This is a genomic window from Patescibacteria group bacterium, assembly GCA_028707065.1.
Lineage (GTDB): Bacteria > Patescibacteriota > Patescibacteriia > Patescibacteriales > WJLG01 > JAQTUZ01.
In genome coordinates this window covers 1-57671 of the sequence record JAQTUZ010000008.1, presented here as the reverse complement: position 1 = coordinate 57671, position 57671 = coordinate 1, and the positions used below count along the sequence as shown (strand labels likewise).

Here is a 57671-nt window from a genome sequence, read left to right as displayed (position 1 = left end):
TTTTTTGCGGGAATCGATGGAATAAAAAACCGCTTCAAGCAAAAGGATAAGCAAAGGCAGATAAATCGCCTGTTCTTTCACTAAAAGCGCGGCGGCGAAAAAAATCAAAGCCCCCCAATAAAAGCGCCATCGGCCGTTGTTGCGAAACACAACATAAAAAATCAAGGTCAAAAGCGACCAGACGGCCGCCCAAGGATCGCCGCGGCCGGAAACGTAAGTCACGGCTTCGGTCTGCAGCGGATGGATCAGAAAAAACAGCGCCGGCAAAAATGCCAGCAGCGCCCCCCTCCTTCGGAAGGAGGGGTCTGGGGGTGGTTCTTCTGCGGCGGTTTGCCTGGCCAAAAATAATTCGATCAGTTGATATAAAAAAATAAATACCAGCCAAGCGGCCAAAATATGCAGCAGCGTATTGGTCAGATGAAAGCCGAACGGAACCAATCCCCAAATTTTATAATCAAGCGCGAAAGAAACCAGCAGGAGCGGACGCCAGTAATTAGAAATTTGCCCGAAAGCGCCGGCAATTTCGTTCTGAGTGAAAAATTTATCAAGCTGAAAATTTTGGACATAGACATTATTGACGATCACGTCATCATCATCCCAAAAAAATTGGTTGCCAAAAGAGTTGGCGTAAATGGCCAACCCAATGATCAGAAACAGGATAAAAACCGCGATTTCCTTATTTTTTCTAATTATTTTCACGTCTTGACAAAATTAATATAATATGAAAAGATAATCGTATTAAAATTGGAACCTTATCAAAAGGAGCTAAGGTATGTCTAATTTAGCTGTTGTGCTTGCCATTGTGTGTGTTTTTCTTTATACCATAGTAGTTAATACAAAACTAGGTGAAATAAAGAAAGCCCGTATTGCTATTGGCGTGCTAGCTGTTATAGCAGGAGGGAGTGTTCTTTTTACCCACGTATGGTACCTTTGTTTCGTCTACTTCTTAATGGGAATAGTAAATTTTATATTAGCAAAAAGATTAACAGCCGCCCATTAGAACCCTGACAAAATAATAACGATTATACGACTGAGCGCCATTAATTGAAAGTGTGGCGCTTTTTTATTTTCCACTTTAAGACTTTATAACTTTCAACTTTATTCTAGTTCCAGCTCTCCGATCATAATCTTCCCCCGGGCTTTGATGGTAAAATTTCGTTTCTCTAAAATTTTGATGATCCGTTTATTGGTCGGGAAGAATTCTCCCCAGACTTTTTTGATGCCGCGAGCTTTAGCGATCGAGAGCATATGATCGATCAATTGGCTGCCCAGGCCTTTATTCTGCCAGCGGTCAACGACTACCGCCGCCAGCTTGGCATTCTCGTTATAAGGATCAACGACCAATCTGACGGCGCCGATCATTTCGCTTTTGCCGCCCGCGGAAATTTCCGCTTCCAAACCGATCTCGCGGTCATAATCATTCTGAGTGAAGCGCAATAAAAACTCATGGTCGATCTTTTTGATCACTTGCAAATAACGGTCCTTTTGCGCCGCGGGTGAAAGATGATGGAAGAATCCGGCCACTAATTCTTCATCCTCGGGGCGCAAAGCCCGGACAAAAACCTTCTTGCCATCCTTGATCTTCAAAGTTGTTTCAAATTCTTTGGGATAAGGCGAAATTACCAGATGAGCGTATGGTTTGTGTTTTACGCCCAAGACTTTTTCATCCAGAATAACTTTGGCATCAAGCACCACTCCCCCGTTCTCATCAACCGCGAAAGGATTAATATCCAATTCCTTGATCTCGGGAAAGTCAGCGACCAGATAAGCGAATTTATAAAGCAAAAATTGGATCGATTCGATATCAACTCCGGGCATGCCGCGATAACCTTCGAGTAATTTATAAATTTTCGTTTCCTGAATCATCTTCAGAGCCAAAGACATGTTCAACGGCGGCAAGCCGACGGCCGTGTCGCGGAAGACTTCCACGGCCACGCCGCCCATGCCGAAAACTATCGCCGGCCCGAAAACCTCATCTTTCTTGCAGCCGATCAAAAGTTCATAGCGCTTCTTGGTCATCGCCTCGATAAAAATACCATCGATCTTGGCTTTGGGCGCGCCTTTCTTGGCGCCTTCCCCTCCTCGGGAGGGGTGGCCGAAGGCCGGGGTGGGTTTCCGGACGTTAATCATGATTTCATGATAAGCCGCTTCCGCTTCAGCGCGCGAATTGATATTCAATTTCACGCCGCCGATATCGGTCTTGTGTAAAATATCCGGCGACAAAATTTTCATCACCACAGGCATTCCGATCCCTTCGGCGATCGCACCGGCTTCAGACGCCGAATTAGCCGTGCCATTCTTGGCTACCGGAATTCCATAATTAGCGATCATTTCCTTGGCCTCGGCTTCAGTCATTACTGTCCGGCCGTCCGCGATGACTTTTTCCACGAGCTCGCGATTTTTTTCCGTCTTGGGCTTGAAAGCGTGCGGCACCGAACCCGGAGTTTCTTTCAAAAATTCCAGACGCCGCCGATAACTATCCACGTACATAAATATATCCACGGCTTCTTCCGGCGTGCGGTAGATCGGGATATGACCTTTTTCCAAAATCTCCCGGCCTTCGGCCACGTCATCGCCGCCCATCCAGGACGCGAACATGGTCTTGCCGGTTTTATTCTTGATCGAAACGATCTGCCGCGCCACGTCGGTCGGACTGGTCATTTCCTGCGGCGTCAAGATTATCAAAGCCGCGTCAACGTTCGGATCAGCCAGACATAATTCCACCGCGGCGCGATAACGGTGCGGATCAGCATCACCTAAAATATCCACTGGATTGGCCGTGGAAGCCGCCGACGGCAGAATTTTTTTTAATTCGGAAACGGTAGTGTGGGCTAATGGCGCCAACCGCCCGCCTTTCAAAGCCAAACGATCAGCCGCAATTACGCCCGGTCCACCGGCATTAGTGATTACCGCCACGCGATTATCCGCCGGCCGTGACTGCATCGAAAGCATCTTGGCGACATGGAAAAGATCCAGCGCGCCATCAACCCGGATGATGCCGGCGCGCTCAAAAGCCGCGTCATAAATCGCATCATTGCCGGTCAAGGCGCCGGTATGTGATTTGGCGGCTTTTGATCCGGCTTCAGTGCGCCCGACTTTCAAGACCACGATCGGCTTCTGGCGAGAAAATGCTCGCGCCGCGCTCATAAATTTCCTCGCTTCAGTGAGCGACTCCATATAGATCAAGATACTGGAAGTGTGCGGGTCATCACCAAAATAATCGATCAAATCATGATAAGTGATATCGATCGCCGAACCAATCGAAACGAACTGGGAAAAACCGACATTGTTCTTGATCGACCAGTCCAAAATCGAAGTGCAGAGCGCGCCGGACTGGGAAATAAAAGCGATATGGCCGGGCAAAGCCATCTTGTTGGCAAAACTGGCGTTCAGATTGATCGACGGCCGGATAAATCCCAAACAATTCGGACCGATGACGCGCATGCCGTATTCTTTGGCGATCGAGGAAATTTCTTCGCTCATTTTCTTGCCCTTGGCGCCGATCTCATCAAAACCGGAAGAAATGATGATCAAACCGGCCACGCCGGCCTGTCCGCATTCGAGCGCCAAGCCCGGAACGGTCGGCGCCGGAGTGGCAATGATCGCCAGATCAATCTTATCAGGAATATCGCCAATCCTCAGATAAGCTTTGATCCCCTGCACGCTGGCGCGGTTAGGATTGACCGGATAGACAATGCCGCCGAAATTATTGCCGATCAGATTCTTCATCAGCGCATTACCAACGCCGCCTTCGCGGTCGGAAGCGCCAATCACCGCAATCGTTTGCGGATTAAAAATCTTATCTAATTTTTTTTCACTAAGCGGATATGCTGTTTCCATGATATTCTCATAACGCGTAACGCATAACTCGTAACGCGGAAATTAAATTAATTATTAGTCCATCGCAAAATCTTTTCTAAGACCAAAGGAAATTGGAAAAATCCGTCGCCGGCATTCAAATGGCCGCCGCCCGAAATCACAATCAACTCAGCGCCTAATTTTTTTTGCAAAATTTTTCCGTTGGCCAGCGGCACATAAGGATCATTGTCGGAGTGGATTGCCACGAAGCCGGAAAAAATTTGTCCCCTCCCCGGGAGGGGTGACTCCGTCCCTGACGGAGGCGGGGTGGGTCTATTACTGACATTATTTTTTATTTTTTCATAATCCAACGGTTTAGCAAAAAAATTATTCAGTTCGGAAAAATCTCCTCCGTCGCTTGCCGGCAATGGTTCAGGGAAACCGGCGACCAAAATCGCGCCGCCGATCTTTTCCTTCGCCGCCATTGATTCCAGATAACGTAAAATAGCGATTACGCCCAAGCTGTGACCGACTAAAAAAGTATCTTTGTCGGTTTTGCCGACGATCTTTTTTAAATAAGCAACCCATTCGGCGCACAGAGGATGCGCCGAATTCGGCATGGTCGGAACTTCGGCCTCAATGCCTTTTTTGATTAACTCATCTTTCAACCAAGGGAACCAATTGCTTCCCGGATCGGCCTCCCAGCCATGAATTATAAAGACTCTTTTCATATTTTTACTTCGCCATCGCCAAAAGCTTTTCCAAAACGATTGGCAATTCGTTGATATCCGTTTCGCCGGTAAAATGCTCTTTATCTTTTAAGACGGCTGTTTCGGCGCCCAGATTTTCTTTGAATAATTCTTCATCGGAGAGCGGAACGACTGGATCGTTGTCGGAAAAAACGGCAAAAAACTTGGTTGTTTTGGTTTTAACTTTTTCCAAATCGATCGGCAATCTTAACCAGGGCATCGCGATCTCTTCTTCTTGAAAAGTCAAACCTTTTAAATTAAACCAGCCGGCGGCAAATACCGCACCACCAGCTTTTTCACCCTCAGGCAATTCAGCCAGATAGCGCAAAATTGTCTGACAGCCGACACTATGGCCGACAAAAAAAGTTTTCTCATCGCATTTCCCGACCAATTTTGCCAGAGTAGAAACCCAGGCTTCGATATCCGGATTTTCCGTATCCGGCATATCGGGAGCATAGACTTCAAAACCCTTTTCTTCTAATTCATCTTTAAGCCAAGCCTGCCAGCCTTCGCCGCCTGATCCTCCCCAGCCATGGATAATAAAAACTCGCTTCATATAGTAAAGTCGTCAAATCAACTAAATTATTTAAGGACAAACGACGGTATTATCTCCCTGGCATATTTTTCTACGTCTTCATGATCAAGACCGTCACTATCACTCCCCCAAAATAAATAAACGACTTGGCCATTGGAAATTTTATTCAAAGAATAGCTTATCCCTCCACCAGTACCATTATTAACAATATATTCTGAATAATTTTCTGTTAAAAATTTCTTTAAAAAATTGACGGAATATTCCTCTGCGCAACTTGCCCCGCCGACAACACTAGTCAACCTAACGTCATATACGCCGATACAATCATCGAGGCAAGCGGAAAAACTATTTATATAAGCTGGCAAAGATGAAGTCCTGACACCAATAGCAACTTCGCGCTGATTGTCCTTAATCAGTATTTTCTCTCTGTATCCATAGTTTTTTACTTCATCGCCTCTTAAAATTGTAATTTTCCAACTATTCGGATAGTAAAAGAAAAAATTCTTGTTATCAAATTTACTTTTACCGATATTGTTGCTAGTTGAAATTTTCTCCAGCACAGCACTGCCAATCGCTCCTTCGAGAATCTGCTTGCCTGTGCAATTTTGGGGCGTTAAAAGCCAATCTGCTTGATCAGCTTTTTCTTTCTCACACTTGTCATTTGCCTGCTTTTCAGATCCGAGCGAAGCTGACAGTTCGTTAACTTTTTGCGACAAAGTCCCCGTTTCACCCTGGCATTTCTTGTTTTTTTCAACGGCCTGAAAATAGAGAACGGATTGGGAAACGCCGAACAAAATCAAAATTAAAATGACAACGTAAAATATTATCTTCTTTCCATTCATAAAATTAACGTTGATTAGCTGAATTAATATTTTTGTGGCACCACGGAATCAGCCCTGACTACGATGGAACCAAGTCTTCTTCTCCAGTTCATCTTTGGTTCCGCTGCAGAATCAAACTCGCTTCATAAAAAAGACTATTGAATAATATCAATATTCACCCCGTTCTTGGTTTCCGGGGATATTCCATATTTAGCCTCGATGACAGTGCCGTTCTTCAATTCGCGCCTGGGCTCTTCATAAAAAACCCCGCTGTTTATCCGCACCCTCTTTCCGATTCCGGCGTAATCGCGGATCGTATCCGGCGGATTGCAATCTTTAACTTCAGGCGGACAAGTAGCGACAGACGTTGGCAGCCAGCCCTCAACTCCGATCTTGCAATTATTATCTTCCAAAACGTAAGCGCCGAAGATCGGCTCAGCTTCCTTATTGAAAAGCCGCAAAGAACCTTCAACGCTGATAGTTTTGTTAAGATATTTATTCGGTTCTTTCGCCAGATCGCAGACCGAAACTTTATTAGTTACGGCTTTGACTCCGTCGTTTGCGCCATTATTTCCAAGTTCTTCGGTCGAACAAGCCGTAAGAACGCCCGCGGTGAATATCACGGCGCAAGACAGAAAAACAAAATTTTTTATTTTTTTCATAATTAAAAACAGAAAAATTAGATTAGGGCGCTGGTGTCGCCTAACGGCAAGCCGAGTTCTTTAGCCTTGAGGATGCGGCGCATGATCTTGCCGGAGCGGGTTTTCGGCAAGGAATCGACAAAGGCGACGTCTTTCATAACCGCGACCGGACCGATCGTCTTGCGGACGTGCAACTTCAATTCTTCTTTCAATTTATCGTCGCCGGTGAAACCCTGTTTTAAGATGCAGAAAGCCTTGATGACTTCGCCCTTGATCTCATCGGGCACGCCGATCACGCCGCACTCGGCCACGGCCGGATGCGAAACAAAAGCCGATTCGACTTCCGCCGTGCCAATCCTGTGTCCCGCGATCTTCAACATATCATCAGTGCGGCCCTGGATGAAGAAATAACCGTCCTTATCTTTAAAGCCGATATCGCCGGTGAAGAAGACGCCTTTGATATCATGCCAATAAGTTTTGAGATATCTTTCCGGCGCATTGAAAACCGTACGGATCATCGACGGCCAAGGGGTTTTGATTACTAAGTAGCCGCCTTTGCCGGCCGGAACCTTTTTGCCTTTCATATCCAAAATGTCGGCTTGGATTCCCGGGAACGGTTTGGTCGCGGAGCCTGCCTTTAACGGCGTGACCGGCAGCGGCGAAATCATATTGCAGCCGGTTTCTGTCTGCCACCAAGTATCCAATACCGGCCGCTTGGATTTGCCGATATGTTTGAAATACCAAGTCCAAGCTTTGGGGTTGATCGGCTCGCCCACCGAACCAAGCAAACGCAAGGTCGGCATCTCATGCTTGTCCGGCAATTCATCGCCTAAGCTCATCATCGCGCGGATCAAAGTCGGCGCCGTATAAAGGATCGTCACTTTATATTTTTCCACCATGCTCCAGATGTGATCCTGTTCGGGAAAATCCGGCGTGCCTTCATACATCAAAGTCGTGACGCCGGCCAAGAGCGGCCCATAGATAATATAAGAATGGCCGGTGATCCAGCCCGGATCAGCCGTGCACCAAAAAATTTCATTGTCCTTGATATCCCAAATCCATTTCATCGTGCGCAAAACTCCGACCGGATAACCGCCATGGACATGCACCACACCTTTCGGCTTGCTCGTGGTGCCCGAAGTATAGAGAACAAAAGCCGGGTCTTCAGCTTCCATCGCTTCGCATTTTGCTTCGGTTGATTGATCTTTGGTCAGATCATGCAGCCAGATATTTTTTCCGCCATCAAACGGCACTTCCTGATTATTATTTTTGGTGACGATAACTTTTTCCACGCTCGGACATTCCTTAACTGCTTCATCAACTACGGCTTTCAAATTTATCGCTTTGCCGCGGCGCCAGGAACCATCGGCGGTGAAAACAACCTTCGCCTGCGCGTCATTGATTCTGTCCTTCAAGGCAGTCGCGGAATAACCGGCATAAACTACCGAGTGCATCGCGCCGAGCTTGGCGCAAGCCAACATCGCAAAGGCGATCTCGGGAATATTCGGCATATAGATCGCGACGCGATCACCTTTCTTTATTCCCAAACCCTTTAAGCCATTAACGATCTTATTCACTTCACGGGAAACTTCTTTATAGGTGAATTGGCGGGCACGGCCGGTTTCATCTTCGGACATAATTGCAATCTTGTCTTCCTTCGGCGTATTCAGCCAGCGGTCGATCGCGTTATAAGCCAGGTTGGTTTGCCCGCCGATGAACCATTTGAAAAATGGCTTCTGCGATTTATCTAAAACTTGCGTCCAGGGTTTGAACCAAACCAGATCTTTCGCCGCTTCTTCCCAATAACCGAGCGGATCCTTATCCGCTTCTCTTCGTGCCTTTTCCCAATCCTTCACTACCGCATTTTTAACAAGCTCTGCCGACGGCTTATAAAGCTTCTTGGAAGCTAATAAAACATCAGTTAGTTCCCCTCCCGCATTCGTCTTTTTGGCCTTTTTTGCTGATTTTTTGGTCATATTATTGACAAAATTAGTAAAATATGATATTATTTAATACAAGCAATTAGAATAGTACATTAAACAGAAAGAGGTTGTGTATGAAAAATTTCAAATCGAGACCATGGATATTTGTTTTGGGGATTGTTGTTGCTAATAGCATGATCATTCCAATTACAGCAGCATTATGGACGCTACTCCCTTTTGTAGCAATCATATTGTGTGCAATCCTTGAATTGATCGCAACACTTACGTTCTACAATGAGTTTATCCACCCTTTCAATCCTCCTACGATAGCTAGGGCAAACAAAGGATAACAACACCAATCTCGCTTACAGGCGCCGCCGAACTCACCTCGAGTTCCGGCGCTTTTTTTATTCCCCTCCCTGGAGGGGTGGACGGCCCCTGGCCGGACGGGGTGGGCATTATTCCCCTCTTGGGAGTGGTGCCACCGCCTCGGTGGCAGGGTGGGTTTGAAAATTTTCTTTTATCCAGCAATCTATTTCATCTAAAACTCCGTCCAAATTATTTTTAACACTGCTATCGGTAAATCTTAAAACTTTAATATCTAACGTCCCCAGCCGCCTATCTCTTTCTTCGTCTTGATCAAATTTATATCCGTGCGATATTCCATCGATTTCAATCGCCAACATTAAGTCGGGCGAGAAAAAATCAACAATATAATTATCAATTGGTTTTTGGCGATGAAAATCATGGCCAAACCGTTTGCCGCCTTTCAAATGATTCCACAAAATTACTTCGGATAAAATCCCCTGCTTCCTTAATTTTTTGGCCAGCTCAATTAACTTCGGGTTGCATGGTAATATTTTTCTTTTAAACATTCCCCTCCTTGATTAATTTTTTATTGAAACCCACCCCGCCCTTCGGGCACCCCTCCCGCGGAGGGGAATTAACGCCAATGAAACCCACCCCGTCCGCGCGGCGCGTCCACCCCTCCCGCGGAGGGGAATAGCCCACCCCGCCTCGCCGGGCTCGGCACCCCTCCAGGGAGGGGAATATTTTAAAACTTTTTTCTTAATTCGGCTATTTCCAACAATGATTTTTCAAAATTACCGATATTCCTCCGAGGCGGGCGCAGTCAGGACTATGGCACCCCCGACTAGCTTATATATAAACTCTTACAAATATATATTCGTTCTCTTCCATAGATTTGTTTTCAATTTCATGGAAAATACCCTCTGGAAAAATAAAAATATCTCCAACATTATATGGATAAGTACCATCTTCATCACGAACTGTACCTTGTCCCTTCAGCACATACATGACTTCATTCAATTTTTCATGGGTGTGCCAGGCAAATTTCGCACCAGCTGGCAAAAATCCACATGTCATTCCTTGTACATTTTTCATTTCATTGTCAGCCAATAGCAACTTTCTGCCACCACTTCCATCGTGTGCATCTTCACGTACAAATGTTTCGTGTGATTTTTTTGTTATTTTCATTGTTTTTTACTTTTGAAAATTTTGGAGGGGTATATTTATTAAAACCTCTTCCGCAATTCTTTCATCACCGCCAATGATTTTTCAAAATTCGCCAGATTGCGCCGCACGTCTGAATTAATACTAGCTTTCCCGATATCTGCCGCCTGCTTTTCAAAAGATAGAATCAGCTTATCAAAAACTTCCAGCTCAACGGCGCTCGGCTGATCAGAAACATAGTCCATTCCATTTAAAAGCCGCTTGGTTTCGCTCTCGGCCAAAGAAACGTAAAACAGCGGCACGCCGGTTATTTCCTTTTTGACTAATTTGCCGCCCTCTTTGCCAAAACCATACCTGATTTTCGCTCCGCCGCGCTCGGCTTTGCGGATAATCTTTTCTTCTTTCTTCTCCCTTCTGGTTAATTCCGCAAATTCATCCGAATGAACTTTTCTTAAAGTACCTTCTTCATGACCGGCTTCGCCCCGATGAAGACCTTCGTACTCGCGAATCTCATCAAAAGCGCAAATCACGTCGCCGGTTTCCTTGTTAACCATCATATTATCAACGCCGTTGACGATGTCATCATAGATCGCCGGCAGAACGATGATGAATTTACCACCGACAATCTTATTGCAGGCTGCCGCGATTGACCGCTCCATCAAAACTGTCATGCTCAATCCCCTTTTCTCCAGCCAGGCGGCGACCGCCGCGTCTCTTTTCGGCCCTTCTTCCATTTTCGAAAGTCCGCTATAAAGGAGCAGATGCTCATTTACCACTTTCCGATCTCTTTTTCTATCTGCCCGAGAATGCGGGCCGCCGTTGCCCGTTTCCCATTGGACCATGTTTACGCTGGCGTCATTATTTAAAATCGCGTTACCTCCAAATTCTTTATTGCCTTTGACGGCAATATCAGCCATCATCCGGCTCAGATTATAACAAATTTCTTTGGGTGTATCTTTTAATTTTTCCGACGATCCGGCGTTGGCAGAAGGATTTTCATTATCTGGGCCTGGATAAATCGATTTTTCATTCCCCATCATAAAATTTCAATTATTTCTTAATTATTCGGACGCTCAACTTCCTCCTAATCCTGCTAAAATTATACCAATTTTCTCGAACTGGGGCAACCCTTTTTTTTATCCGGGCAGCTGATGGTTTTTGCTTTAAATTAGTCGAAATTGTATAATCAAATCATGCCAATCAACCCTTCGACAACCAATCTTTCTCTTGAAAATGGCGGCGAAACCCGTCCGGGCGTTAAATTTTGGCTGGGCTTGGCTTTGCTTTACGCCATCATTGCCGCCGCTTTATTCGGCTGGACGCTTTGGAAAGCTTATTTTTTCTCGGATGATTTTACCTGGCTTTGGCACGGCGCCAAAATAAATTTAAATCTTTATAACGTCCTGACTTTCCGAATGTCCAGTTTTTATTCGCCGGTCTTGAACTTGTTTTACACGGTGATGTATCAAATTTTCGGTTTTGCCGCTCCGGCTTATTTTGCTTTTGGCATTTTAGTTCATCTCGCCAATTCGCTCTTAGCCGCCCTGATCGCCTGGCAATTATCCCGCTCGCGGCTCGTGGCCGCGGTAACCGGGCTGCTATTCGTTTGGGCGGGCGCCGCTTTTGAACCCTTGGTCTGGGTCGGCGCCAATATGCATTCGATCGCCACTTTATTTATTTTTCTCGGCATCGCCTGCTATCTTGCCTATTTGAACGGCGGCAAAAAAATCTACTTGCTTTTTTCTTTTCTGGCCGCGCTCTTGGCGATCGGCAGCAAAGAGATCGCGGCGATCTTTCCGGTTTTGCTTATCGCGATTTTATTTATTTTTTGGAAAAACTATAAAAATAAAATATTTTCAAAAGCGCATCTTATATATTGGACAACGCTAATTATTTTATTTTTACTTTACGGTTGGCAGCAATACCTTTGGCAAAAACAAAGTTTTACGGTATCAAGCGGCGCTCTGGCTTTTTCCTGGCATACCTTCGCCCGTCTGCCGATCGTCATCGCTGATCTTTTTATCCCCCTGGGAGAAATCACTCCTCTCTTGCATCATTTGGCAGTCGGATGGCTGATCCTCGCCTGTTCCGGATTTTTAGTGGCAATAGCTTTCACTTATCGAAAATTGTCGCTCGTCAGATTTGGATTTATTTGGATCGTCATTACTATTGCCCCGACGATAATGCTCGCCACCGTAAATTGGTGGGATCCGCTGGCTTCCCGCTACACCTATCTCCCCCGTTTCGGGATGATCATTATCTTGGCGGCAATTCTCCATTATCATGTCAGTCAAAAAAAGTCTCGGCTCCGCGGCAGCGCGATGGCCGCGATAATAATCATTCTTACCGGCTGGCAAACCGTTTATTTATTCCAAGTCGTCAACCGCGATTATCCCTATGTTTATCAAACCGGCCGGTCGCTGGTAGCGGCAATGAAGGAGGTCGAAAAATTGGCGCCAATAAAATTATTCATCCGCTGGGATTACCCCTTTACCGGTAATAACGCCCATCTCTATGGCGCGGCGATCACCATCGGCCGGATGAAAGATGATGGAATAATTTTTCCCCCGGCTGATGAAAAAATCCAGCTTCAGCCCGGCGAAGTCCTGATGTATTGGGACGGCGACGCCCGAGAATATAAAATAAAAAAATATTAAATACCCCGCTGGCAAGCCTCGGGGTATTTTTTAAAATCCTTAAAAAGGAGGAGTTATTTATCAGGAGGATAAATTAACAGAAAAAATCCAGCGATTAGCCAAAATAAAAGCAGCCAGGAAAAATTAAGATAAGCCAAAACGATCCTGGGCCAGAATAATTCCAGCGCGAAAAAAACCGCCAAAGTAAAACTAAGAAAATAAAATAATTCTTCAATGATAATTCTTGCTCTCATATTTATTTCTTATCCCAAACCGCATAATAATCATCTTGAAACACTTTGGTGAAATATTTTTCCGAGATCAAATCCCCTTTCAGCCTGAGATTATCCTGTTTGATGCCGGCTACCGGCTCGTCCAGATTGAAATAGATCACGTAATCCTTTTTATCTCTGGCCAAAATCAGCCGGGTTATTTCCCCGTAAGGCGTCGCGGCAAGCCGATAAAATTCGGCCGGATCTTTGGCGCCGGCCATTGCCCGCAGATAAGCTTGGCGGTCGGAAAAATGGGCCGCCGGATGATTGTTATGCTGGCCGAAATAGATAAAAGTGTTGACCGGCACGAAAGCCGGCAATTCCGCCAAGCCGGAATTAAGCACCAGTCCGGGCGGCGCTTGGTCTTTTTTTAAAAAATCAAAAAGCTTGACCTCGATCGGATACATTGATTTCGACTTGATCATCCTGTTCCTGACGCCGTCGGCATCAACGAAAGTTCCGCAAGGCAAATAAAGCGACAAAATAAGCAGGCCGACTATTAAAATAACTTCTTGCCCGCGCTGGCCGATCTTTTCTTTCCACTTGCCGAATAATCGGGCAATGGCAAAAGCGGCGCAATAGCCGAGGGCAAGCCGGTCGATCAGGCCGAAACCGCGGAATTCTTGAAAAGGGCTGTTGAAAAAATAAACCGTGGCCAATCCCATCGCCCACCATAAATAAGAAGCGATAAAAAGGCAAAGCGCCGGCTTGACGCGCTCGTCGCGGCGATAATAAATCGCGGCAACGAGACCGGCGAGCATCAGCGCGCCGCGCCAGGAAAATTCGGTCAGCGCCTGCAGGCTGTAAACCAATCCGTTGGGCGTGAAAATCGCCGTCTGCCAATTCTCCGTGCCAATTTTCAAATAAGCGAAAACAAGCGGAAATAAATAAGGCGAGGCAACGAGCAAAGATATTCCGGCCACGGACAAAAGTCGGCCGTAGAAAACGAATTGTTCTTTCTTGGCCACGGACAGCGCGTAAAGCGCGATAGCGATGGCGGCAAAGATCAGCCAGAGATAATAAGTCATGAAGATCAAGCCGCCGATCACGCCAAAGCTAACCATTATCTTCCAATTCCAAGCCTGGCGCGCTTTTCGCACCAAAAAAATCGTCCAGAGAACCGCCGCGGCCGCGGCCAGCACTTCGTAAGGCTTGCCGATCATCACATCGACATCGACCAAAATAAAAATGAACAAGGAAAAAAGCAGCGGCGCCGCTTCGGGCAGCTCGCTTTTATTCTCATCACGATTATTGAAAAATTTAAAAAGCCAATAAACCAAAAGCGGAATCAGAAAAAAGGAAGCAACCGAGGCGAATTTGGCGATCGTCACGCCGTTCCAGGACATTATTTTTCCCACCAGCGCGAAAATCCAAAAAAAGAGCGGCGGATAAAATGGCGGCAAATTGTGATAAGCAAAATCGGAAAAGAAACTCACGTGAGCGAAAGTATTAAAAATGGCGGCGATCGTCGCTTCATCGCCCACCAAACCCCAGAAAGATAAAATAAAATTATGGGAGATCAAAGCGTAAGAAACGGCCGCGGCCGCGCCGGTCAGCAACAAAAACAGCCAAGGTTTGGCTTTCATCAGAACAAAAGTTATCGCCAACGCCACAAACATGATCAGCACGAATTTGACGCTGACCACGGACATTAAATTGTCATAAAGCGCTTGAATTGCAGTGTTCATAAATTTATAATTTTAGATCTTCTGCCCGCTCGGCGAATTTTAATTATACCATCAAGGGCTGGGGCGCAAAAGCGGAATTTATCGCTGGCCGATTAAAACGACCCATTTTTCACCGTCCCAAAAAAACAGGGCGACTTGCGGATTGGCCGCCAAATCTTTTGACAGCGTTATCAGCAGACTGTCGCCAAAATAACGGTCATTGATCCCGGCCGGTTCGAAAATATAATCGCGCAAAACCGTGGAATAATCGGCCGAGGAGAAATTCGGCTTGGCCAGGATCGATTTGGCCGCCTTAACGCTGTAATAATTAAAATTATTCTGATCGATTTTTTCCACGGCGAATTTTTGCCCGGTTTCATCGGCAGTACGGTTGAACGGCGAGAGGATTATCGGCGGCTGGGGCAAATAAAAAGCGATCGCTTGCTGCCAGCCGTTGCGGAAGATCGGCGCGCCGTGAAAATTATCCGGCAGGCCGAAAAATAAAACTCCGATGTAATCGCCTTGCCTCATCAGGGCGACCGCGCCCGAGAGAGATTTTTGCGCCACTATCGCCGCTTGTTGATAACGCCAATTTTTCACCAACAATTGCCCGGCTAACCCGCCGGCGATCAAAATAATAATTATGGAAAAGATAATTCTGGAATATAATTTATTATTATTTTTTTTCCATAAGGCGATAATCCCCGCCGCCAATATTATCGCAAAGAAAAGCGACGGCAGATAGCCATAGCGCTCCCCTTCTTCGCTGAAATACGTTTTGGTCAGATTGATGCCAAAGCTCGCCACCGGCGCCAGACTGGCCAGAAGCGATAAAAAAACGAGCCAGGGCCAAACCGGCCATTTTTTTTTCCAGGTTAAATAGAGCAATCCGACAAAAAGTAAAATGCCAGCCGCCAAAACAATCACTAAATTATTATTCAACCAAAGAGAAAAAATCGTGCGCCAATTATCGCTCAAAACAAAACTGGTGATGATATCGCCGTAAACCGCCGCTGTTTTCATTAAGCCAAGATGCAGATGCTCGGCGCCGTAATAACCAAAAAACAAGCCGATGGCGCGATAGCGCAGCCATAAATACCCAGCCAATATTATAAAATACGGAACGACAAATAATATTTTAATCATTTTGACGCTGGCGCGATTTTTCCAGAAATAAATAATCTTATCAGCGCTCGCTCGAAAATAATCTCCGCGAGGCGCGGCGTTATTTCGCTCGCTCGCTTGATAATAACCGGCAAAAATCAAGACGATAAACGGCAGCGAAATGGCCATTTCCTTGGTGAACAAAGCAGCGGAAAAAAATACCAGAGAACCGGCGTAAAGCCAATATTTGGCCCGCGGATATTTCAAACAAAAAAGCAGCGGCAATAAACTGGCGAGAAAGAAGAAACTGCAAAGCGGATCGCCGATGGCCGCCAGCCAAGCCACGGCCTCGGAATGATTAGGCAAGATCGCGAAAATGGCCGCCGCAACGACTGCCCAAGCAAATCGATCTTCCTTCTTATTGGGCCAGACAAAATTTAAAACAATTAAATAAAGCAAGACGACATTGGCCGCGTGCAAAAAAATCTGGACGAGGTGATACCAAAAATAATTTAATTGCCAAAGATGATGGCAAAAAGCCCAGAACCAAACCACCAGCGGACGATATGATCCGCCCGCGTGCGTGCCGACATAATTGGTGAGAAAATATTGCCAAAGCGGCTGATGCGGATTGGCCACTTGCGTCAGGAAATCCCAATCATCGGAAACGAAAAAATCCCGGAAATTGAAAATAAACGGCAAAGCCGCCAGAATAAAAATTATTATTGGGACAAAATTTTCTTTCTTGTCCGCCATAGCCTTGGCGAAGGCGGACTTTTTTAACCAATTAATCATATGTTTTGTCATCCTGAGGAGCGAGCCGCCTCCGCCCAAGGCGGACGAGGTCGGCGAGCGAGGAAGGATCTATTGCCCGAGCAAAATTTAACTACTCCTTAAAAAATTTTTATCGAAAAAAATTCTCAATTCCTACAAAATAGATCCTTCGCGCGGCGCTCAGGATGACAAAAAAATTATTTCTTAAATATTTTTTTCCACAACGAAGTGCCGGTCAAATCAACCTTAATTTCCTTGATCCGCACCTGATCGTTAAGCTGATCGCTGGCGGATAACCCGGGCGCGGAGATCAAAAAATAATACTTATTCCACATCCGGAAAGCGTTGGTTAGATCAAAGTTAGCTTGCGCTACCAGCCAATCGCCTTGTTTGACCGGCGGCGTATAACGCGCCAAAACATAATCCACGCCTTCCTGGTCGGCATCGAATTTGGCATCAACGGATTTAACGCGCGGATCGATCATTTGTTCGGCCGACAGGGAAAAAAGCCCATCGCCGGAAAGCGAAATTCCGTCATTATTAAGAATTATCTGACTGCCAGCCGGCGGCAAATCGTTAACCGTAAATATTTTATAAGTTTGATCGATGTTCAACTCAACGCCGGAAAATGAATTGCCGTTATTTTTATTGATGGTTATCTTGCCTAATTTATCCGGATGCGAAGTCTGAACCGCCAGCGTGCGCCCGTCCGTGAAAAAATTTCGGCCGCAGGAAACTTCGGGAGCGTCGGCAATCGCTAAAGCATTGATAAAAGCCATTTTACTTTGTCCGGTGGTGATCGTTCTCGTCACAATATCGCCATTAGCGCGCACCGTGATCTTATAAACGCCCTCGGGCAAATTGGCCAAATCTAACTTCAAATGCCGCCACGGTTTTTGCGCGCCGCTATCAACAGCAATGCCATCGTCGTCGAGGTGCTCGCTCGAAATCAATTTGTCGCGATAATAAACATAAACATCGATCGGGTCCGGATCCAAATTTTTATTCAAATCTTGGAAAACAAAGTCATCGGACAAATTCTCATTTTTAATGTAGGTATAAAACTGATAAGCCCCGACCAGCGGCCGGCACATGGTCGAGGTAGCTTGCCGCGGCTGATAATCGGGCAATAAATAATCGGTTTTCCAATCATAATTATACAAAGCGATCTTGTCGGTCGCGGGAGGATTTTTTAAAAATTCTTCAATCGTATCAAATTGTTTATTTCTTTGCAGGAGAACAGTGGAGTCCCCTCTTGGGAGGGGTGCCGAGCCCGGCGAGGCGGGGTGGGTTAGCGCTGGTAAAACAGAATCATCTAATACAAACCAGTTTTCCATCAACTCTTCCAATTTAGCATTATAGAGCGGCTGCAAATCATATTGCCAGGTGCGCCCGTCCTTGGAAACTCCGGCCTCGACGATCGGCAGATTCGGATCAACTTGGAATTTTACGGAAAGCAAAGCTTGATTAAATGGCCGCGGGGTGCGCAAAGAAAAATAAGCCGGATCGCCGATAATATCTTGCGTGCCGTCTTTTTCGGCAACAATTCTTTCCATGGGCGTTAGCTTGCCGATGAAATCATTAAAACCCTTGAAATTTGTCAAGTAAGTAATCTTGCCAAAAGGAATTATAGCCAGCCACGCCAGCGCAAAAACCGCCACGGCCAGCGCAGCTATCCAGACTATTCTTAATTTGAAACGAAAATCCATCGTTTGGTAGGAGAACATAGAACAAAGATCAAAGAACACAAAAAAAATAGTTCTCGGATTTTATGCTCTTTGCTCTATGTTCCATGCTCTGTGTCTATAAATTATACCTTTTCCATTTAAACTTGGCTATTGACAAAAAAGGTAAAAAATCAGCAAAAAAAGAAGCCCGACGAAATCGGACTTCCGAAAAATAATTGACACTAGCGTCCTAACAAACAATAGGTGTACGAAATTATTCGACTCTTGCCGTGCGGACTTTCAAAGCTACTCGGTTTCTCAAAAAGAGTATATCTCGGAGACAGGGGTATTTTCCCCGTCAAGCCGAGTTTTCCGACCAGAACTTTTGACAATTCCGTGACCTTTTTCTTGCTTTCGGCAAAGGCCAATATCACGATAATGTGCTTCGTCTTGGTCATCGCGTTATTTTGCAAAACGTACAATCTCTTCCTGGCTCTAGGCATTTTACCTCCTTTTTTTGTTCAATATCGATAAACAAAGCAATTTAACAAAGGGATTGTTCCTTGTCAAGATTAAAACTTCCAATAAGCAAATGGCAAGCTCGCCGAAATTTGCGCGACGGCAATCAAGTATTTTACTAAAATATCCGCGGGCAGGAAAAAATATATTGCACCGGCGGGAAATATTAAGGTTAGGCCCATGGCGATGAAAGCGGTGATCATGATAAATGGCGCGGCCCAAAGCGCGAACAGATTGGCGATCGGCGCGACCAGCGAAATTTGGTGAAAGCCGAAAATCAAGATCGGCGCGGTAAAAACTTGCGCCGCGATCGTCAGTGCTGCCGTCTGGCAAATTATTTTTAAAATCCCCTCTCGAGAGGGGTGCCAAGCGCCTCGCTTGGCGGGGTGTGTTACGTTTTTTATTTCGTAAAACCTTGATAACCATTTATCAAAAATCGGGTAAAGATAAATCATGCCTAGAACGGCCAAAAAAGATAATTGGAATCCGGCGTCCGCGATAACGAGCATCGGATTAAACAAAAGCATGCCCGCGCCGGCGAGCGCCAAAGTATAATCTAATCGCGCCAAACGTCCCAGATACATAGCCAACAAAACCAAAAAACCCATAATCCCCGCCCGAGTTGCCGAGGCAGGCGCTCCAACCATCACCACGTACAATAAAATAATGGGCACGCAAAACCAAAAAGCGTGCCGGCGATTCAAACCCAGGAATAACAAGCAGAAAAAAATAATGGCGATCACCAAGCTGATATGCGTGCCGGAAATGGCGACGATATGCGATAAGCCGCTTTGGCGGAAAATATCGCTCAAATCATCAGGCACGGTCGGATCGTTCAAGATAAAAGCTTTAAGCAGTCCGGCTTCCGGTTCGGCCAAGCCGTTATCGATCGTGCCGCTTAATTTTTTTCGGATTTGATAAATCCCGCCCCAAAGCCAGCTAAAACGCGTCAGGCTTTTTTTCTTTGCCAATAGCGGCGGTGATAAATTTTTATCTGACAAAATTTCTATTTTGGGAAAGTTGCAAGTCGAATAGATTCCCTTGCCGGCCAAATATTTTTCATAATCAAAATCGTCCAACTTATCCGGACGCTTAAGCGTACAAGATATTTTTAGAACGTCGCCATAATCATATTGCGGATAAGCGGCGGCGATGACCAAGACCTTGCCTGCAACCTCACCCCGAACCACCCCCAGCCCCTCCTTTTCAAGGATCCCCCCTCCTTCCGAAGGAGGGGTTTGGGGGTGGTTCTGGGAAGTGGTTGCAATCGAATCGGCTTGCCTATCAATAACCACCCCTACCCCCTCCTTTAAAAGGAGGGGAAATACTTCTAACTTCTGACTTTTCCCTTTCGTCGCCGGTTCAGAAGAAACCAGGCCGATCAATTCTCTTTTTTGGCCGTTGTAATGCCAAATATTATTTGGTGAATCGATCGGCAAACTTATCGAGAATCGCCAGATTCCCAAAAACAAAAAAGCCGCCCAAATCAAAATGGCGCGCGTGTTTTTCTTCTTCCAGCACACGACGGCAATGGTTGAAAATATTATCGCCGCGCTAAAATAATAAAGGCCGAAAAACAGCCAGTCTTTCGGCAAAAACGAAGCAAGAACGATGCCGCCGGCAAAAAACCAGCAAGCGATAAAAATAGCCACCCTCCTTTTCATCGTTGACAAAATGTATTATTTATGCTAATATATTAATATTCATTAAATCAAGATAGTCCTTTTAACCATTCACCAAGGAGAATTGCCATGACTGTAATTATTGTGTGGTCAGTCGTTTCCCTCGTCACGATAATCGTCCTCTTAAGTCATTTACTCCCCAACGCCATCCGTCTCCACCAGGCCAAGAAAGGCGCGATGATTCATTTTTTCTTAACCAAAGACCAACAAACCCTGGTCGACGAATGGATCGTTTTTCTTGTCTACCGATACAACAGTCAGGTGAATATTTCTCATTTCAAAGCCTATGCCGACGCCGAAGAATGTACCAGTTTTTCTTTCGCCTTTATTAGGGGCTTTATCGGTATCAGCATTTTCCGGGCAAGTACGGAGCCCAAAATAATCGAAATAAGAGAACCTGCGATGCCGGTAAATTATATCGGGCCGATGGAACCGATTCGGTTTGAAGCTAAAAATCTTCAAGTGATAAATAGGTAGAAGCAAGCAACCTGCAAAATGCAGCAATCAAGATCATCTGATTGCTGCTTTTTTATTTTGTCATCCTGAGCGCCGCGCGAAGGATCTATGCTGTAGGAATTTGCAAAAAACTTCGAACCATAGAAAAGTAATCGGCTCTTTTAAACTTCCTGTTGTTTAGATCCTTCCTCGTCCGACAAGTCGGACTCCTCAGGATGACAAAAAAATTTCTTACTTCTAATTTCTTACTTCTTACTTTTTAAATAGGCTTCAATAAATCCGTCGATCTCGCCGTCCAGAACGCTGTTGATGTCCGAAGTTTCATATTCGGTGCGATGATCCTTAACCATCTGATACGGCTGCATCACATAAGAGCGGATCTGCTTCCCCCACTCCGCCTTCTGCACTTCGCCGCGGACTTCTTTTTTCTCCTTGGCCTGTTCTTCCAGCTGCCGCTGCAATAATTTTGTTTTTAAAAGCTTCATTGCCAGCTCGCGATTCTGATATTGCGAACGCTGGGTCTGGCATTGCACCGTGATGCCGGTCGGAAGATGGATCAGCCGGACGGCGGTCGAAACTTTATTGACATTCTGCCCGCCCGCGCCCGAAGAGCGATAAGTCTCAAATTTTATTTCATCGTCCTTGATTTCTATTTCATCGGCTTCGGGAAATTCCGGAACCACATCAACCAAGGCGAAAGAAGTGTGGCGCATATTTTCCGCGTCAAACGGCGAAATGCGCACCAGGCGATGCACGCCGGCCTCGGATCTTAAATGGCCAAAAGCCCAAAGCCCGTCAATTTTTATAGTCACGCTTTTAATCCCCGCTTCGGCGCCGACCGTGCGATCAATTACTTCGGCGCGATAATCCATTTTCTCGGCAAAACGCAAATACATCCGTTCCAAAATCTGCGCCCAATCCTGCGCGTCCACTCCTCCCGTGCCGGCATGGATCGACAAAATCGCATTATCGCGGTCATACTTGCCGGAAAACAGAGCGTAGAATTCCATCTCCTCGAATCTCTTTTCCAGATCAGCCAGATTTTTATCAACATCTTTCTCGAGCGAATTATCTTTTTCTTTGATCGCTTCGCCGATCAATTCAAAAAAATCATCGATCTCTTTTTTGACTTTATCCCAGCGTTTAACTTCCTTATCCAAATCTTCGGCCTCTTTGCTGATCTTTACCGCCCGTTCCTGGTCATTCCACAACCCGGGCTCTTCCATGATCGCCCGCTTATCGATCAATTCCGCTTTAGCTTTTTCCAATTGCAAAACCTGCCAGACATCATCTAACCGCTTCTGTAATTTTTTAATTCTGTCGAGTAGGTTCTCCATATTTTATTTAATCAGCTTGGTTCTAAAATTTTTAATTTTTGAATTTTATAATTTTTAAAAATTAAGCCTTAAAAATTATTTTAAAAATTTAAAAATTGTAAAAATTTACTTTAATGCTATTCGCGAAATATGCTCAATTTTCTTGCCCAGAAATCTATCACCAAGAATTTTAAATGTCTGGACTCCGCCGGTGGTATAAAAAATTAATTTCGGCTTAGTCCGGCGGCCAATCGCCAATTCCTTGTGCTTAGTTAAGTATTCTTTCAGGCTTTTGGCCACGATCTCTCCTGAATTATAAATCTTACAGTGTTTTCCCATCAGCTGGCAAATCTGTTTTTCCAAGAAAGGATAATGAGTGCAGCCCAAGACCAATAAATCAATTTTTGATTTTTTTAACGGGGCGAGATATTTTTCCAAGGTTTCCTTAACTTCTTTTGGATCATTCCAGCCAGACTCGATCAAAGGCACTAAGAGCGGCGCGCTCTGACAGAAAATTTTCAATCCAGGATTAAGCGCCTTTATTTCGACGGGGTAAATTTTGGATTTGATCGTCGCTTTGGTGCCGATCACACCGACTCTTTTGAACTTTTTGTTAGCGGCGATCGCTTCGGCCATCGGCCTGACTACGCCCAAAACTTTTTTGCCCGGATATTTATGCGGCAGATATTCCTGCTGGATTTTCCTTAACGCTAATGCTGAAGCCGTATTGCAAGCGACAATAATTATGTCGCAGCCATGAGAAAATAAAAAATCAACCGCCTGGCGGGTATATTCATAAACTTCGGCTTTGGTTTTATTTCCGTAGGGCGTGCGGGCATTATCGCCTAAATAGACATAGTCATAATCAGGCAAATGCTTGAGCAAAGATTTCAAAACAGTCAACCCGCCGACCCCGGAATCAAAGACACCGATCATAAACACATAACTCATAACACGCAACACATAACATGGCGTGTATGCCAACTTCATTAATAATAATCACTTTATTCTATAACCTTAGCAAAAATTGGAGAAAAATAAAAGGAGGTAAACTGCTTTACCTCCCTACTATCTTACTCAATAGGTAACCTTTAGCCCAAAAACAATTTTTATGGCGAAAGATCATAAAGTACGTTTTGGCTATTAGGAATATCGTTGGGTATACGATGGTCGGGATCTCTGACAAAATATTTGATTTCTCGTTCATCGGAGAACGAAAATTTATCAAGATTATCTCTAGTCATTGCCCGAGGCCGACCAAGACTATCGAGCTGCATTTCCGCCTTTTTCGAGTTCATGTCAAAATACATTTCATAGAACTTTCTTTCTGATGTCATAAACCATACCGTGTAAATTGACAAGGATAAATTACCCACCAATATCGATTTCACCTGCCCCAGATAACTTTTTTGAGCATTCTCCTTAACGGCCGTAAAAAACTGGGAAGGGAGTCTTGTCATTTCCGTAAGGCCACCGATCATAAACAAATCAACCTCTTTCACACTTTGCGCCTGAATGTTAAAAATGATTGTCAAAATTGATATAAAAATCATTTTTCTCATACAGATTCCCCTTCTTTTTAAGGTTTAATATACAATATCTAATTTTAAAGAACATATAGACAGATATATCATAGTTTATATATTTTGTCAATAACGAACATAAACATCAAACAAAAAACGCCGTTCGTGAGAGAATGGCGTTTTTTGAATATGTGAACTTGATAGACGTAAATTAAAATTTTTATCGGGCACCCACCGTAACACACCCCGTCCTCGCGCGGCGCGAGTCCACCCCTCTCGAGAGGGGAATAAAAACTAGCGCTTGCTCCATTGCGGAGCGCGGCGGGCTTTTTTCAAACCAGGTTTCTTTCTTTCCACCTTGCGGGAGTCGCGAGTCATCCAGCCTTTGGCGCGGATCGCCAAGTTCAATTCCGGATCCAAAAGGATCAGAACGCGGGCCAGACCATGGCGCATCGCTTCAGCTTGGGAGTTGACTCCGCCGCCTTTGCAGAGAACGGAAATATCCACATCCTTGCCCACGCCGGTCAGCTTCAACGGCTGAACGGAGATGGCGGCGCGGTCGGCATCAAAATATTTTTCTACCGGTTTGCCGTTAACTACGATCTCGCCTTTGCCGGAAAGATAAACACGAACCTGGGCCGAGGCGGTCTTGCGGCGGCCGATGGCTTTGATATATTTTCCCTTGGTCGCTGAAATTTCTTCTTTAACTTCCACTATTGCTTCCTTTGCCTGGTGCGGCACTTTATGGGGAGCAACTTGAGGAGCGGCTACTTCAGTTTTTTTGGTTGTCTTTTTAGTCGGCATATAAATTTTCTGGTAACCCACCCCGTCGCCGAGGCGGCGCCACCCCTCCCGCGGAGGGGACTTCATATCAATTATTTAATAATCAAACGTTTCAACATACCGGGACGAAGCTTGGTGTTGGGCAGCATTTGTTTAACCGCCTTTTTCAAAGCCTCGCCCGGCTTCTTGGCCATTAATTCTTCCAAAGAAGTTTCCTTAAGGCCGCCCGGATATTGTGAAACGCGATAATACTTCTTCTGCTGTAATTTTTTGCCGGTGATCTTCACTTTATCGGCATTGACCACTTGCACGCAATCGCCTTCGTCCAGATGCGGGCGATAAGTAACTTTATTCTTGCCGCGCAAAATAGTAGCGATCTGTGTTGCCAGTCTGCCAATCGCTTTTCCTTCCGCGTCGATTATGTATAACTTTCTTTCCATATAAATAATATGATGCGAATACTACTAATTTTTCGCGAATACCGCGAATGATTTAACGAATTATTCGTTTCTGTTTGCGGTTCGTAGTATTCGCGTATAATTCGTTGTATTCGTATTATGTAACCAAATTTATATTTTAGACTAACTCCAACTGAACCATCTTAGCCCCATCTCCGGGTCTCGCGTCCAATTTTATTATCCTGGTATAGCCGCCGGTCCTGCCTTTATATCTTTCGCGCAAAACCTCGATCACTTTCAAGACCGCCATTTTTTGCGGCAATAAGGCGATCAATTTTTTGGTCGCCGGCAGATCATTCTTCTTGGCTAAAGTGATCATTTTTTCCACTTGGGATCTGACAACTTTCGCCTTGGCTTCGGTAGTCTTGACTTTTTCGTAAATCAAAACGCTCGAGGTCAGACCTTTTAACAAAGCCAGACGCGGACCTTTTTTTCTATCTAAAATTTTATTCTTATTTCTATGACGCATAAAACTAAATTATATTGTATTGTATTGTAATACTAATTTAATACAAATACATACTAATCTGACGAATGCCTGCTAAAAAATATTCGTTAGATTAGTATGTATTCGTGGATTAGTATTACATCCCGAACTTTAAATTTTAAACAATTGCTACTTCTTTTTTTCTTTTTTGGGTTTCTTTTCTTTTTTCGGTTTTTTCTCGCCCTCAGCTTCCGGTTCGTCCTTAGCAATCTCCTCTTCTGCCTTGATTTCTTCAACAATCGCCGGCCCTTCTTCGCCGACCAAGGCGCTGATCTGTTCTTGCAGAATCCTCACTGAATCGGTAAAAGATTTTTCCGGAGAAATTGTGCCGTCAGTGGTAATATTGATAATTAATTTATCCCAATTGGTCATTTTACCGACGCGGACATTTTCCACTTTCAAGCCGACCGCTAAAACCGGAGAAAAGAAAGCATCAGTTTCAATATAACCGACTTCGGTATTTTTCTTCTCGATCGCTTCCACCGGGCGATACCCGCGTCCTTTGCCTACGGTAATTTCCATCGACATTGATCCGGCCATATCGGTGATATTAGCGATGACCAGGTCCGGATTGACTATTTCCGCGCGGCTGTCCTTCTTGATATCGCTGGCTTTCACAACCTTTTTACCATGCACGTCCAGCTCCAATTTTATTTCATCCTCATCAAACATCGCCAGCTTTAATTGCTTCAAATTCATAATGATCTCCAGGATATCTTCCTTGACGTACGGCAAAGTGGTGAATTCATGGCTGGCGCCGTTGATCTTTACGCCCACCACCGCGGTTCCCACCAAAGAAGAAAGCAAAACGCGGCGCAGCGAATTGCCGATGGTCATGCCATAACCGGGATAAAAAGGCTCCACAGTCACAATAGCTTCATTGAGCTTTTCGCCCTTGATGAATTCTATTTTGTTTGGCTTGGCGATTGATTCCATAGAATTTTATTTTATTTTATTTTTTAGCTTTGTTATATAATGCGAATACCGCGAACCGTTTTGATTCCCCTCTTGAGAGGGGTGGCCGCGCCGCGCGGACGGGGTGTGTTATTCGTTAAATCTATTCATAGTATTCGCGAACAATTCGTAGATTCGCATCATGCGCATTATCTCGAATAGAACTCAACGATGATTTGCGGGCTGAAGTTGACGCGAAGATCCTTGGCGGCCGGTTCATGCAAAACTTTAACGCTAAAATCTTCAGCGCTAACGTTGAGCCAGCCGGGGATTTCCGCTTTCTTGATCTTGGCGGTAAGATTGGCGAACTTCTTACTGCGTTTGCTTCTTTCCTTCAATTTTATCACATCGCCTTGTTTGACTTTATAGGAGGGAATATTGACCGGTTTGCCATTGACCGTGAAATGGCCGTGATTGACCAGCTGTCTGGCTTCGTTGCGCGAAGCGCCCAGAGCGGCCCGATAAACGACGTTATCCAAACGCAATTCCAAAAGCCGGAGCAAAAGCTCTTCGGTATTGCCTCTTTTCTTGGCCGCGTGATCGAACAAGATGCGGAATTGTTTTTCGTTCAAAAGATATTGCTTCTTGGCCTTTTGTTTTTCAATCAACTGCAAGCCGTAGTCAGAGCGCCGGGGCGCGCCCTTGGCTTTGGGGCCGTGAAAACCGGGAATATAATTTCTTTTGATTATCGCGCACTTGGGCGAAAAACAACGCTCGCCCTTGAAGAATAATTTTTCTCCGATGCGCCGGCATTGCTTGCATTTTGGATCGGTGTTTTTCATAAGATTATAATCCTAATCTACGAATTCATCCAAATCTACGAATTATTGATAGCACCAAAACTATTCGGGTCATTCGGATGCATTCGTAGGTTCGGATTATTTCAACTCTTAATAATAATTTAATCGAAATTACACTCTTCTCGGCTTTTTGGGGCGGCAGCCGTTATGCGGGATCGGAGTGATATCTTTGATCGAAGTGACATTGACACCATTGGCATTGACGGCTCTGATCGCGGCTTCGCGGCCGGTGCCGATGCCTTTGACAAAAACGCTCGCCTCTCTTAAACCATATTCATCCTTAGCTTTCATTAAAACGATCTTGGCGATGATTTGCGCGGCGTAAGAAGTCGCTTTCTTCGGACCTTTAAAGCCAGCCATGCCGGCCGAAGCCCAGGCAATGACATTGCCGTTCAGATCGGTGGCGGTAACGATGGTATTATTATAACTGGCTTTGATATAAATCTTGCCGACTTCGACTCTCACTCTGGCTCTCTTTTTCTTTTTTTTCATCGGTTTCTTGGCGCTCTTTTCTTCTTTTCTGGCTTCCAATTTTTTCTTGATTTCCTCGGGCAATTCTTCGGTAACATCGCCGTCTTTCTTGGGTGAGACTTCCGCCGCATCTTCCAAATCATCATCGGCAAAATCTTTTTCGGAAACCAAAACCGGCGTCTCGATTTTCTCGGCGATTTTGGATTCTTCGTTTTTGATTTCTTCAGCAGACTTTATATCTTTTTTCTCTTCGGGCATATTTAGAAAATTTTATTTTTGGATTCTTGTTTAATAAATGAGGTGATTCTCTACGAATTACGAATATTTACGAATATACGAATTCGTATATTCGTCCGGATTCGTAATTCGTATAAACCTTAAGTCTTCTGCGCCGCCGGCTTGCGTCCCGAGCCCATGGTCTTGCGGACATTGCCGCGAACCGTGCGGCTGTTTCTCTTGGTGGTTTGGCCGCGAACCGGCAACCCCTTGATATGGCGCACGCCGCGATAGCAGCCGATCTCCTTCATCCGCTTGATATTGCCGATGATTTCTCTTTTCAAATCTCCTTCGATGATATATTTCTTTTCCACAATATCTCTGATCTTATTCACTTCCGCTTCGGTCAAATCCTTTACTCTTTTTTCCGGATCGACTTTCGCTTCCGCCAGCGCGTCAAGAGCGCGGGAAAAACCAATGCCAAAAATATAGGTCAAAGAAATTTTCACCTTTTTTTCCGTGGGGATATTGACGCCGGCGATTCTAGCTTGAGCCATGTTGGTTGATTAGTGAATTAGTTAATTAGTTTGAAAAAATAATTGGCTGATCAATTGATATTTTATTTGTCTTGGTTAATTGGCTTCTCAACCAATTAACCAATCAACTAATCAACCAAAAAACTATCCTTGTCTTTGTTTGTGTTTGGGATTCTTGCAGATAACACAAACCTTGCCTTTGCGGCGGACAACTTTACAATCCTTACAGATTACTTTTACGCTTGCTCTGACCTTCATATCAATTAAAAATTAAAAATGAAAAATTAAAAATTGCGGATAAAACGAGTTAATTCGGTAAAATTATTTCCGCAAAAAATTCTAGGGCATTTCTTAAAAATTACAACCGGAAGGTGATGCGGCCCTTGGTCAGGTCATAAGGCGAGATTTGCACCTTGACCCGGTCGCCGACGGAAAGCCTGATCTTGTTCATCCGCATTTTTCCGGAAAGATGGGCCAAAATTTCATGGCCGTTCGGAAAAACAACGCGGAAAGTTCCCGCGGGCATTAATTCCGTTACCTCCCCTTCCATTTCCAGAAAATCTTTGGAATTAATAATTTGATTTTTTTCTTCTTGCATTAACAAAAAAAATTACCAAACAAAATAATTGGTAAATCTTGTTACTGATTTATAAGGAAATTGTATAGGCAAAAGCAAAAAATGTCAAGAGAAGCCGCAATTACAGATTACAAATGACAAATTACAAATTATTTTAGCTAATATTTAAGATAAATTCTCGCTCTATCTATTTGTAATTTGTAATTATTAATTTGTAATTCTATTCCAAGACCGCCTTAATCCTTCTCACTCCGGAAGAAGAACTCTCTTCTTTAATAATCTTAAACTGGCCGAGTTCACCCGTACGCGAGGCATGCGGGCCGCCGCAAATTTCTTGCGAGACTTCGCCCATTTTATAGACCTTGACCTTCTCGCCGTATTTTGATTCGAAAACGCCCATCGCTCCTTCGGCTTTGGCTTCGGCCAGCGGTTTTTCTTCGCAGACAATCGGCAGATCTTTTTGGATCGCTTCATTGACCAAGCGCTCAACTTCGGCAACTTGCTCCGGGGTCATCTTCGCCGGATGGGAAAAATCAAAGCGCAAACGCTCGGGGGTGATATTGCTCCCCTTCTGATAGATATGGTCGCCCAAAACTTTCCGCAAAGCTGCCAGTAAAAGATGCGCGGCCGTATGCAACTTTTTTGTTTCTTCCGAGGCATCGGCCAGACCGCCTTTGAACATTCCGGCGGAGGCGGTGCGCGAAAGCTCCTGATGTTTTTTTAATTCTTCATTGAACAAATTTAAAAACACATTTTCTACATCCTTAGGAATCATTATTCCGCCATTACCAACCCTTTTTTTATTTATCTCTTCAAAACTCAACTCAATCGGAAACCCGGATGTTTGATATAAATCAAATAAAGTTTTTGCGTCAAGCTTAAATTCTTTTATGTCCCCGCCATATTTATCAAATAATTTATTTATTTCCTCAATTCCATTTTCTAAAGTCTTGCTGAATTTTTCCTGTTCGGCTTGAATTTCTTTTAAAATATATTCTTTATTTTTGTTAAGCTCGGGATAAGCTTCCTGATAATCGGCAATCACCACTTCGGCTAGCGCCGCAGCCCAATTATCCGCGGAAATTTTCAATTGCCGGCCATAACGGATCGCCCGGCGCAACAAGCGGCGGACAATATAACCCGCGCCGGTATTGGACGGGGTCACGCCCTTCTCATCGCCGATAATAAAGGTGGCGGCCTTAAGATGATCAACAATGATGCGCATTGAGCGCGTTACTTCCGGGCTCTCACCGTATTTTTTTCCGGAAAGCTCTCCAACCTTTCTGATCAAGCCGGCCCAGACATCGCTCAAATAATTATCGTCAAATCCATTCAAAATCGCTAAAGTCCTTTCCAGTCCCATGCCGGTATCGACGTTGTTTTGCGCCAGCGGCTCGAACGACCCATCCGCCTGCTTATTATACTGCATGAAAACGTCGTTCCAAATTTCCACCCAAAGCGCGTTGTCGTCGTTAAAACTGGCGGGCACTTTGTCCGGATCGCCCACCCAATAGAACATTTCCGAACACGGTCCGCACGGCCCAGTGACTCCGGCCGGCCCCCACCAATTATTTTTCTTGGGTAATTTGGCGATCTTTTTTTCGTCCATTCCGAGTTTTTGCCAAACAGCAAAAGCTTCTTCATCAAACGGAGCGTCAGCATCGCCGGCAAAAACCGAGCAAGCCAAGCGATTTTTATCAAGCCCCAGCCAGCGAGGATCGGTTAAGAATTCCCAACTCCACTCAATCGCTTCTTTTTTAAAATAGTCTCCTAACGACCAATTGCCGAGCATTTCAAAAAAAGTGTGGTGAGTGGCATCGCCCACTTCATCGATGTCGTCGGTGCGGACGCATTTTTGCGAATTAACCAAGCGCTTGCCTTCCGGATGCGACTCGCCCAAAAAATACGGGACCAATGGCTGCATGCCGGCGGTGGTGAACAGAACCGTCGGATCATTTTCCGGGATCAAAGAAGCCGAGGGAATCAGCTTATGCCCTTTGCTTTGAAAAAATTGAAAATACTTTGATCGAAGTTCTTGAGCGGTCATAATCTCATAACTCGTAACGCATAACCCGTAACGGAATTTATTATTATAATCATTACTATGATAAAGGATTTTTGACTTTTTTTCAATATCGGCGATAAAAAACTCCTATTCACAATTCTTTATGAATAAGAGGTAATTAATTATTTAAAAAGTCCTGCTTGCATCTTGCAAACAGGACCTGTCTTTACTGGCCAATCACGGCGATCTGGACCGGATCGCTTGGCGCTCTCATGGCCGGATCAAACGGCATTCCCCGATTTTGTCTCAGTTCAGGGTGTTGTTTGATCCAGGCGTAAACCCCATAGACCTTGCGATAATATGGGACTTCCACGTCTCCGCCATATTTTCTTATTTGCCTCAAGACGCGATCGTCTCCGGCCTCATAAGCGATAAGAGCCTTAACCGGATCATTAAAAAGCTGCATGCTGATCAAATAGTGATCCGTGCCTAAAGAAATACTCAAGCGAGGATCAAGGAGCATCTTTCTGAGAACAGCCATGTCTGTAACAATAATGCCGCGCAATGATAACAAGTGCATGGCGGTTTTAGGCATGAGCTGCTCCAAAAATAGAGCGCCGGAATCACTGACAACGGTAGAGTCATTATAACCTTGGGACTCGACGGCGATCTTGGCATATTCCAGATCAGGATCAATTCCCTTTTTGGGGCAGGTGTCCTCAACTATTTTGCCATAGTGTTGAATGATATATGGCGATCTGGCAATTCCCGCTTCGATGGCCACCTGAATTTGCGCCTCGATTTCTGAATTCCGCTTCGGAGTACACAATTTAATTCCGCGCGCTTTGCCCTTTTTGACTCCCGCTTTTTTGGTAACAGCAACTTTTTCCGCGGCTTTGGGCGGGGGCGACTGAAAAATTAGCGGTTGGAGTAAAGGCGTAGCCGCGAGCAAACAAACTTTAAAAAGAGAATCTTTTTTAAAAGACTGCTCCTCTCCCGTCATTTTGATTAAGTCGTCCTTCGGTGGCATTTTCATCGGGTCGTACTTCGGCACGCTTGCCTCAACCCTGCTCGACATCACGTTCTCGACGCCTCGGGCCAGAACTGCTCTTCTCTCGGGAGTCAATTTTTTTTCAATCGCCGGTCCGAAGATAAAAAGCAGTACGACACCGACGAGAGAAATTGGCAACAATACATTGCACGCCAACAAAAATGTTTTCATGGCAATCCTCCATGCTCAATTTTGAGCCGATTCGGGTTATATTTGAATGTACAAAATCAGGGTACCTTATCATATTTTATGAATTTTGTCAACATAAAACCGCCCATTTCGAGCGGCTTCTAGAATAATTTACTTTATTTTAGCCTATTTTCTTAAATCTAACACTAAAAATTGGCTCATATTGAACTTGATGTTCATCCTTAATTTCAATCTTCACGCCCTTGGCAACCTGGGAAACAACCATATCGGAAAGCAATTGGCTATCGTTCATCAATTCATTTTTCAAAATTTCCAATTTATCGAATTCGGAAGAAAATTCTTTCTTGATCCCCTCTTCGTATTTCCGCTTTTCTTCTTTCAGCTTTTTCAATTCTTCCAGCGAGCGCTGATAGGCGCCGGAATTATTCAGCGCGTCGCGGTACATCGTTTTCAATTCCTTCTGTTCTTTCCTGGTTCTTTGGATGCGGTCGAAGACTTCCTGGATATTAGTAGACATGGTTGATTTAATTTTAAATTAGAAACTACGAAATTTATTATAGCACATTAGTTAATTAGTTGATTAGTTACTTAGTCGTGGATCATTTTAAGTTCGTGAAGTAAAATAATTTTTGCGAACTCGCCAGCTTCTCAACTAATTAACCAATTAACTAATCAACTAAAAAAATTGATGTGTTTCTCATCAATATAATCAATAAACCGGCTTTTGGTGGCGGTATAGCCATTATCATTATATTGGCTGTAAGAAATAAAAATCTTTTTCTTGGCGCGAGTCATGGCCACGTAAAAAAGGCGCTTCTCCTCTTCCAAATCCGATTTGGCGATCGGAAAAATATACTCGTTCATGCCGATGATAAAAACATAATCGAATTCCAGGCCCTTGACCTGATGGGCGGTGACAATCGGAATTTTTCCTTTTTCCAAACCGAGGAAATTTATATCCTTGACCAGGGCGGCATAATGGATCAATTCGCGCAAAGAAACTTCCGGCCGCTTATCCGGATTGTCTTTTTCGGCAAAGACTTTTTTCAATTCCTCGATCGATCTCAGGCGCTTGCCCGCCTCCGCCAAGGCTACGGCGGACGAAGACCGCCCGGGGTCGTGCTCGTAAAATTCTTTGAGCCCTGATTCTTCCCAGACTTTTTCCAAAGCTTCGGGCGGCCTGACTTCTTGCACTACTTTCTGCCAGGCGTCGATCACACCCGATAATTTCAAAAATTTAACCGAATATTCCTGCCAAGTTTTAACCCGCTCGGGCGCGCCTTTTTTCAGCCGTTCCACAACCACGCCCAGCAAACCGACGGTCGCCGACACATCATCTTCAGCATCATGCGTGGCCGTGGCCAGTCCCAATAATTCCGCCAAGGTGCTCAAACGATAATTGGGCGACTCCACGACGCGCTTGGCCAGATCGAGCGTGTCATAATATTCTTTAAAATCAAACGTCACTCCCCGTCGCTTGCCGTTCTCAATAAGCATGGTCAAGTCGAAAATAACATTATGGCCGATCGTTGCGTCGCCTGCGATAAATTCCTTCAGCTCCTGCAAAACCTTGGTCGGATTTTCGCCTTTTTCTTTCAAGAATTTATCCGACAAGCTGTGGATCGTTTCGGAAAAACCGACCGGAACGTCGTTCTTTAAATAGCGGCTGAAGCGGCGCTCAACTTTGCCGTTAATAATCTCCTGGGCGAAGATCTGGACAATATCGTCGGACAAAACATCGGTGCCGGTCGTTTCCGTATCCAGAACTATCAACCGTCCCTGATCAAATTTATTGATCAGATTAAAGAATGGTTCGGGGTATTTATAATTCTTGAAATTCAAAAAATCCGAAACTTTCATGCCGATCTTATCCCCTTTTTCCACGATCGCCTTGAGCGTAGCTGACCCGATATTGCGCGGCGGGCGCTTGACCAGGCGGTAAGCCGCTTCCAGATCAAAGCGGTTAAAAATTATTTTCAAGTAAGCGTAAACGTCTTTCACTTCCTGGCGGCGGAAAAATTCGTATTTATCCACCGTAATATGGGCGACGCCCTTTTCGGCAAAAATATCCGCGGTCTTAGTGATCAGATTATTGGTGCGCGAAATGACGACGATCTTAGCCTCGGGTTCTTTTTCGCGCAAATCTTTGACTTTTTCAATCACCCAGGAAATTTCTTCGCGGAAATTATGGGCGGAAAAAACATTGACCGCTTTTTCTTCCGTATCATTTTCCTTGAGCGTCTTTAATTCCTGGGTCGAGTGATTCATAAAACTTCCCAGAAAAGATTTGACCGCGGCCAGAATATTCGGATCAAAGCGATAATTGGTGGACAAGCTCAATTCAACTACGGCGGGGAAATGCTTTTTGATCAGCTTGGTGAGAAATACCGGCTGGGAGCCGCGCCAAGTATAGATCGTCTGATCCAAATCACCAATAAAAGAAACATTCTGATGAACTTTGGCCAATTCTTTGACGACCAGATATTCGGAAAGATGCGTGTCCTGGAATTCGTCCAGTTGGATAAAACGATATTTGCTTGCCCATTTCTTTTGAACTTTCTTATCTAAATATAAAGTCCGCAAAGCAAGCAAGACCAATTCATTAAAATCCAAAGCGTTCTGCTCGGCCAATGCCTGATGATATTCCGCGCCGATCGCCTCCATCGACTTGTCGGTTTTTAACTCATCGATCGTAATGCCGATCTCCCTTAACAGGCCATTCAGGCGGGCGTCGTAAACTTTTTCAATCAGATTGGAAATTTCCCGGCTGGCTTTTTCTTCATCAATTCTTACTTCCGGATGTTTTTCCAAAATCGTTTTCATCACTTCTCTTTGTTCTTCTTCCTCGAAAATCACGAAGTCCCGCGGCAAACCGATCGCCTTGGCCTCGGCCTTGATGAAATAAGCGCACCAGCCATGGAAAGTCTTGACCGTTATCTCGTCGTAAATCTTTTTATTATTAATTTTCGCTTTGATGCGCTCGGACATTTCTTCCGCTGCCCGATTGGTAAAAGTCAAACACAAAATTTCTTCCGGCTTAATCCCCGATTCAATCGCTTTCGCCACCCGCTCGGTCAAGATCGTCGTCTTCCCCGTTCCCACCGGCGCGGAAATTATAAATACGCCATTGATACTTTCAATTATTTTTTTCTGTTCATCATTAAATTCCATAAATTTCATTTTCTGAATTATATTTTGCAAAATCTTAATGCCGATTTTCACACACCCCGTCAGTCCTCCGCCCGAGGCGGACAAGGCGGCGGACTGCCACCCCTCTCTAGAGGGGACTTTTTACCGGCTGATTTCTTCGTTGCGAAGTCCCCTCTCGAGAGGGGTGCCGAGCGTAAGCGAGGCAGGGTGTGTTACAGCGGAAGAATCGATTATAATTTTAGTAAAGATTTCCTTTCTTTAATAATTTTTTTCGTAATATTTTATAATTAGGGATTGTTTTTTCGACTAACTTCCAAAATCTTGCCGAGTGGTTCATCTCGCCTAAGTGGCAAAGTTCGTGGACGATCAAGTAATCAGCGAGCTCTTGCGGCAGAAAAACGATCCTGTAGCTGAAATTCAGATTCTTCTTGGCCGAGCAGCTTCCCCAGCGGCTTTTCTGGTCGCGGACGCAAACGCGTTTGTATTCAAAATTATAAAAAGAATTAAAATGTTCCAATCTTCCCCAAACCAATCTCTCCGCTTGCCGTTTATTTTTTAAATAATCAGCCTTGGTTCGTTGCGGCTTAATTCTTAATTCTTCTTTCTTAATTCTTATCTTATCGATTAACCATTTTTTTTTGGATTCCAAGAATCTAAGCCCCGCCTCTTTCGAGACCCACCAAGGAATCGTCAACACGGCAGTCGCGTCGGCGCAGACTCGCAGGCAGATATTCTTGGCTCTCCGGCTCTTTTTGATTTTGCAGCTAATCTCCATAAGGCTCTATTATATCGCCAGCAGCGCAATTAAGCAAAAAAACGCCGCAGTTCATGATTAAAACTGCGGCGGAATTAAGGCCAAAATGGCCTTAGCTTAAATACTTGCTTAAAAAAACACCGATATCCTCGGGGATATAACCGCGTCTTTGCACTTCAGAGGTCGGGCAAAGCTCACCGATAATATCCGGGGCGTTTCCATCGCTATCGCCGATGATCGCGTTGATCATGGCGCCCAGAGCCGCCGCTTTGTAGGCGAGCGGACCTTTGTGGTCGCTTAAGAACAACCTCAAACCGGGCTGCAATATTTCCAGGCCGATAGCGATCACTTCGCGAAAAAAAGATGATTGTGACAGACCGCCGGTCAAAACCACTTTATTGATAGTGGCTTCAGGATCGACGACCTCGACCAGCATTTTTTTGACCAGGAGGAGCAATTCCAAAGCGATCGAAGCCTGCACGCTCGCGGCATGACTGGCTAAAGGAAAGTGGACCCAATCGCGCGGATAGCGCTCGACCAGATCATCGCCTTTTTTTTCTTGCACCACCCGCACCAATTCCAGCTCAGCGCCGAGAGCAATGCGATCTTCTATATCCGTATCGATTGCCCCATACGTCCCGCCGATACTATGGTGTTCGACAAAATCTTTGTACCAGGCCGCGCAACGCGGCATCATCATCAGCAGCAGCTTTTCATCGTAATATTCGAAACAAGCCGCCGCGCCTAAGCGCTTATCTTCATCATGGCTGATACGGACGACTGTCCCGCTGGTTCCGGCGGAAACAACAATCGCGCTGTCGGAATTCAATCCGCAGCCGACAGCTCCGGCATGATTGTCGCCCAGGCAGGAAATGACTTTCCAGCCCTGCAAGATGGAACAGATTTTTTTCCAGGCCGATTCTTCTATTCGCACCCGCCCGACCTCGGCGCCGCTTTCGATCACGGGCGGAAACCATTCGGGTTCCAAACCGCACGCCTTGATTACCTCGGCCGCCAGGCATTTATCCGCCTGCTTAAGCAAGCCGTTGCTTAAGGCGTCAGACGCGCTTAAGCGCTCAATACCGGTTAGCCGATATGCGATATAATCGCCGGTCGTCATCACTCTGTTAACCTGACCAGGGCACGAGATCTGGGCTAAAGCCCACCCCAGCTTCGACAGGATAAAACGTTCTTCGACTTTTCCCACGATCTGCCGAAGATCCTCTTGCGCGTTGATCCATTCCGTCATTTTTACGGCCGCGTTGCACTGCCAGCTTAAAGCCGGAATTACAGATTTGCCGTACTTGTCCAAAACAACCATGTCATGCTGGCGGACGGAAAAAGAAAGCGCGCCCGGTGAGGAAAAATCCCAGCCTTTTTCTATCAGCTGTTTCAAAACCCCTTCCATCATCTCGGGCAGATAGTCAAGGTCGAATGCCGGCTGTTCCAGCCATTTCGTTGCTCCGAGCATATCGACCGAAGCGAAACCTTCATCGCCGTTGATCCCTTTAACGCCGCCGGTCAGACCCGTCGTGCTAAGGTCAAAACCTAAATATTCAGCTAACACATCAACCCCCTAAAGTTAAGGTGAATGGATTATGTCTATATAAAAAGAACTGAACAGATAAAATTATCATATTCACTTATAAAAATCAAGGGGTAAATAATAAAAAACCGCGATTTCCTTTTCGGGAAACCGCGGCAGACTGAAAAATATCCGGCTGAAATTTTTTATTGAGTCACGAGCCAAGCACGCGACCAAATGCGGTAAACGCCATTACGGCTATTCTCCTCCATAAAACCGAATGATAATTTCTCGCGTGCAGAATCGCCGTCTCCGCCAAAAAGACCCGCGAGCCCCTTTTGCTCGTCCTGAACATAACTTGTTCCCCAGCGGTTTCGTTCAAACTCCATGAACGACCAGAAAACTTCAACAACGGATAACTTCTGTTCACGAAAATTGTCATATTCTTTGTCGCTGATAACTTTGAACAGAAACCGAAGCGCAAAGCGCGTCACGATTCGCAGTTGAGTTAAGCATCCCTCGACCCCCGGCCGTTCTGACTCGACGGCAAAGACTGCAAAAAAACGACTGTCCTTTTCCCCGACTTTCAGAATCCTCATCAAAGCTTCAAAATCCGCGCGGGCAATATCGTTATCAAAATACAGGCATCCGCCGCAGGGCTGATGGCGAGGAGCGCTCGTAAAAACATTGAAATTAGCGCTCGGCCGGTTTCCAAAAATACCGGAGGAAGCAAGCTGCGCCAAATTGCTCGGCAGATCCTGCGGCAGGTCCGCAAACATCATCGAAGGCGATAAGCGAACGTCATCGCCAAGATCAAATGGCTTTCTGACCGACCTTTTGTCCATTTTTTCCTCTTTTCTTTTGGTTATAATATTTTAGGTGCTTTCAATAATAAATTTTCAATCGAGCATACCATAATTTATTAATGCCGTCAACGCAAAACAAAACCGCAGCCCGGTTAAGGCTGCGGAAAAATATTGAGAGTTATTTTTTCTTGGAAACTTTTTTCTTAGAAGCAATTTTCTTTTCTGCCTTGGCCACGGGAACCTTAGCGGAGACGGGCTTTTTCACTTCCGGCTTGTCCGCCATAGCTTTAGCGGAGGTGGGTTTGACGATCATTTCCAGAGGTTTAACGGCGGCCGGTTTAATGACAGCCGGATTCAAATAATTAATAATCTTATCCAGCTTGGCATTGAGCGCGGCGAATTGCTGATCATAACTGGCTCCTTTCGGGCCTTGATTAGAAGCAGAAGGTTTGGCTTCATGTTTGCCATCGCGGCTGAAACAATCAGAGCAGAAAATATCGCGTCCCGGTTTCGGTTGGAAAGGAACCTGGCAAGGTTTGCCGCATTTAGCGCAAGTGGTATCGTACATTTTTCGATTCTCATTTCTCGGGCGTTCATCCCGTCTTTCTTCCCGGCGATTATCTTCGCGATCTCCGCCGCGGCCCGATTGCTTAAAGCAAGCGCTGCACAGCACCGGCCGGTCGCCGGACGGCTTAAACGGAACTTCACATTTCTGACCGCATTCGGCGCAAACAGCTTGATACATCTGTCTTGGCGCATTGCGGTCAAAACTTCTGTCCCGGCCGCTAAAATCTCCTCCTTGATTAAATTTACTCATAGAAATTAGATTAATTGTTTATCTTAAAAAATTATACCACACAAAATCTTAAAAGTCAAGAAAAACAAACCCCCTATATTATAAGGGTATGTGTTCCTCTCCTTTTCAAGGAGGGGCTGGGGGTGGTTATCGCCGATAGTGGCGATTATTCAAGGTTCTTGTCCATTATCTTTGCCGGCAATTATTAAGAATCATTTATGGCCTTGACATTTGCACTATTATTTGGTATTATCAAAAGTTAATTTTTAAAAATAAAATTACATTAAAATCACCAACAATCTTTCGAAAAAAGGAGTCAATATGAGCATCGTTCTGAGTGATTTCTCAGTCGCTATAAACTACCGCCGCGGACAGTTCACTGTCGGCCAAGCCGAAGAATTCATCAACGGAACGATTAATGCCGAGTTCGCCGATCGAGCCGAGTTGGAAAAACTGATCTTTGGTTCTTTGAGCGACCTGAAGCATATCGCGAGCAAGAACAAGATAACTGCCGACCAGGAACTTTGTTTAACGACTTCTGCCGCGGGCAGGAAGATCGCCGAACTCGTCCTCAAGCATGACAATGATGTCTGCAATTTGATAATCAAAGGAGGATGGGAAAGAGGGATGCTGATCTGAAATTCTTTCAGACAACAAAAGCCGTGAATGCGTTCGTTCACGGCTTTTTTATTTTAACTTTTTCAGATTGGATTGCTTATTTTTAAATTTCCTGATAATATTTTTTGAACGGTCCTTTTTTGAAAATAAGGCTTTTTTCTATAAACATTTTAACTTCAGCCAGGAGGAACGATGATAAAGAAAGGTGATTATTTTCTTGGTTTGGGAAATGACGTAATCTTGAAGGTCACTGGTCGATTCAAAATGGACGATTCAATCCGGTTTAATTTATCCGCCCTTAGACCGCGCGAGAACGTCATTATCGAATACACCTCTCTCAAAAAAACAGATCTTGAAAATAGCAACTTCAAGCTACTCAGCAAGAACAGCTCAAGGCTAAAAAGAGAAAAGGCAATCCTTGAGAATGAGTTGAAAAGAGAATTGAAAAAAGTTCAAAACTTCTAAAGAATCAATTTATCGCGATTCCCAATAACCAACCCGCAAGGATTGGTTATTTTATTCTTTAACACTTTTGTCCAGCTTTTCTTTTCGCGCCTTGATCCGGCTTTGAGCCAAAGATGTCCAGCTCAAAATGCCGATGGCATTCTCCACCGCTTCCTTTTCTTCGCCAGTTAGCGAATACTTTTTCAACAAGCCGATCAGAATTTCGGCCGCTTTTTTATCATCCATAGATATTAAGTTAATTGGTTAAAACTTGACTATTTAACTTTTTCGTTATATTGTTTTCTTGGCTCTTTTAACAACCTTTTTAAGTTTCTCTATCCGCGAAGGAGGTAATTATGAATCGCCAATCAATCATCGTGATCGTTTTGTGCTGCAATTTTATCGGCTGCGCGATATTTATCAGTCCGGCTACTTACAAAAAAGACCGGCAAGAAAAGAATTACCTGTCACACTACGTTGAAGCCACCGGCGTCTTTTCTGATATTCCCGACAAAAATTTAATGGATGAATTGACTTTATTTAACGATCCGAATTACGGCGATGTTCATGCCATACAAAGCCGTCTTTCGTTTGAGTATAATCTGGGCGAGGAATATATGATGCGCGTCAACAAAGGTCTGATGCTGTTCCCGGGGATCAAGGTATCTTATTTTTCTCAGTTTACAATAGATGTGACGACGGGCTGGTATCAAGATCCTTGGGACCGCCGCTATCATGCTTCCCTGGATCCTGATTATGCGTTAGAACCGTATTTCGGAGCAGAAATGCGCGTACCTCCCAAAAGCAACCTTCCCATATTCGCGAAGGCAAGCATCGGCATTCCTTTCATTCATTATGAATGGGATAAACATTATGATCTCCAGCTTGATGAGAGCTATGCAAACTGGAAAAGATATTATGTCGATCATTCTGATGTCTGGAGCGTGGGGTTGAGCGGAAAATTTTCACTTGAGGTCTATGTTATTGGAATCAGTTATAGCCTGAGGTATACCCCAATAGCAATTGCCGGCGCAAGAACGAAATACTTCATGCAAGGAATATCTTTGTATTTCGATTTTAACGGCGAGAAGTTCTGATGTTTTTTTCAAAAGAGCCTGGAAGCAACGGGCTCTTTTTTATTTTGGTTCAGCCGCAGTCTCGCCGCGGACTGCGGCGAAACCAAAACTTTTCCGTAATCATCGGGTGACGATTAATCAATATCGTCACCATTTTTTATACTTAAATAGGGGGTGAGCCACTTTTTTTAAAAAAAGACCGCCTAGCCCAGGCGATCTTTTTTAAACCGTTTAATTCTTCCCCTTCCAGATCCGCTTAACTAATTTCCAGCCGAATTTTACGACGAGCAGCAGGATGATGATATAAAGCGCATACTGCAGAATAATCAAGATGAGCGCGACAAGGCCGACCGAAATATCTTGGGCGATCTGATTGACATCGCGGACGAATTTCTGGATCGCCGCGACCCAGGAATCCTTCAGGACTTTTCCGTCGACGAATTTATTTTCAGTGATGCTGACGCGGAAATTCACATAATCCAGGCGGTCAAGCTGGTCGGCTTTTGAGCGCTGAAGCGAGGCGAGCTGATTACTGATGTTGATCCGCTGCTGGGTCAGCTGCTGGATCGTGTTGATCTTGCTGTCGATTATCTTAGCCAGGCTTTCAACATCCTTCACCTGATTAGCCAGCTTCATAATATCATCGTAAGCGGCGGTGGCATTCTTAAGAGTATCATCGATCGATGCCAGCTGATTCTTAAGAATATCGATCTCGCTGGTATAATCATCGACGACCTGCTTGATGGTATTGGTATTCTGGTAAAGATATTTGGGGTTGAGCTGCTTGATGATCGCCAAAATTTCCTCGGCTTTATCCTTTTTGACCTTAAAAACATAATTACAGCCATTATCAAATTTATTGGCATTCTCGAAAATGACGTAGTCTAGCGGTTTGAGGTCGGCAACTTTGGCGCAGGTGCTATCAAGCTGACGCGTTTCAATCGTCGCATTATATTCGGTCACTTCGAATTGCTCGGCAGTGCTTCCGGTCGTGCCGCCATTTTGATAGATCGGCGTGCCCGGAGTTGAAACAACGTTCCGGATCGACAAACTCGCCGTGCCGGGAGCCGCGTAAGAAGCCGATTCGCCGTAGCCTTTGGCCGCATCATAGCTAGTGCCGGACTGAATAGGCATAATGCTGGTTGTGTTCCTAAGATTATTCGGCATCATTGCCACGATCGAAGAGCCGACCAACCGGAAAAGGATCACGATCACAATTACCGCCAAGAGCGAAAGCCCGGCAATCTTAATAACTTTTGGCATATTAAGGTTGAATTTTTCGAACAAATTCATAAAGTATAAAGTTAATTATTAGCTATGTAATCATTATACCACCTTGGCGCAAAACAAACGCCCCAGTCCAAGGCAAAATTGTAGCGGAACCAAAACTATTTTTTAATATCGCGCCTTGGGTTCCATGTATTATTGTGTGGCACGTAACAATCTTTTTCAATAAATTTGTACCCCGCATATTCAACTTCACAATCCTGCACAGTGAAATGTTTATTAATTCGGGGGTAAAATTTCTTCTCTTTTGCTATTTTATACAAGGTCGTAATATCTTCATTAAATGGCTCTTTAATTATCCACCAAAATAAATCCTCACTAACAATTGGGGGGCCATCATCCGTATTTACTGCTTGCGAACCAATTGAGTTTTTTGAAAGAACAATTGACCCAAAATTAATATTATTGATTTTAGAATATTCTATTCCTGTTTTTTTAGCCAGCTCATTTTTACTACTATTGAGCCATTTTTCACAAATACTGGCTTGCTCCCTTCCCTTTCTTAATTCCGGATCGATAAGGCTCGAGTAATCTCTTATTCTATTGGGGGGAGTCAACCATTTCAATTCAATTGATAAACCAAATTTTTTATTGAAATCAATAACTAGCAAATCAATATTCGTACCAAGAATATTAATCCCCCTTTCAAAAACCCAAATTTTTCGTTTCCGTAACTCTGATATTATATTTTCTCTCCAATAATTCTCCTTCTCGTTACCCCATTTTGAGTGAAGTTGTCGATTCTTCCTCTCAAGCATTAGCCAAGCGTTCCTTTCTGCATTTGAACTTCTAACAATTTCGTTACTCAGAGCCAACACAGGATCACCAATCCGGTAAAAGCAATATGCCGTTACACCAATTTTATTTTTATTGCGTCTATTGCTAAAGTCATATGTTAAGTCGTCAATAATGTGCTCGATTTTGTCGGATGGTAAATTTGATAAATTTTTTATCATTTTTACCCATTTCTGCTTTGAATTGAACATAACCAAATTCTGAAAAAATTTATTTGGTTTAACGTTAAGTTTTTCCCTTTTTGAAAAAATTCCAAAAAGAAGAAAACTGTGAAGAGTGGCTATTGTTAAAATAGCAACGAATGCCAAACGAAAATCGCTCACGCTATATCCTCCCAATTCCCATTTTTCATCTAACCTCCATTGCAACCTTGTTTGCTCCTTTAGCAGTTCATTGTATACCGGATATATTTCTGGAATATTAAAATCGAAATTAAAGAAATTTGTATTCCCCTTTATTTTAACTTTATTTGAAAACGCGATCACATTTTCCAAAAACCCTTTCATTTTTAATATAACACTTGGCACACTATTAAACTTTTCTACTTCGTGCGTACCAATAAAATAATTTATAACCTTAAACAATTGAGTTTCCTGATCTTTCTGCGTCAACAATATTTCTTTATCGGTTTTAAAATTCCAATCCAAAATATTTTTTCTTATGTAATAAAAAATGTCGCAAATATTGCCGTAATTTTGTGATAGACTAAAGGCTAATTTTAATTCTCTAAGAGTACTTTCATCGAATTTATAGTCAAAATTATTAATTGATTTGCAATATTCATGAGCCCAATCTATAGAATTTGAAACACCCCTCAAATTTTGGCACTCAGTAGAGTGCCCATTGGCTAAGTAATTTTCCAAGGTTGATGTTTCTTTATTTGATAAAGAAACAAATTCTAAATATCTAAGTAAATTTAATACCATTAAATTTCTAGATGAGCCGAAAATAGGTTGTTTTGAGATATACCCATCAATTTCTTTTTCTATAATTTCTAACTTTTCACTGGGGGACATAACTACTACAATATAATTATTTTTGTAATTTTAACCAAATTTATTTAAAATCTACCACTTTTCAAAAACTTCGACAAGGCCAAGCGTGGTTCCTTTCGCGTGGCGCGAGATTGCCACGCCAGGGGCTCGCAATGACAAAAAGACAAAACAAAAACCCCGGTTTAACGGGGATTTGTTTGCCATGCATATCATCTCCTCTAATTCTTATCTCTTAATTCATAATTCTTAATTGTCTATTTCATCATCCCCGAACTGAAGCGCGCGAAGAGAAAGAAGAGGGCGGGGAAGAAGATCATCATGATGAGGGGGGGCGACGAGCGAGATGTAATTGCGCTTGTTCGGCTTGAACAAAACTAAAACACACCCCGTCTCGCCAGGGGCGATCCACCCCTCTTGCTAGAGGGGAATATATTACCCTCTTGACGTTTTTTTTGATAGGGTTTATGATAATGACATACCCCCACCCCAGGTATGGCGGGAATTACAAATGACAAATTAAAAATTACAAATTATTTTTTATAAATTATATTTTATGACTAACGAGAAACAAAAAGCGCTGATTGGTTTCAAAAAAGCCAAATCGCTGGTGGAAAAAATTATTAAGATGACGGAAGAGAATAAATACTGCATTGATATCATGCAGCAGAATCTGGCGGTCATCGGACTTTTAAAATCAGCTCATCAGCAGCTGATGGAAAATCATCTGCATACTTGCTTCAAGAACGCGATGGCGAGCAAAAACGAAAAGGTGAAAGCGAAGATGGTCGAGGAAATTTTAAGAGTGAGCAAGTTGGCTAATAAATAATTTAATAAACGTTTTCTGGCAGACCGGCATAACACACCCCGTCTCGCCAGGGGCGATCCACCCCTCTCTAGAGGGGAATATAAAATATGAAAAAGATTACTTTCAATATATCCGGGCTGCACTGCTCTTCTTGCAAGGTATTAGTGGAAGCGGAAGTGGGCTCGCTTCCCGGGGTAAAAAAAATAATCGTCCTCTTCGATAAAGGACGGGCCGGAGTTGAGTATGACGAAACCAAAACTGATCTGGATAAAATCTTCAGTAAAATAAAAGAACTGGGTTATACGCCGGAACTTTTGGATATTACCGCCACCGGCAAAAAGAAATTTAATAAAAACTGGATTGGCGCCGGAATTTTTGTGCTGATCTTCGCTGGCGGATATTTTCTCATCCAGGCCTTGGGCGGCTGGGAAATAATGGCTAATTTGAACAACGAAAAAGTCGGCTATGGCTTAATTTTCCTGATCGGGCTTTTAGCCAGCTTCCATTGCGTCGGCATGTGCGGCGGATTCGTGATGGCATACTCAACCAGACAATTACAAATTAAAAATTACAAATTACAAATTTCGTCTCACAAACTCCACCTACAATATAATTTAGGGCGATTAATCTCCTATACCGTGATCGGGGGAATATTGGGAGGATTTGGGGCGTTCTTCGGAATCAATCCGAATTTTTCCGGAACGCTTTTGCTGGTGGCGGCGATCTTTATGGTTCTGATGGGCTTGTCGCTGGCAACAGAAATCAAATGGCTGAATAAAATAAAAATACAGACGCCGGACTTCATCGCCAAGGTAATCTTCAAAAATCGGCAAAACCGCGAACCGAAAGGACCGTTCGTCATCGGTTTGTTGACCGGCTTCATGCCTTGCGGACCACTGCAAGCCATGCAGCTTTATGCTTTGTCCACCGGCAATTGGCTCGTTGGCGCTTTATCGATGGCCTTTTATGCCCTGGGCACCATTCCCCTTTTGTTCGGCTTCGGCCATTTTGTCTCAACGCTTACGGCGAGCCGGATGAAGCAGCTTTTAAAAATTTCGGGTATAATAGTAATAATTCTGGGTCTCTTCACCTTTGGCCGCGCGATGAGCAGCTTTGGTTTATTAAATCCGTCAGCGCCAAAAACTCCGGCTCAAACAACGCCTGCGCCGACGCCAGCCCAGGCTCAAACCGCGGAATTGACGGTTGGCTATTCCGGCTATCAGCCGAATGTCATCTATATCAAGAAAGGCGTGCCGGTTCATTGGGTAATCAATTTGCCAAAATCGATGGGCTGCACCGATGCCATCATCCTTTATAACGGCCAAAATCAAATAAGCAAAAAACTCAATATCGGTCAGACAGTAATCGACTTTACTCCAGAGTCAGGCTTGAGCGAAATAAAATTCTCCTGCGGAATGAAAATGGTCTGGGGAAAATTCATCATTCAATGACAAATTACAAATTAAGAATTACAGATTTGTTTAGTTTGTCATTATAATGATTGCCAACGAACAACTTTATTACTTAAAACATTGGTTATCTTGCGCGGGATAGGAACAGATCCTTCGCCCGGGGCTCAGGATAACAAAAAAGGGATGAAAATGGTCTGGGGAAAATTTATAATTCAATAATAAATTATTTAAAAAAATATTTAGTTGTAATACTAATTCAATACGAATACATACTAATATAACGAATTATTTTAAACGGGCATTCGTTATATTAGTATGTATTCGTGGATTAGTATTACATTTAAAATATGACTAAAATCTCATTAAACATTGGGGGTATGGATTGCGCGTCCTGCGCCCAGAATATCAATCGCAATTTGAAAAAACAGACCGGCATAATCTCCTCTGACGTCAATTATGCCAATGGCAAAGCTTATGTCGAATACGACGAGGCAAAGATCGGCTTAGACAAAATCAAGGAAATAATTAAAAAAACCGGCTACAAGGTCTTGGAAGATGGCGCGATGAACGACCACATGCATCATGGCGAAAAGACGAGCGGCAATTGGCAGCGAAACAAAACTATCTTGGCGCTGATCTTTACCGCCCCCCTTTTATCCCGGATGATCTGGGCATGGGAGATCCCCGGAAGCTTTTTAAATCTTGGCTATACTGATTGGCTGCAAATCATCCTGACCGCGGTGATCGTTTTTATTTTCGGCTGGCAATTCCACAAGAGCGCCGGCAAGCAGATCATCCGCGGGCAATTCAATATGGATTCGCTCATCTCGCTCGGCACGCTGACGGCTTTCTTTTACAGCCTTTGGGCGGTCTTTGCCGATAAACCGATGTATTTCGAATCCGCCGCTTCCATCGCCGCCTTGATTCTTTTAGGCAAATATTTTGAAGCCAAAACCCAGGGGCATGCCTCGGATGCGATGAAAAAATTAATGGAATTGGGAGTCAAGAAAGCTTTGATCATCAACGCGCAGGGGGGAACGGCAGAAAAAAACATCGAGGAAGTGCAAGTTGGCGAAGTTGCCTTGGTGAAACCGGGCGAAAAAATTCCCTTGGACGGAATTATTATTGAAGGCCAATCGGATATCGACGAATCAATGCTCACCGGCGAAGGCTTGCCGGTTGCCAAAAGATCAGGCGAAAATGTTTTTGGCGGAACGATCAATAAAGACGGCCAGCTAAAAATAAAAATAACCCAGACCGGCTCCAATACTGTGTTGGCCAAAATCATTAAAACCGTGGAAGAGGCGCAAAGCTTCAAGGCGCCGGTGCAGAAATTAGCCGACACTATTTCGGGAATTTTTGTCCCGTCAGTCATCGGCGTAGCTATTTTGACTTTAATTGGCTGGTTATTGGTTAAACATGATTTCACGATTGCCATTATCAACGCGGTGACGGTTTTGATCATCGCCTGCCCCTGCGCGCTGGGCCTGGCCACGCCGATCGCAGTGATGGTCGGCACCTCCGTTGGTGCCAAGAAAGGGATCTTGATCAAGAATGGCGAGAGCTTTGAAAAAGCCAAAAAGATCGATACCGTAGTATTCGATAAAACCGGCACGCTCACTTTGGGCGAACCGAAGCTTTATGAAGTAATTCCGGCGCGAGATTATTCAACCGATGAAGTCTTGAGAATCGCCGCCAATCTGGCTTCAGGTTCAACTCATCCCCTTTCCCGCGCGATCGCCATTTACGCTTCGGGCGATCAAAAATTCTGCCAAATAAACAAAGAAGATGCTGATAATTTCCCATTAAGAGCCGGCGGCGAATTGCCGGCCTTGAAAAAAATGCCCAACGACGAAGGCTGTCCGCCGGGAGATTTGTTATCGGCAACCACCAACTTTAACACACCCCGTCCCGCCGAGGCGGCGGTCCACCCCTCTCAAGAGGGGAATTTTTCTTCCCGGTCCGGCGCAGGAATCACTGAATACCCTGGCCGGGGAATTGGCGGAAAAATTAATGGCGACCAATATTTCTTGGGCAACTTAAGGATTTTGGATGAAAATAAAATCGATAAAACCTGGGCGGAAAAAGTAAGCCAAGAGAAAGCCGAGGAAGGCGGCAGCTTATTATTCCTGGCCAAAGCCGACCATGTTATCGCCGCTTTTCTCTTAAGAGATGAATTAAAAAAGACCGCCGAGGAAGCGGTTTGGAGTTTGAAAAAAATGGGAATTGAATCGATCATCATTTCCGGCGATCGCGAAGCCGCCGTGCATTTCACTGCCTCGCTTCTGGCCGTCGACAATTTCTTCGCCGAAGTTCTGCCGGCGGACAAGCAAAAAAAGGTCAAAGAATTGCAAGATACGGGCAAGAACGTGGTCTTTGCCGGAGACGGCATCAATGATGCGCCGTCGTTAGTCCAGGCCGATCTGGGAATAGCAATGGGCGCGGGCGCGGATATTGCCAAAGAGGCCGGCAATATCATTATTATGAAAAACGAGCCGATCAAGATCGTCGAGGCGATAAAATTGGCCCGCAAGACTTTCGGCATCATCCGCCAAAATCTTTTCTGGGCTTTCTTCTATAACGTCATTGCCATTCCGCTCGCTATCCTCGGAATTGCCAATCCGATCGTCGCCGCCTTCGCGATGATCATGTCGGATATCACGGTCATCGGCAACAGCTTAAGGATATACAGGGACTAATTGCCTAAATAAAAACATAATCCGAATACTACGAATTGTATCCGAATACTACGAACTCTACGAATCGAATAATTTTTCGTGGATAGGTTCGTTGTATTCGGATATTTTGTAGGTTCGGATTATGTTTTTTTTGTTGATTATTTCACCTTGTAAGTCAGAATCACATCATCAGTGATATCCAGCGAGCCGCTTTGGATCGAAGCTGTCGGTGCGGCCGCCACTCCGCCGCCTTTAGCCATCATGTCATAAGTATTGGCATAATAAGGCATCGGGCCGGTATTTTCCGTCACGTTTATCAGCTTGCCTAATTTCAAACCTGATTGCTTGGCGATAGTCTTGGCTTTCTCGATCGCCTTTTCAATGGCCAAAGCGCGCGCCTCGGCCTTTAGCTTATCCTGATCATCGATCGTGAAAGAAACCCCGCCGGTCTGGTTAGCTCCGGCCGCGATGGCTTGCGAAATAGCATCGCCGACTATATTCAAATCCCTTATTTTAACAGTGACTCCTTCGGTCAGCTGATAGCCCCGCAAAACATTGCCTTGCTGGCAAGGAATCGATGAACTTAACGGGCAGCTTGTATAATCATAGATCGGAGCCAACTGATATTGCGAAGTCTGAATATCCGCTTTATCAATTTTTAAATCGGTCAAAGCCTTGATGATCGCGTTCATTTTGGTATTGCCGTCTTTGACGATATCGCCGATATTTTTGCTGACGGTCGATTGGACGCTGAAATCAACCGTGGCGACATCCGGCGGAGCGGTGATTTTGCCTTGCGCCGTTACCACGAATTGGTTCTGGTCATTCTGCATGATCTTGTCGCGCAAGATCGCCAGGATTCCCAAAGCGATGGCGCCCAGTACAAGCACCAAGACGATAACCATCTTGAGCTTGCCGTGATGAAAACAATTTTCTTGTTCCATAGATTAGTTGATTAGTGAATTAGTTAATTAGTTTGGCTGTTAAAAACTTTCACTAATATAACGACGGCCGCGCGATAAAATTACACTTTATTTTCAAAATCCAATAGCCACTTTTTATGTTTCAAGCCGCCGCGATAGCCGGTCAAGCCGCCGCCCGAGCCGATCACGCGATGGCAAGGGATGATGAATAATATCTTGTTGCGGGCGCAGGCCGAAGCGACCGAGCGGGCCATCTTTTTCCCGCCTAATTTTTCCGCCAGCTCGGCGTAAGAAGTGGTTTTGCCGAAAGGAATTTCCGCCAGCTTCTGCCAGACCTTTTTTTGCCAAACAGTGCCCTTCAACTCCAAAGGCAGAGCGAATTTTTTCCTGTTCTCGTAAAAATATTCCTTTAATTGCTTGAGGCAATTTTTGAGCACGTCTGGCTGGCGGGCGTTCTTCTTTTTTTGATCAGAGAACAGAACCGAGCAAATCTTATCTTTACTCGCTTCGATCTTCAAGACGCCGACCGGTGACTCTAAAAATGCCTGAAATAGCTGATCCGGCTTATTCATATAGAGCATTTCTATAGCACCTCCATTTTAGCAAAAAGTGGGGAAAACAAAAATACCCCTTGCTATTCAATCGTTGAATAGCAAGGGGCGGTTATTAGAAGATGAAGGCTAGATTACGATATCCGCTACGAGCGCTGGCTTTGCGCGAGCGGGGTTTGGGGACATACTTTGGTTTGTTCGGGTCAGGAAAAAGTTTTTGATCGGTGGGAAAAAGAAAAATGTCCTCGTGTTCTTTTGCCATTAATAACTCAAAGGAAGTTTTGGATAAAGGCGAAAAGACACTTACCGCATCTGAACCTGGAAAAGCCAGATGGCAAAAAAGGACTATTTTCCCGGCAGGAATTTTTTCCCAGCTAATTTCTGCGACCCTTTCTCCGGTTTCCTTGATATAAGCCAAAGTATCTGATCCAAAAGTACATTGCCTCATCCTGACTCCTTTTTTGTGAGTTAGTAAACAACAATCCAAATCATAATAGTATAGCATAAATATTATATAATGTCAATAATATCATAATATCAAAACAAAAAAAGGCCAAAATAGCCTTTTATAATAACTAATAAACCTTTAGCTGTTTACCTTCAGCCGCCGCTAAACAGTTCTTTTGAGTATTTTATACTCAAGAAAAGTCAAAATAATCACCAAAAAGTCAAAGGCCGAAAGAGCGATCAAAGATAGAGAATGGGTAAAGCTAAAACGATAAAGCTGATAAACGATAAACAGCATGAAAACTATGATTGCCGCGGGGTAAGCCCAGTGCCGGCGGCGCAAAAGCGAAACCACCAGAAAAATTTTAATAGCCCCGTGAATAAAAAAATAAACTGACCAAAAAGTCTGCAAACCCAGAGTGTAATTTTGAAAAGCGTGAATTAAATAATTAGCCACTAAGTCCTTGGGATCTTCGCTGATTTCGTTCTGCGTCAAAAAATTCACTAAGCGGACGATAATCGCCGGCGGAAAAACAACGATCAAAATACTGCCGATCAATTCCAGCGCGCCATTCAAACCTTTAAGTAAAAGGCTTAAAAGAAAAATATTATGTTCAGTGAATTTTAATTTCATTTTAATTTAATAGTGGTAGGTTTTCCCCCGGGCAATCGTCGCGGCCCGATAAATCTGCTCGAGCAAGATCAAGCGCGCCATTTCGTGAGGAAAGGTCATTTTTGACAGAGAAAGCTGGGGATATTTTTTAAGCGCTTCTTCGTCAAAACCAAGCGCGCCGGCAATTACGAAAACAATCTTGCCGTTAGCGGCTGACATTTTTTGCGCAAATTTAAGCGAGTCCATTTCGCGGCCGCGCTCGTGCAATAGAAAAATCTCCGCGCTATTATATTTTTCCAGCGATTTAACAATCCTCTCCCCCTCTATCTTCTTGGCTTTTTCTCGACTTGATTCACTGAACGCTTCAGGGGCCAATTCTAAAATTTTAACCGCCGCGTACGGCTTAAGGCGCGTAAGATATTCTTCGATCGCGCCGGAGAAAAAATTATTTTTTATTTTGCCAATGGCAATGATTATTATTTCCAACATATTAATGCATATTAATGCGAGCTTAACATCTTTTCGGCAAATTTTCAACTAAAAAGCCCCGCTTGTCTAGAGCGAGGCTTTTTTAAAATTTTATTTCGCTGGCACTGGCGCGGCTTGGCCTTGATCCGGAGCGCCCGCCGGCCGATTTCCGCCAAAACCGGAATTTCCCAATTGCACGCTAGTTGCCGTAATACTGCCATCGGAATTGGCCGTTCCGCTGACTACGACTTGCTCGCCGGCAACCAGATCGTCGATCGTCCCGGTGGCCGACTTCATAATTTTCGAATTGGCGGAAAGGAAAACGATTTCCGAACCGCCGCTGTTTAATTTTACCGTAAAGCTTTTCGAGTCGTTCTTGGACAAGACGCTGCCGGCGGTAAATCCGGCGCCGTTGCGGCTGCGCTGGCTGTTCACTGAACCGGTAAAATTACCGCGATTAAAACCCTGGCCTCCGGGGAATTGCGCCGCAATCTTCTTTGCCGCCATTTTTTGATATTGCATACCGCCAAAAACGCCAACAGCCAAAGCAACAATCACCGCTACTACTAAAATTGTAATGTTTTTTTTCATAAAATGCTTTTATTAAAAATTAAATTATGTCCATAACACGAATACTACGAATTGTTCGCGAATACTACGAACTCCACGAAACGAACAAAAATGTTAAATTGTTCGCGGTATTCGCGTAAAATTTGTGGTATTCGTGTTATATTTTTATTCAAATCTCAAAGCTTCGATCGGATTCAATCGCGAGGCGCGGCGGGCAGGATAATAGCCGAAGATCAAACCGATCGCCGCGGAAACGCCGAACGCGAGTATCACCGAAGAAAAAGAAACAGCCGCCGCGATACCGGCAAATTTAGTGACGATCAAAGACAGGATCCAGCCCAAGATTATCCCCAAAAAACCGCCGGTGAAAGTCAGCATCACCGCTTCCATTAAAAATTGCGAATTGATATTATTCCGCGTCGCCCCGATCGCTTTGCGCAAGCCGATCTCCCGAGTGCGTTCCGTGACCGTCGTCAACATCATATTCATAATACCGATGCCGCCGACCACCAGGGAAATTCCGGCGATCGAAGCCAAGAGCATCGTCAAAGTATTGGTCACGCCGGAAGCGGCGTTAACAATATCCGATTGGTTCAAGACGGTGAAGTCGGCAGTGGCCGCCGTAAGCTTGTGCCGCTGCAAAAGCAAATCAGTGATCTCCTGCTGGATCGCGCTCATGTCGTTGGCGCTATCCGCTTCGACGCTGATCTGCGAAACATAGCTTGAGCCCGCCAAAAAATGCTGGGCGGTGGATATCGGCACATAAATACTGTTATCGGTGTTATTAAAGCCAGTGCCTCCTTTAGCGGTGGTGATGCCGATAACTTTGAAAATTATTTGTTTGATTTTAATTGATTGGCCGATCGCATTGGCATCAACGCCGAACAAATCATCGCGCACGGTCGGGCCGATAACCGCGACTTTAGCGTCCGAAGAAACCTGTTCGGAAGTGATGAACGTCCCAGAATCAACACTCACATTACGCACCGAAGAATAAGCATCGTTTGTTCCGATAACTTGGGTATTAGTATTGCTCCCCTTAGCCGTAACTTGATAACGGCCGGAAAGCTCCGGGGCGACAGCCTTTGCTTGAGCGATTTCCTGATTGATCGCATCAGCGTCTTCCTGAGTAAGCGTCTGGGCGCTGCCACGGCCGGCGCTGACCCCGGCGCCGAAATTGCGCTGGACTCCGGGCGTGATGATCAATAAATTGGAGCCGATCGATTGAATACTGGCTTGAATCGATTTTTGCGATCCTTGGCCGATCGACACCATGGCGATCACAGAACCGATACCGATGACAATACCAAGAATAGTCAGCCCGGTCCTGATCTTATTAGCCGTTAAGGCACTGTAACTTTCTTCGAACAAATCGTTAATTCTCATAAAATTATTTGGGCATAAAATGCGAATACTACGAATTATACACGAATACTACGAATATTTTTCCGAACATTATTGATTAATATTTTTGTTTCGCAACAGTTCGTAGTATGCGGTCCGCCAGCTGGCGGATTTCATAGATTCGGATTATCTTTTATTTTTTCACCTTTTCTGCCAGACGCTTGTTGCGCGTCTTGGCGTCGCTCAAAATCTTTCCATCCTTAATTAGAATGATCCGATCGGCATGCTCGGCGACATAGGGCTCGTGGGTGATCAAGACGATCGTCCTCCCCTGGCGGTTAAGCTCCTGAAAGGTTTCCAAAACAACATCGCCGGTCTTGGAATCAAGATTGCCGGTCGGTTCATCGGCCAGAACGATTGAGGGATTATTCACCAGCGACCGGGCGATGGCCACGCGCTGCATCTGGCCGCCGGACAATTGATTGGATAAATTATGAAAACGCGATTCATCCAAACCAGCTTGCACCAGAGCGTGCTTAGCAATCTCTTCCCGCTTGCTTTTTTCCACATTGGCATAAACCAGCGGCAACGCGACATTACGCAGAACCGTGGCCCGGGGCAGCAGGTTAAAAGCCTGGAAGACAAAACCGATCTTGGCATTTCTGATCACGGCCAATTTATCATCGGATAAAGTGGAAACGTCAATACCATCAAGAAAATATTGTCCGCGGGTCGGCGTGTCCAGGGCGCCGATAATATGCATCAAGGTCGATTTGCCCGACCCGCTTGGACCCATGATCGCGACAAACTCTCCGTCATTTATCTTGAAAGAGATATCTTTTAAAACCTCGGTTTCCAGCTCGCCGGTTTTATATGCTTTATAAATATTTTTACATTCTATCATTTGGATTAACTAATCAATTAATATTCTGTAATTAATCTCCGGGCCTGGTAACCGCCCGAACCGCGCCACCGCTAAAACCGCTGCCGCCGCGATTGGCGCTGCCGCCCAAAATATTACCGATGCCGGAGCTGGTTTGCGTTGAAGTCTTGGCGGCCGTGCTCAAATTGATCGTCTGCGTAACCACCGCCTCGCCTTCGGTCAATCCGGAAATAATCTCGGTATAAGAATCGTCAGCAATGCCGATTTGCACGGCCACGTTTTGCGGATTACCCGCCGCGTCCAAAACTTGCGCGTAATTGCTTCCGCCCTGCGTTTTGATCGCCGCATTCGGAACGGCCAAAACATCGGTTTTAACATTAGTGATGATAGCGGCATTCACGCTCATGCCCGGCTTAACGGCCGGATCATCGGCATCAAGGCTGATTTTAACATTATAAGTCACCACGCCCTGGCTGACCGTGCCCAAAGTATCGATATCGATAACTTTGCCAGTGAGCGAAAGCCCGTCGATTGCGTCAAAGGTCAAAACCACCGGCTCGCCGACTTTCACCTTAGCCACATCCACTTCGTTCAGCGGGACGTTAGCCACTTTTTGATTAGTGATCAGCGTTGCGATCACTGTCGAAGCCGAAACCTGATCGCCTTTTTGCGCGCTGGCTACGGCAATTTGCCCGTCGAACGGCGCGACGATCGTGGTGTTATTATAAGCATCCACCGCTTGCTGATATTGGCTGCGAGCCGAAGAAACCGAAGCCAGAGCCGAATTAATTTCCTGCTTGGTCGGCGGCTCCTTTAATTTAGCGAATTGATCCTTGGCCGTCTGCCAGGAATTATAAGTAGATTGCACTGAAGCTTGGGCTGAAGCCAACTGCTGTTCGGAAGTAAGCTTTATCGAGTCTAAGCTGTTTTGCGCGGCCACGACAGCGTCTTTAAGATCTTGCGAAGCGTTCTGAACGGCGGTAATGCCGGTATTAACCGCCGAAAGCTGGCTATTGATGCTTGATTTATATGAATCGATCTGCGCTTGCGTAACGTTGACTCCTGACACCGTATTCTGCAAAGCGTCATAACAATTATTCAGCGATGTTTGCGCTTGGTTCAAAGCATTAACCGCGTCGTTCACCGCCTGATTGACATTAATGTCACTGCGATAAGTCTCGGCATTATTCAAGCTGCTGTTAGCCGCGGCTAACAGCGTTACCGCCCGCGCATAGCTGTCTTTAGTAAGGCCCACCAGCCCGGAATTCAAAGCGCCAAAAGTGTTTTGAAAATTATTATCGGTAAAAATTTTATTTTCCGCGTCCAGCGCCGTTCGATCCACCGTCAACTTATCGTTGATCGTGTTCAAGGTCACCCCCCGCTGATTGGTCGGATTAGCCTGGCTGGTAAAATCTTCCAAATCATCCAAAGTGTTTTGCGCCTGAACAATATTGGTAGCGGTGGTTTTGATGGTATTTTGCTGGGAAAGCACGGCGTTATTATAGGAATTCTCCGCCTGCGTCACGCTGTTCCGGCTGATCTTAAGATCGGTGGCGTCAGTGCCGGCCAGCAAAGTATCATAACTTGCCTGCGCGTTGGCGAGCGAAGCTCTGGCCTGATTCATCGCCGCGATCGCGTCGCGCTGATCAACCACGGCAATGACCTGCCCGGTCTTGACCTGATCGCCCTTCTTGATATTCATCGCGATTAACGCTCCGGAAGTTTGCGGCTTCAGGTCAATGCTGTTCAATTCGGAAACCTGGCCGGAGCCGGTTATTGAAACGGAGATCGTTGTTTTAACAGTCGCCTCGGTGGCATAGCGGTATTTAGGCGCGCTCGGAAAAAATTTCTGGTAGCCATAATATCCGCCGACCGCTAAAATGATGATCGCCGCTCCGGTCATGATCTTATGGGCGGCAATAATACCCTTGATCTTCAGAAAAAAAATTTTCATATAGCTAAAAGTTACAAATAAATGGTATCAACCGCGGGGCAAGCCCTGCGCCCATCTTTTCTAAAAGGTATCCTCGCCGCAAGCGACTTAGGCATTTATCATCGCTCGCTCGGAAATAATCGCAGCTTAGGCGCGGGATTATTTCGCTCGCTTCGCTTGATAACCAATCTTATCATCGCTCGCTCGGAAATAATCCCCGCGAGGCGCGGGATTATTTCACTCGCTTCGCTTGATAACAAACTAATCCAGCTGATATTATACCAGAAACCAAAAATTGCCCATACCGATTATATTACTAATACGAAAATTTGGCTTATCTTCTTCAAAAAAGCGGCTTTTGCCCAGCAAAAACCGCTAAAGTTAGAACCCATCTCAAAAATAACTTTCAAGGCGTTTCGGATGATTATTTTTGAGATGGGTTCTAAATTAATTGATTGTCGTCCCCGTGCCATACCCGGCCGGACTATGGCCAGGGACATTTATACACTCTACGGGAGGGCCATAGAATGCTTATACCCATTAATACGCAAATCGAAAAAAATTCTTCATTTAAAATTTAGCTTGAATTTCATTTCAGTAAAAGAGGAAAGCCGTCCGGCAAATCAACTCCGCGCTGATCATCGCTCCTTTGATGGAAACGCGGATCATTTTCGAACCGATGGAAAAAATTCCGCCCCGGGCCGACCGGCAGAATTTCTCTGGCCTCAAACATGTTGGCGCCTATTTGAATACCG

The 57671-nt window shown here is 44.8% G+C and carries 59 protein-coding genes (1 of these 59 running past the window's edge); 11 read left to right on the top strand and 48 right to left on the bottom strand.

The window, feature by feature from the left end; translation table 11 throughout:
- Positions 1–699: the 5' portion of a tetratricopeptide repeat protein gene (locus PHE24_03730; GenBank protein ID MDD4902224.1), read on the bottom strand. Its footprint begins 1005 nt before the window's first position; only the first 699 of its 1704 coding nucleotides appear in the window; its start codon is at positions 697–699; its stop codon lies beyond the left edge, outside the window.
- 73 nt (positions 700–772) lie between these two features.
- On the opposite strand from PHE24_03730, the gene PHE24_03725 reads away from it, so the two are divergent.
- Complete coding sequence (locus PHE24_03725; protein MDD4902223.1) at positions 773–1000, top strand: hypothetical protein; 228 nt, start codon at positions 773–775, stop codon at positions 998–1000.
- A 98-nt stretch (positions 1001–1098) separates the two neighbouring features.
- On the opposite strand, the gene PHE24_03720 is transcribed toward PHE24_03725, so the two are convergent.
- From PHE24_03720 to acs, 6 genes are all read right to left on the bottom strand, one after another.
- A complete protein-coding gene (locus PHE24_03720) occupies positions 1099–3840 on the bottom strand; it encodes a GNAT family N-acetyltransferase (GenBank protein MDD4902222.1) in 2742 nt (913 codons plus the stop codon).
- A gap of 47 nt (positions 3841–3887) precedes the next feature.
- A complete protein-coding gene (locus tag PHE24_03715; protein MDD4902221.1) occupies positions 3888–4529 on the bottom strand; it encodes an alpha/beta hydrolase in 642 nt (213 codons plus the stop codon).
- 4 nt (positions 4530–4533) lie between these two features.
- A complete protein-coding gene (locus PHE24_03710; GenBank protein MDD4902220.1) occupies positions 4534–5103 on the bottom strand; it encodes an alpha/beta fold hydrolase in 570 nt (189 codons plus the stop codon).
- Positions 5104–5129: 26 nt separating this feature from the next.
- Positions 5130–5924, bottom strand: a complete 795-nt coding sequence (locus tag PHE24_03705) for a hypothetical protein (protein MDD4902219.1) — start codon at positions 5922–5924, stop codon at positions 5130–5132.
- Between the two features lie 134 nt (positions 5925–6058).
- Positions 6059–6565, bottom strand: a complete 507-nt coding sequence (locus PHE24_03700; GenBank protein ID MDD4902218.1) for a hypothetical protein — start codon at positions 6563–6565, stop codon at positions 6059–6061.
- A gap of 17 nt (positions 6566–6582) precedes the next feature.
- Positions 6583–8520, bottom strand: a complete 1938-nt coding sequence (gene acs, locus PHE24_03695; GenBank protein MDD4902217.1) for an acetate--CoA ligase — start codon at positions 8518–8520, stop codon at positions 6583–6585.
- 80 nt (positions 8521–8600) lie between these two features.
- On the opposite strand from acs, the gene PHE24_03690 reads away from it, so the two are divergent.
- The gene (locus tag PHE24_03690; protein MDD4902216.1) at positions 8601–8816 is read left to right on the top strand and encodes a hypothetical protein; all 216 of its coding nucleotides are present in this window, start codon (positions 8601–8603) and stop codon (positions 8814–8816) included.
- A 108-nt stretch (positions 8817–8924) separates the two neighbouring features.
- Here PHE24_03690 and PHE24_03685 read toward each other — a convergent pair whose 3' ends face one another.
- From PHE24_03685 to PHE24_03675, 3 genes are all read right to left on the bottom strand, one after another.
- The gene (locus tag PHE24_03685; protein ID MDD4902215.1) at positions 8925–9341 is read right to left on the bottom strand and encodes an endonuclease domain-containing protein; all 417 of its coding nucleotides are present in this window, start codon (positions 9339–9341) and stop codon (positions 8925–8927) included.
- A 283-nt stretch (positions 9342–9624) separates the two neighbouring features.
- Positions 9625–9963, bottom strand: a complete 339-nt coding sequence (locus tag PHE24_03680; GenBank protein MDD4902214.1) for a cupin domain-containing protein — start codon at positions 9961–9963, stop codon at positions 9625–9627.
- A gap of 38 nt (positions 9964–10001) precedes the next feature.
- Positions 10002–10979: a hypothetical protein gene (locus tag PHE24_03675; GenBank protein MDD4902213.1), complete on the bottom strand. Its 978-nt coding sequence runs from the start codon at positions 10977–10979 to the stop codon at positions 10002–10004.
- 153 nt (positions 10980–11132) lie between these two features.
- Between PHE24_03675 and PHE24_03670 the strand changes: the two genes are divergently transcribed.
- On the top strand, positions 11133–12596 hold the full coding sequence (locus PHE24_03670) for a hypothetical protein (GenBank protein MDD4902212.1): 1464 nt from the start codon (positions 11133–11135) through the stop codon (positions 12594–12596).
- A 53-nt stretch (positions 12597–12649) separates the two neighbouring features.
- Here PHE24_03670 and PHE24_03665 read toward each other — a convergent pair whose 3' ends face one another.
- The 6 genes from PHE24_03665 to PHE24_03640 all read right to left on the bottom strand — a co-directional run bounded on the left by PHE24_03665 (position 12650) and on the right by PHE24_03640 (position 20242).
- Positions 12650–12829, bottom strand: coding sequence for a hypothetical protein (locus PHE24_03665; GenBank protein MDD4902211.1), 180 nt, complete (start codon positions 12827–12829; stop codon positions 12650–12652).
- A gap of 2 nt (positions 12830–12831) precedes the next feature.
- Positions 12832–14535, bottom strand: coding sequence for an arabinofuranosyltransferase (locus PHE24_03660; GenBank protein ID MDD4902210.1), 1704 nt, complete (start codon positions 14533–14535; stop codon positions 12832–12834).
- Positions 14536–14613: 78 nt separating this feature from the next.
- Positions 14614–16413: a hypothetical protein gene (locus tag PHE24_03655; GenBank protein ID MDD4902209.1), complete on the bottom strand. Its 1800-nt coding sequence runs from the start codon at positions 16411–16413 to the stop codon at positions 14614–14616.
- Between the two features lie 176 nt (positions 16414–16589).
- Positions 16590–18119 carry a hypothetical protein gene (locus PHE24_03650; GenBank protein MDD4902208.1) on the bottom strand — a complete coding sequence of 510 codons (1530 nt, stop codon included), beginning with the start codon at positions 18117–18119 and terminating at the stop codon, positions 16590–16592.
- Positions 18120–18301: 182 nt separating this feature from the next.
- Positions 18302–18562 (bottom strand): hypothetical protein, encoded by a 261-nt coding sequence (locus PHE24_03645; GenBank protein MDD4902207.1) that lies wholly within the window; start codon positions 18560–18562, stop codon positions 18302–18304.
- A gap of 69 nt (positions 18563–18631) precedes the next feature.
- Positions 18632–20242 carry a ComEC/Rec2 family competence protein gene (locus PHE24_03640; GenBank protein ID MDD4902206.1) on the bottom strand — a complete coding sequence of 537 codons (1611 nt, stop codon included), beginning with the start codon at positions 20240–20242 and terminating at the stop codon, positions 18632–18634.
- Positions 20243–20329: 87 nt separating this feature from the next.
- Here PHE24_03640 and PHE24_03635 point away from each other — a divergent pair, with 87 nt between their 5' ends.
- Positions 20330–20737, top strand: coding sequence for a hypothetical protein (locus tag PHE24_03635; GenBank protein ID MDD4902205.1), 408 nt, complete (start codon positions 20330–20332; stop codon positions 20735–20737).
- Positions 20738–20961: 224 nt separating this feature from the next.
- Here PHE24_03635 and prfB read toward each other — a convergent pair whose 3' ends face one another.
- The 20 genes from prfB to PHE24_03535 all read right to left on the bottom strand — a co-directional run bounded on the left by prfB (position 20962) and on the right by PHE24_03535 (position 39095).
- Positions 20962–22053, bottom strand: coding sequence for a peptide chain release factor 2 (gene prfB / locus PHE24_03630; GenBank protein ID MDD4902204.1), 1092 nt, complete (start codon positions 22051–22053; stop codon positions 20962–20964).
- A gap of 105 nt (positions 22054–22158) precedes the next feature.
- Entirely contained in the window at positions 22159–22983 is an 825-nt protein-coding gene (gene murI, locus PHE24_03625; GenBank protein ID MDD4902203.1) for a glutamate racemase, read from the bottom strand.
- Positions 22984–23141: 158 nt separating this feature from the next.
- Positions 23142–23594: a hypothetical protein gene (locus PHE24_03620; protein ID MDD4902202.1), complete on the bottom strand. Its 453-nt coding sequence runs from the start codon at positions 23592–23594 to the stop codon at positions 23142–23144.
- 255 nt (positions 23595–23849) lie between these two features.
- Positions 23850–24227: a 30S ribosomal protein S9 gene (gene rpsI, locus PHE24_03615; protein ID MDD4902201.1), complete on the bottom strand. Its 378-nt coding sequence runs from the start codon at positions 24225–24227 to the stop codon at positions 23850–23852.
- A 203-nt stretch (positions 24228–24430) separates the two neighbouring features.
- Positions 24431–24778 carry a 50S ribosomal protein L13 gene (gene rplM, locus PHE24_03610; protein MDD4902200.1) on the bottom strand — a complete coding sequence of 116 codons (348 nt, stop codon included), beginning with the start codon at positions 24776–24778 and terminating at the stop codon, positions 24431–24433.
- 136 nt (positions 24779–24914) lie between these two features.
- Positions 24915–25265: a 50S ribosomal protein L17 gene (gene rplQ, locus PHE24_03605; GenBank protein MDD4902199.1), complete on the bottom strand. Its 351-nt coding sequence runs from the start codon at positions 25263–25265 to the stop codon at positions 24915–24917.
- A 147-nt stretch (positions 25266–25412) separates the two neighbouring features.
- Positions 25413–26219: a DNA-directed RNA polymerase subunit alpha gene (rpoA, locus tag PHE24_03600; GenBank protein ID MDD4902198.1), complete on the bottom strand. Its 807-nt coding sequence runs from the start codon at positions 26217–26219 to the stop codon at positions 25413–25415.
- Positions 26220–26386: 167 nt separating this feature from the next.
- Positions 26387–27019: a 30S ribosomal protein S4 gene (gene rpsD, locus PHE24_03595; protein ID MDD4902197.1), complete on the bottom strand. Its 633-nt coding sequence runs from the start codon at positions 27017–27019 to the stop codon at positions 26387–26389.
- 129 nt (positions 27020–27148) lie between these two features.
- Positions 27149–27529, bottom strand: a complete 381-nt coding sequence (gene rpsK / locus PHE24_03590; GenBank protein ID MDD4902196.1) for a 30S ribosomal protein S11 — start codon at positions 27527–27529, stop codon at positions 27149–27151.
- Between the two features lie 356 nt (positions 27530–27885).
- On the bottom strand, positions 27886–28281 hold the full coding sequence (rpsM, locus tag PHE24_03585) for a 30S ribosomal protein S13 (protein ID MDD4902195.1): 396 nt from the start codon (positions 28279–28281) through the stop codon (positions 27886–27888).
- A gap of 123 nt (positions 28282–28404) precedes the next feature.
- Entirely contained in the window at positions 28405–28518 is a 114-nt protein-coding gene (gene rpmJ, locus PHE24_03580) for a 50S ribosomal protein L36 (protein ID MDD4902194.1), read from the bottom strand.
- Between the two features lie 100 nt (positions 28519–28618).
- Positions 28619–28837 carry a translation initiation factor IF-1 gene (infA, locus tag PHE24_03575; GenBank protein MDD4902193.1) on the bottom strand — a complete coding sequence of 73 codons (219 nt, stop codon included), beginning with the start codon at positions 28835–28837 and terminating at the stop codon, positions 28619–28621.
- A gap of 220 nt (positions 28838–29057) precedes the next feature.
- Positions 29058–30884, bottom strand: coding sequence for an alanine--tRNA ligase (locus PHE24_03570; GenBank protein ID MDD4902192.1), 1827 nt, complete (start codon positions 30882–30884; stop codon positions 29058–29060).
- 184 nt (positions 30885–31068) lie between these two features.
- Positions 31069–32064 (bottom strand): transglycosylase SLT domain-containing protein, encoded by a 996-nt coding sequence (locus PHE24_03565; GenBank protein ID MDD4902191.1) that lies wholly within the window; start codon positions 32062–32064, stop codon positions 31069–31071.
- A 139-nt stretch (positions 32065–32203) separates the two neighbouring features.
- Entirely contained in the window at positions 32204–32560 is a 357-nt protein-coding gene (locus tag PHE24_03560) for a hypothetical protein (protein ID MDD4902190.1), read from the bottom strand.
- A gap of 155 nt (positions 32561–32715) precedes the next feature.
- Positions 32716–35214 carry a 3'-5' exonuclease gene (locus PHE24_03555; protein MDD4902189.1) on the bottom strand — a complete coding sequence of 833 codons (2499 nt, stop codon included), beginning with the start codon at positions 35212–35214 and terminating at the stop codon, positions 32716–32718.
- 217 nt (positions 35215–35431) lie between these two features.
- Positions 35432–35968 (bottom strand): M48 family metallopeptidase, encoded by a 537-nt coding sequence (locus tag PHE24_03550; protein ID MDD4902188.1) that lies wholly within the window; start codon positions 35966–35968, stop codon positions 35432–35434.
- 91 nt (positions 35969–36059) lie between these two features.
- The gene (locus tag PHE24_03545; protein ID MDD4902187.1) at positions 36060–37514 is read right to left on the bottom strand and encodes an FGGY family carbohydrate kinase; all 1455 of its coding nucleotides are present in this window, start codon (positions 37512–37514) and stop codon (positions 36060–36062) included.
- Between the two features lie 164 nt (positions 37515–37678).
- The gene (locus PHE24_03540; GenBank protein MDD4902186.1) at positions 37679–38317 is read right to left on the bottom strand and encodes a hypothetical protein; all 639 of its coding nucleotides are present in this window, start codon (positions 38315–38317) and stop codon (positions 37679–37681) included.
- A gap of 139 nt (positions 38318–38456) precedes the next feature.
- On the bottom strand, positions 38457–39095 hold the full coding sequence (locus PHE24_03535; protein MDD4902185.1) for a hypothetical protein: 639 nt from the start codon (positions 39093–39095) through the stop codon (positions 38457–38459).
- A 300-nt stretch (positions 39096–39395) separates the two neighbouring features.
- Here PHE24_03535 and PHE24_03530 point away from each other — a divergent pair, with 300 nt between their 5' ends.
- A complete protein-coding gene (locus tag PHE24_03530) occupies positions 39396–39713 on the top strand; it encodes a hypothetical protein (protein MDD4902184.1) in 318 nt (105 codons plus the stop codon).
- 171 nt (positions 39714–39884) lie between these two features.
- The gene (locus PHE24_03525) at positions 39885–40157 is read left to right on the top strand and encodes a hypothetical protein (protein MDD4902183.1); all 273 of its coding nucleotides are present in this window, start codon (positions 39885–39887) and stop codon (positions 40155–40157) included.
- Between the two features lie 51 nt (positions 40158–40208).
- Here the strand turns inward: PHE24_03525 and PHE24_03520 are convergent, their stop codons facing one another.
- Entirely contained in the window at positions 40209–40382 is a 174-nt protein-coding gene (locus PHE24_03520; GenBank protein ID MDD4902182.1) for a hypothetical protein, read from the bottom strand.
- 110 nt (positions 40383–40492) lie between these two features.
- Between PHE24_03520 and PHE24_03515 the strand changes: the two genes are divergently transcribed.
- A complete protein-coding gene (locus PHE24_03515) occupies positions 40493–41233 on the top strand; it encodes a hypothetical protein (GenBank protein ID MDD4902181.1) in 741 nt (246 codons plus the stop codon).
- Positions 41234–41443: 210 nt separating this feature from the next.
- Here the strand turns inward: PHE24_03515 and PHE24_03510 are convergent, their stop codons facing one another.
- Together PHE24_03510 and PHE24_03505 are read right to left on the bottom strand one after the other, a co-directional pair.
- Complete coding sequence (locus PHE24_03510) at positions 41444–42475, bottom strand: hypothetical protein (GenBank protein ID MDD4902180.1); 1032 nt, start codon at positions 42473–42475, stop codon at positions 41444–41446.
- 125 nt (positions 42476–42600) lie between these two features.
- Positions 42601–44310, bottom strand: a complete 1710-nt coding sequence (locus PHE24_03505) for a hypothetical protein (protein MDD4902179.1) — start codon at positions 44308–44310, stop codon at positions 42601–42603.
- A gap of 532 nt (positions 44311–44842) precedes the next feature.
- On the opposite strand from PHE24_03505, the gene PHE24_03500 reads away from it, so the two are divergent.
- From PHE24_03500 to PHE24_03490, 3 genes are all read left to right on the top strand, one after another.
- Positions 44843–45115, top strand: coding sequence for a metal-sensing transcriptional repressor (locus PHE24_03500; GenBank protein MDD4902178.1), 273 nt, complete (start codon positions 44843–44845; stop codon positions 45113–45115).
- Positions 45116–45201: 86 nt separating this feature from the next.
- The gene (locus PHE24_03495; GenBank protein ID MDD4902177.1) at positions 45202–46545 is read left to right on the top strand and encodes a sulfite exporter TauE/SafE family protein; all 1344 of its coding nucleotides are present in this window, start codon (positions 45202–45204) and stop codon (positions 46543–46545) included.
- A 308-nt stretch (positions 46546–46853) separates the two neighbouring features.
- Positions 46854–49205, top strand: a complete 2352-nt coding sequence (locus tag PHE24_03490; GenBank protein MDD4902176.1) for a cation-translocating P-type ATPase — start codon at positions 46854–46856, stop codon at positions 49203–49205.
- Positions 49206–49342: 137 nt separating this feature from the next.
- Here PHE24_03490 and PHE24_03485 read toward each other — a convergent pair whose 3' ends face one another.
- From PHE24_03485 to PHE24_03445, 9 genes are all read right to left on the bottom strand, one after another.
- A complete protein-coding gene (locus PHE24_03485; protein MDD4902175.1) occupies positions 49343–50128 on the bottom strand; it encodes an SIMPL domain-containing protein in 786 nt (261 codons plus the stop codon).
- A gap of 80 nt (positions 50129–50208) precedes the next feature.
- Positions 50209–50679, bottom strand: a complete 471-nt coding sequence (locus PHE24_03480; GenBank protein MDD4902174.1) for a methylated-DNA--[protein]-cysteine S-methyltransferase — start codon at positions 50677–50679, stop codon at positions 50209–50211.
- Positions 50680–50773: 94 nt separating this feature from the next.
- Positions 50774–51106 (bottom strand): hypothetical protein, encoded by a 333-nt coding sequence (locus PHE24_03475; protein ID MDD4902173.1) that lies wholly within the window; start codon positions 51104–51106, stop codon positions 50774–50776.
- 162 nt (positions 51107–51268) lie between these two features.
- Positions 51269–51739, bottom strand: coding sequence for a DUF2127 domain-containing protein (locus tag PHE24_03470; protein MDD4902172.1), 471 nt, complete (start codon positions 51737–51739; stop codon positions 51269–51271).
- Between the two features lie 6 nt (positions 51740–51745).
- The gene (locus tag PHE24_03465) at positions 51746–52207 is read right to left on the bottom strand and encodes a 23S rRNA (pseudouridine(1915)-N(3))-methyltransferase RlmH (protein ID MDD4902171.1); all 462 of its coding nucleotides are present in this window, start codon (positions 52205–52207) and stop codon (positions 51746–51748) included.
- A gap of 90 nt (positions 52208–52297) precedes the next feature.
- The gene (locus PHE24_03460; GenBank protein MDD4902170.1) at positions 52298–52777 is read right to left on the bottom strand and encodes a DUF5666 domain-containing protein; all 480 of its coding nucleotides are present in this window, start codon (positions 52775–52777) and stop codon (positions 52298–52300) included.
- A 144-nt stretch (positions 52778–52921) separates the two neighbouring features.
- Complete coding sequence (locus tag PHE24_03455) at positions 52922–54142, bottom strand: ABC transporter permease (protein ID MDD4902169.1); 1221 nt, start codon at positions 54140–54142, stop codon at positions 52922–52924.
- Positions 54143–54293: 151 nt separating this feature from the next.
- Positions 54294–55004 carry an ABC transporter ATP-binding protein gene (locus PHE24_03450; GenBank protein MDD4902168.1) on the bottom strand — a complete coding sequence of 237 codons (711 nt, stop codon included), beginning with the start codon at positions 55002–55004 and terminating at the stop codon, positions 54294–54296.
- Positions 55005–55035: 31 nt separating this feature from the next.
- Positions 55036–56937 (bottom strand): efflux RND transporter periplasmic adaptor subunit, encoded by a 1902-nt coding sequence (locus PHE24_03445; protein MDD4902167.1) that lies wholly within the window; start codon positions 56935–56937, stop codon positions 55036–55038.
- A 21-nt stretch (positions 56938–56958) separates the two neighbouring features.
- Here PHE24_03445 and PHE24_03440 point away from each other — a divergent pair.
- Positions 56959–57671: hypothetical protein (locus PHE24_03440; GenBank protein MDD4902166.1), on the top strand; the 713-nt coding region annotated here is incomplete at its 3' end.

Bases quoted from the DNA above. Each gene is read 5' to 3' on its own strand.
- PHE24_03725 (MDD4902223.1), top strand. From the start codon at position 773: ATGTCTAATTTAGCTGTTGTGCTTGCCATTGTGTGTGTTTTTCTTTAT.
- PHE24_03720 (MDD4902222.1), bottom strand. From the start codon at position 3,840: ATGGAAACAGCATATCCGCTTAGTGAAAAAAAATTAGATAAGATTTTT.
- PHE24_03715 (MDD4902221.1), bottom strand. From the start codon at position 4,529: ATGAAAAGAGTCTTTATAATTCATGGCTGGGAGGCCGATCCGGGAAGC.
- PHE24_03710 (MDD4902220.1), bottom strand. From the start codon at position 5,103: ATGAAGCGAGTTTTTATTATCCATGGCTGGGGAGGATCAGGCGGCGAA.
- PHE24_03705 (MDD4902219.1), bottom strand. From the start codon at position 5,924: ATGAATGGAAAGAAGATAATATTTTACGTTGTCATTTTAATTTTGATT.
- PHE24_03700 (MDD4902218.1), bottom strand. From the start codon at position 6,565: ATGAAAAAAATAAAAAATTTTGTTTTTCTGTCTTGCGCCGTGATATTC.
- acs (MDD4902217.1), bottom strand. From the start codon at position 8,520: ATGACCAAAAAATCAGCAAAAAAGGCCAAAAAGACGAATGCGGGAGGG.
- PHE24_03690 (MDD4902216.1), top strand. From the start codon at position 8,601: ATGAAAAATTTCAAATCGAGACCATGGATATTTGTTTTGGGGATTGTT.
- PHE24_03685 (MDD4902215.1), bottom strand. From the start codon at position 9,341: ATGTTTAAAAGAAAAATATTACCATGCAACCCGAAGTTAATTGAGCTG.
- PHE24_03680 (MDD4902214.1), bottom strand. From the start codon at position 9,963: ATGAAAATAACAAAAAAATCACACGAAACATTTGTACGTGAAGATGCA.
- PHE24_03675 (MDD4902213.1), bottom strand. From the start codon at position 10,979: ATGATGGGGAATGAAAAATCGATTTATCCAGGCCCAGATAATGAAAAT.
- PHE24_03670 (MDD4902212.1), top strand. From the start codon at position 11,133: ATGCCAATCAACCCTTCGACAACCAATCTTTCTCTTGAAAATGGCGGC.
- PHE24_03665 (MDD4902211.1), bottom strand. From the start codon at position 12,829: ATGAGAGCAAGAATTATCATTGAAGAATTATTTTATTTTCTTAGTTTT.
- PHE24_03660 (MDD4902210.1), bottom strand. From the start codon at position 14,535: ATGAACACTGCAATTCAAGCGCTTTATGACAATTTAATGTCCGTGGTC.
- PHE24_03655 (MDD4902209.1), bottom strand. From the start codon at position 16,413: ATGATTAATTGGTTAAAAAAGTCCGCCTTCGCCAAGGCTATGGCGGAC.
- PHE24_03650 (MDD4902208.1), bottom strand. From the start codon at position 18,119: ATGTTCTCCTACCAAACGATGGATTTTCGTTTCAAATTAAGAATAGTC.
- PHE24_03645 (MDD4902207.1), bottom strand. From the start codon at position 18,562: ATGCCTAGAGCCAGGAAGAGATTGTACGTTTTGCAAAATAACGCGATG.
- PHE24_03640 (MDD4902206.1), bottom strand. From the start codon at position 20,242: ATGAAAAGGAGGGTGGCTATTTTTATCGCTTGCTGGTTTTTTGCCGGC.
- PHE24_03635 (MDD4902205.1), top strand. From the start codon at position 20,330: ATGACTGTAATTATTGTGTGGTCAGTCGTTTCCCTCGTCACGATAATC.
- prfB (MDD4902204.1), bottom strand. From the start codon at position 22,053: ATGGAGAACCTACTCGACAGAATTAAAAAATTACAGAAGCGGTTAGAT.
- murI (MDD4902203.1), bottom strand. From the start codon at position 22,983: ATGAGTTATGTGTTTATGATCGGTGTCTTTGATTCCGGGGTCGGCGGG.
- PHE24_03620 (MDD4902202.1), bottom strand. From the start codon at position 23,594: ATGAGAAAAATGATTTTTATATCAATTTTGACAATCATTTTTAACATT.
- rplM (MDD4902200.1), bottom strand. From the start codon at position 24,778: ATGGAAAGAAAGTTATACATAATCGACGCGGAAGGAAAAGCGATTGGC.
- rplQ (MDD4902199.1), bottom strand. From the start codon at position 25,265: ATGCGTCATAGAAATAAGAATAAAATTTTAGATAGAAAAAAAGGTCCG.
- rpoA (MDD4902198.1), bottom strand. From the start codon at position 26,219: ATGGAATCAATCGCCAAGCCAAACAAAATAGAATTCATCAAGGGCGAA.
- rpsD (MDD4902197.1), bottom strand. From the start codon at position 27,019: ATGAAAAACACCGATCCAAAATGCAAGCAATGCCGGCGCATCGGAGAA.
- rpsK (MDD4902196.1), bottom strand. From the start codon at position 27,529: ATGAAAAAAAAGAAAAAGAGAGCCAGAGTGAGAGTCGAAGTCGGCAAG.
- rpsM (MDD4902195.1), bottom strand. From the start codon at position 28,281: ATGGCTCAAGCTAGAATCGCCGGCGTCAATATCCCCACGGAAAAAAAG.
- rpmJ (MDD4902194.1), bottom strand. From the start codon at position 28,518: ATGAAGGTCAGAGCAAGCGTAAAAGTAATCTGTAAGGATTGTAAAGTT.
- PHE24_03570 (MDD4902192.1), bottom strand. From the start codon at position 30,884: ATGACCGCTCAAGAACTTCGATCAAAGTATTTTCAATTTTTTCAAAGC.
- PHE24_03565 (MDD4902191.1), bottom strand. From the start codon at position 32,064: ATGAAAACATTTTTGTTGGCGTGCAATGTATTGTTGCCAATTTCTCTC.
- PHE24_03560 (MDD4902190.1), bottom strand. From the start codon at position 32,560: ATGTCTACTAATATCCAGGAAGTCTTCGACCGCATCCAAAGAACCAGG.
- PHE24_03555 (MDD4902189.1), bottom strand. From the start codon at position 35,214: ATGGAATTTAATGATGAACAGAAAAAAATAATTGAAAGTATCAATGGC.
- PHE24_03550 (MDD4902188.1), bottom strand. From the start codon at position 35,968: ATGGAGATTAGCTGCAAAATCAAAAAGAGCCGGAGAGCCAAGAATATC.
- PHE24_03540 (MDD4902186.1), bottom strand. From the start codon at position 38,317: ATGGACAAAAGGTCGGTCAGAAAGCCATTTGATCTTGGCGATGACGTT.
- PHE24_03535 (MDD4902185.1), bottom strand. From the start codon at position 39,095: ATGAGTAAATTTAATCAAGGAGGAGATTTTAGCGGCCGGGACAGAAGT.
- PHE24_03530 (MDD4902184.1), top strand. From the start codon at position 39,396: ATGAGCATCGTTCTGAGTGATTTCTCAGTCGCTATAAACTACCGCCGC.
- PHE24_03525 (MDD4902183.1), top strand. From the start codon at position 39,885: ATGATAAAGAAAGGTGATTATTTTCTTGGTTTGGGAAATGACGTAATC.
- PHE24_03520 (MDD4902182.1), bottom strand. From the start codon at position 40,382: ATGGATGATAAAAAAGCGGCCGAAATTCTGATCGGCTTGTTGAAAAAG.
- PHE24_03515 (MDD4902181.1), top strand. From the start codon at position 40,493: ATGAATCGCCAATCAATCATCGTGATCGTTTTGTGCTGCAATTTTATC.
- PHE24_03510 (MDD4902180.1), bottom strand. From the start codon at position 42,475: ATGCCAAAAGTTATTAAGATTGCCGGGCTTTCGCTCTTGGCGGTAATT.
- PHE24_03505 (MDD4902179.1), bottom strand. From the start codon at position 44,310: ATGTCCCCCAGTGAAAAGTTAGAAATTATAGAAAAAGAAATTGATGGG.
- PHE24_03500 (MDD4902178.1), top strand. From the start codon at position 44,843: ATGACTAACGAGAAACAAAAAGCGCTGATTGGTTTCAAAAAAGCCAAA.
- PHE24_03495 (MDD4902177.1), top strand. From the start codon at position 45,202: ATGAAAAAGATTACTTTCAATATATCCGGGCTGCACTGCTCTTCTTGC.
- PHE24_03490 (MDD4902176.1), top strand. From the start codon at position 46,854: ATGACTAAAATCTCATTAAACATTGGGGGTATGGATTGCGCGTCCTGC.
- PHE24_03485 (MDD4902175.1), bottom strand. From the start codon at position 50,128: ATGGAACAAGAAAATTGTTTTCATCACGGCAAGCTCAAGATGGTTATC.
- PHE24_03480 (MDD4902174.1), bottom strand. From the start codon at position 50,679: ATGAATAAGCCGGATCAGCTATTTCAGGCATTTTTAGAGTCACCGGTC.
- PHE24_03475 (MDD4902173.1), bottom strand. From the start codon at position 51,106: ATGAGGCAATGTACTTTTGGATCAGATACTTTGGCTTATATCAAGGAA.
- PHE24_03470 (MDD4902172.1), bottom strand. From the start codon at position 51,739: ATGAAATTAAAATTCACTGAACATAATATTTTTCTTTTAAGCCTTTTA.
- PHE24_03465 (MDD4902171.1), bottom strand. From the start codon at position 52,207: ATGTTGGAAATAATAATCATTGCCATTGGCAAAATAAAAAATAATTTT.
- PHE24_03460 (MDD4902170.1), bottom strand. From the start codon at position 52,777: ATGAAAAAAAACATTACAATTTTAGTAGTAGCGGTGATTGTTGCTTTG.
- PHE24_03455 (MDD4902169.1), bottom strand. From the start codon at position 54,142: ATGAGAATTAACGATTTGTTCGAAGAAAGTTACAGTGCCTTAACGGCT.
- PHE24_03450 (MDD4902168.1), bottom strand. From the start codon at position 55,004: ATGATAGAATGTAAAAATATTTATAAAGCATATAAAACCGGCGAGCTG.
- PHE24_03445 (MDD4902167.1), bottom strand. From the start codon at position 56,937: ATGAAAATTTTTTTTCTGAAGATCAAGGGTATTATTGCCGCCCATAAG.